The organism is Methylobacterium sp. J-048 (assembly GCF_022829515.1).
Taxonomy (GTDB): domain Bacteria; phylum Pseudomonadota; class Alphaproteobacteria; order Rhizobiales; family Beijerinckiaceae; genus Methylobacterium.
The window spans coordinates 54,222-104,050 of sequence record NZ_JAKSYL010000134.1 but is presented as its reverse complement, the minus strand read 5'-3'; the positions used below and the strand labels follow the sequence as shown (position 1 = coordinate 104,050).

The 49,829-nt window shown below is 70.0% G+C and carries 46 protein-coding genes (1 of these 46 only partly in view); 21 read left to right on the top strand and 25 right to left on the bottom strand.

Annotated features, from left to right (window positions below; all coding sequences use genetic code 11):
• Window positions 1–247 precede the first annotated feature (247 nt).
• Complete coding sequence (locus MKL09_RS12595) at window positions 248–1,369, bottom strand: type II asparaginase (RefSeq protein ID WP_244020532.1); 1,122 nt, start codon at window positions 1,367–1,369, stop codon at window positions 248–250.
• A gap of 169 nt (window positions 1,370–1,538) precedes the next feature.
• Here MKL09_RS12595 and MKL09_RS12590 point away from each other — a divergent pair, with 169 nt between their 5' ends.
• Window positions 1,539–1,754 carry a hypothetical protein gene (locus tag MKL09_RS12590; protein WP_244020530.1) on the top strand — a complete coding sequence of 72 codons (216 nt, stop codon included), beginning with the start codon at window positions 1,539–1,541 and terminating at the stop codon, window positions 1,752–1,754.
• A gap of 98 nt (window positions 1,755–1,852) precedes the next feature.
• Here MKL09_RS12590 and MKL09_RS12585 read toward each other — a convergent pair whose 3' ends face one another.
• The 7 genes from MKL09_RS12585 to MKL09_RS12555 all read right to left on the bottom strand — a co-directional run bounded on the left by MKL09_RS12585 (window position 1,853) and on the right by MKL09_RS12555 (window position 11,065).
• Window positions 1,853–2,872 carry an acyltransferase family protein gene (locus MKL09_RS12585; RefSeq protein ID WP_244020529.1) on the bottom strand — a complete coding sequence of 340 codons (1,020 nt, stop codon included), beginning with the start codon at window positions 2,870–2,872 and terminating at the stop codon, window positions 1,853–1,855.
• A gap of 184 nt (window positions 2,873–3,056) precedes the next feature.
• A complete protein-coding gene (locus tag MKL09_RS12580; RefSeq protein WP_244020528.1) occupies window positions 3,057–3,995 on the bottom strand; it encodes a DMT family transporter in 939 nt (312 codons plus the stop codon).
• A 73-nt stretch (window positions 3,996–4,068) separates the two neighbouring features.
• Complete coding sequence (locus tag MKL09_RS12575; RefSeq protein WP_244020527.1) at window positions 4,069–5,337, bottom strand: arsenic transporter; 1,269 nt, start codon at window positions 5,335–5,337, stop codon at window positions 4,069–4,071.
• A gap of 34 nt (window positions 5,338–5,371) precedes the next feature.
• Window positions 5,372–6,709, bottom strand: coding sequence for a metallophosphoesterase family protein (locus MKL09_RS12570; protein ID WP_244020526.1), 1,338 nt, complete (start codon window positions 6,707–6,709; stop codon window positions 5,372–5,374).
• A gap of 26 nt (window positions 6,710–6,735) precedes the next feature.
• The gene (locus tag MKL09_RS12565) at window positions 6,736–8,061 is read right to left on the bottom strand and encodes an MFS transporter (RefSeq protein ID WP_244020525.1); all 1,326 of its coding nucleotides are present in this window, start codon (window positions 8,059–8,061) and stop codon (window positions 6,736–6,738) included.
• Between the two features lie 146 nt (window positions 8,062–8,207).
• A complete protein-coding gene (locus MKL09_RS12560) occupies window positions 8,208–9,617 on the bottom strand; it encodes a sigma-54-dependent transcriptional regulator (protein WP_244020524.1) in 1,410 nt (469 codons plus the stop codon).
• Window positions 9,602–11,065: a sensor histidine kinase gene (locus MKL09_RS12555; RefSeq protein WP_244020523.1), complete on the bottom strand. Its 1,464-nt coding sequence runs from the start codon at window positions 11,063–11,065 to the stop codon at window positions 9,602–9,604. The genes MKL09_RS12560 and MKL09_RS12555 overlap by 16 nt, the downstream gene beginning before the upstream one ends.
• Before the next feature lie 168 nt (window positions 11,066–11,233).
• On the opposite strand from MKL09_RS12555, the gene MKL09_RS12550 reads away from it, so the two are divergent.
• Window positions 11,234–11,575, top strand: a complete 342-nt coding sequence (locus tag MKL09_RS12550) for an Hpt domain-containing protein (protein WP_244020521.1) — start codon at window positions 11,234–11,236, stop codon at window positions 11,573–11,575.
• 3 nt (window positions 11,576–11,578) lie between these two features.
• Here MKL09_RS12550 and MKL09_RS12545 read toward each other — a convergent pair whose 3' ends face one another.
• The 8 genes from MKL09_RS12545 to MKL09_RS12510 all read right to left on the bottom strand — a co-directional run bounded on the left by MKL09_RS12545 (window position 11,579) and on the right by MKL09_RS12510 (window position 21,620).
• Entirely contained in the window at window positions 11,579–12,826 is a 1,248-nt protein-coding gene (locus MKL09_RS12545) for a sensor histidine kinase (RefSeq protein ID WP_244020520.1), read from the bottom strand.
• A 257-nt stretch (window positions 12,827–13,083) separates the two neighbouring features.
• Window positions 13,084–14,715: an ABC1 kinase family protein gene (locus tag MKL09_RS12540; RefSeq protein ID WP_244020518.1), complete on the bottom strand. Its 1,632-nt coding sequence runs from the start codon at window positions 14,713–14,715 to the stop codon at window positions 13,084–13,086.
• A gap of 131 nt (window positions 14,716–14,846) precedes the next feature.
• Window positions 14,847–16,172: an MFS transporter gene (locus tag MKL09_RS12535; RefSeq protein WP_244020516.1), complete on the bottom strand. Its 1,326-nt coding sequence runs from the start codon at window positions 16,170–16,172 to the stop codon at window positions 14,847–14,849.
• Between the two features lie 142 nt (window positions 16,173–16,314).
• Entirely contained in the window at window positions 16,315–17,049 is a 735-nt protein-coding gene (locus tag MKL09_RS12530) for a molybdate ABC transporter substrate-binding protein (RefSeq protein ID WP_244020515.1), read from the bottom strand.
• A complete protein-coding gene (locus tag MKL09_RS12525; protein WP_244020514.1) occupies window positions 17,046–17,885 on the bottom strand; it encodes an NAD-dependent epimerase/dehydratase family protein in 840 nt (279 codons plus the stop codon). The genes MKL09_RS12530 and MKL09_RS12525 overlap by 4 nt, the downstream gene beginning before the upstream one ends.
• 16 nt (window positions 17,886–17,901) lie before the next feature.
• Window positions 17,902–19,197, bottom strand: a complete 1,296-nt coding sequence (locus MKL09_RS12520; RefSeq protein ID WP_244020513.1) for an MFS transporter — start codon at window positions 19,195–19,197, stop codon at window positions 17,902–17,904.
• A 40-nt stretch (window positions 19,198–19,237) separates the two neighbouring features.
• Window positions 19,238–20,299: a lactonase family protein gene (locus tag MKL09_RS12515; protein ID WP_244020512.1), complete on the bottom strand. Its 1,062-nt coding sequence runs from the start codon at window positions 20,297–20,299 to the stop codon at window positions 19,238–19,240.
• A gap of 13 nt (window positions 20,300–20,312) precedes the next feature.
• Complete coding sequence (locus MKL09_RS12510) at window positions 20,313–21,620, bottom strand: alpha-hydroxy acid oxidase (protein ID WP_244020511.1); 1,308 nt, start codon at window positions 21,618–21,620, stop codon at window positions 20,313–20,315.
• 125 nt (window positions 21,621–21,745) lie between these two features.
• On the opposite strand from MKL09_RS12510, the gene MKL09_RS12505 reads away from it, so the two are divergent.
• The 3 genes from MKL09_RS12505 to MKL09_RS12495 all read left to right on the top strand — a co-directional run bounded on the left by MKL09_RS12505 (window position 21,746) and on the right by MKL09_RS12495 (window position 24,402).
• Complete coding sequence (locus MKL09_RS12505) at window positions 21,746–22,834, top strand: LacI family DNA-binding transcriptional regulator (protein WP_244020510.1); 1,089 nt, start codon at window positions 21,746–21,748, stop codon at window positions 22,832–22,834.
• A gap of 95 nt (window positions 22,835–22,929) precedes the next feature.
• A complete protein-coding gene (locus MKL09_RS12500) occupies window positions 22,930–23,601 on the top strand; it encodes an aspartate/glutamate racemase family protein (protein ID WP_244020509.1) in 672 nt (223 codons plus the stop codon).
• A 3-nt stretch (window positions 23,602–23,604) separates the two neighbouring features.
• The gene (locus tag MKL09_RS12495) at window positions 23,605–24,402 is read left to right on the top strand and encodes a hydroxypyruvate isomerase family protein (RefSeq protein ID WP_244020508.1); all 798 of its coding nucleotides are present in this window, start codon (window positions 23,605–23,607) and stop codon (window positions 24,400–24,402) included.
• A 12-nt stretch (window positions 24,403–24,414) separates the two neighbouring features.
• Here MKL09_RS12495 and MKL09_RS12490 read toward each other — a convergent pair whose 3' ends face one another.
• The 3 genes from MKL09_RS12490 to MKL09_RS12480 all read right to left on the bottom strand — a co-directional run bounded on the left by MKL09_RS12490 (window position 24,415) and on the right by MKL09_RS12480 (window position 29,048).
• Complete coding sequence (locus tag MKL09_RS12490) at window positions 24,415–26,544, bottom strand: TonB-dependent siderophore receptor (protein WP_244020541.1); 2,130 nt, start codon at window positions 26,542–26,544, stop codon at window positions 24,415–24,417.
• 256 nt (window positions 26,545–26,800) lie between these two features.
• Entirely contained in the window at window positions 26,801–27,838 is a 1,038-nt protein-coding gene (locus MKL09_RS12485; RefSeq protein ID WP_244020507.1) for a hydroxyacid dehydrogenase, read from the bottom strand.
• Between the two features lie 4 nt (window positions 27,839–27,842).
• Complete coding sequence (locus MKL09_RS12480) at window positions 27,843–29,048, bottom strand: amino acid aminotransferase (RefSeq protein WP_244020506.1); 1,206 nt, start codon at window positions 29,046–29,048, stop codon at window positions 27,843–27,845.
• A gap of 230 nt (window positions 29,049–29,278) precedes the next feature.
• Between MKL09_RS12480 and MKL09_RS12475 the strand changes: the two genes are divergently transcribed.
• The 3 genes from MKL09_RS12475 to MKL09_RS12465 all read left to right on the top strand — a co-directional run bounded on the left by MKL09_RS12475 (window position 29,279) and on the right by MKL09_RS12465 (window position 31,974).
• Window positions 29,279–30,421, top strand: a complete 1,143-nt coding sequence (locus tag MKL09_RS12475; RefSeq protein WP_244020505.1) for a branched-chain amino acid ABC transporter substrate-binding protein — start codon at window positions 29,279–29,281, stop codon at window positions 30,419–30,421.
• Between the two features lie 312 nt (window positions 30,422–30,733).
• Window positions 30,734–31,009: a translation initiation factor IF-1 gene (infA, locus tag MKL09_RS12470; RefSeq protein ID WP_007561169.1), complete on the top strand. Its 276-nt coding sequence runs from the start codon at window positions 30,734–30,736 to the stop codon at window positions 31,007–31,009.
• Window positions 31,009–31,974 (top strand): DMT family transporter, encoded by a 966-nt coding sequence (locus MKL09_RS12465; protein WP_244020504.1) that lies wholly within the window; start codon window positions 31,009–31,011, stop codon window positions 31,972–31,974. The genes infA and MKL09_RS12465 overlap by 1 nt, the downstream gene beginning before the upstream one ends.
• On the opposite strand, the gene MKL09_RS12460 is transcribed toward MKL09_RS12465, so the two are convergent.
• A complete protein-coding gene (locus tag MKL09_RS12460; RefSeq protein ID WP_243968586.1) occupies window positions 31,944–32,246 on the bottom strand; it encodes a hypothetical protein in 303 nt (100 codons plus the stop codon). The two genes, MKL09_RS12465 and MKL09_RS12460, sit on opposite strands and share 31 nt — an antisense overlap.
• Before the next feature lie 151 nt (window positions 32,247–32,397).
• On the opposite strand from MKL09_RS12460, the gene MKL09_RS12455 reads away from it, so the two are divergent.
• The gene (locus MKL09_RS12455) at window positions 32,398–33,003 is read left to right on the top strand and encodes a sulfite oxidase-like oxidoreductase (RefSeq protein WP_244020503.1); all 606 of its coding nucleotides are present in this window, start codon (window positions 32,398–32,400) and stop codon (window positions 33,001–33,003) included.
• Window positions 32,978–33,715 (top strand): FAD-binding oxidoreductase, encoded by a 738-nt coding sequence (locus MKL09_RS12450; protein ID WP_244020502.1) that lies wholly within the window; start codon window positions 32,978–32,980, stop codon window positions 33,713–33,715. Before MKL09_RS12455 ends, MKL09_RS12450 begins: the two co-directional genes overlap by 26 nt.
• On the opposite strand, the gene MKL09_RS12445 is transcribed toward MKL09_RS12450, so the two are convergent.
• Window positions 33,716–34,807 carry a calcium:proton antiporter gene (locus tag MKL09_RS12445; RefSeq protein ID WP_244020500.1) on the bottom strand — a complete coding sequence of 364 codons (1,092 nt, stop codon included), beginning with the start codon at window positions 34,805–34,807 and terminating at the stop codon, window positions 33,716–33,718.
• A 265-nt stretch (window positions 34,808–35,072) separates the two neighbouring features.
• Between MKL09_RS12445 and MKL09_RS12440 the strand changes: the two genes are divergently transcribed.
• Complete coding sequence (locus tag MKL09_RS12440; RefSeq protein ID WP_244020498.1) at window positions 35,073–36,857, top strand: DEAD/DEAH box helicase; 1,785 nt, start codon at window positions 35,073–35,075, stop codon at window positions 36,855–36,857.
• 45 nt (window positions 36,858–36,902) lie between these two features.
• Here MKL09_RS12440 and MKL09_RS12435 read toward each other — a convergent pair whose 3' ends face one another.
• Window positions 36,903–37,769: a hypothetical protein gene (locus tag MKL09_RS12435; protein WP_244020496.1), complete on the bottom strand. Its 867-nt coding sequence runs from the start codon at window positions 37,767–37,769 to the stop codon at window positions 36,903–36,905.
• A gap of 260 nt (window positions 37,770–38,029) precedes the next feature.
• Between MKL09_RS12435 and MKL09_RS12430 the strand changes: the two genes are divergently transcribed.
• The 7 genes from MKL09_RS12430 (at window position 38,030) to MKL09_RS12400 (ending at window position 43,397) form a co-directional block, all read left to right on the top strand.
• Window positions 38,030–39,505, top strand: a complete 1,476-nt coding sequence (locus MKL09_RS12430) for an ATP-binding protein (protein WP_244020540.1) — start codon at window positions 38,030–38,032, stop codon at window positions 39,503–39,505.
• Window positions 39,502–40,176: a response regulator gene (locus MKL09_RS12425; RefSeq protein WP_007561188.1), complete on the top strand. Its 675-nt coding sequence runs from the start codon at window positions 39,502–39,504 to the stop codon at window positions 40,174–40,176. The genes MKL09_RS12430 and MKL09_RS12425 overlap by 4 nt, the downstream gene beginning before the upstream one ends.
• A 15-nt stretch (window positions 40,177–40,191) precedes the next feature.
• The gene (gene tenA / locus MKL09_RS12420; protein WP_244020494.1) at window positions 40,192–40,884 is read left to right on the top strand and encodes a thiaminase II; all 693 of its coding nucleotides are present in this window, start codon (window positions 40,192–40,194) and stop codon (window positions 40,882–40,884) included.
• 16 nt (window positions 40,885–40,900) lie between these two features.
• Window positions 40,901–41,686: a DJ-1/PfpI family protein gene (locus MKL09_RS12415; RefSeq protein ID WP_244020492.1), complete on the top strand. Its 786-nt coding sequence runs from the start codon at window positions 40,901–40,903 to the stop codon at window positions 41,684–41,686.
• 109 nt (window positions 41,687–41,795) lie between these two features.
• Complete coding sequence (locus MKL09_RS12410) at window positions 41,796–42,257, top strand: TerB family tellurite resistance protein (protein ID WP_244020490.1); 462 nt, start codon at window positions 41,796–41,798, stop codon at window positions 42,255–42,257.
• An 18-nt stretch (window positions 42,258–42,275) separates the two neighbouring features.
• Window positions 42,276–42,677, top strand: coding sequence for a CidA/LrgA family protein (locus MKL09_RS12405; RefSeq protein ID WP_244020488.1), 402 nt, complete (start codon window positions 42,276–42,278; stop codon window positions 42,675–42,677).
• Between the two features lie 3 nt (window positions 42,678–42,680).
• Window positions 42,681–43,397, top strand: coding sequence for an LrgB family protein (locus tag MKL09_RS12400; protein ID WP_244020486.1), 717 nt, complete (start codon window positions 42,681–42,683; stop codon window positions 43,395–43,397).
• A 4-nt stretch (window positions 43,398–43,401) separates the two neighbouring features.
• Here the strand turns inward: MKL09_RS12400 and MKL09_RS12395 are convergent, their stop codons facing one another.
• On the bottom strand, window positions 43,402–44,499 hold the full coding sequence (locus MKL09_RS12395; RefSeq protein ID WP_244020484.1) for an NAD(P)/FAD-dependent oxidoreductase: 1,098 nt from the start codon (window positions 44,497–44,499) through the stop codon (window positions 43,402–43,404).
• Window positions 44,500–44,802: 303 nt separating this feature from the next.
• Between MKL09_RS12395 and MKL09_RS12390 the strand changes: the two genes are divergently transcribed.
• A complete protein-coding gene (locus MKL09_RS12390) occupies window positions 44,803–45,210 on the top strand; it encodes a MucR family transcriptional regulator (RefSeq protein ID WP_244020482.1) in 408 nt (135 codons plus the stop codon).
• Between the two features lie 40 nt (window positions 45,211–45,250).
• Here MKL09_RS12390 and MKL09_RS12385 read toward each other — a convergent pair whose 3' ends face one another.
• Window positions 45,251–47,902, bottom strand: coding sequence for an MGH1-like glycoside hydrolase domain-containing protein (locus tag MKL09_RS12385; RefSeq protein ID WP_244020481.1), 2,652 nt, complete (start codon window positions 47,900–47,902; stop codon window positions 45,251–45,253).
• Window positions 47,903–48,006: 104 nt separating this feature from the next.
• Window positions 48,007–48,672 carry an HAD-IA family hydrolase gene (locus MKL09_RS12380; RefSeq protein ID WP_244020480.1) on the bottom strand — a complete coding sequence of 222 codons (666 nt, stop codon included), beginning with the start codon at window positions 48,670–48,672 and terminating at the stop codon, window positions 48,007–48,009.
• Between the two features lie 165 nt (window positions 48,673–48,837).
• Here MKL09_RS12380 and trpA point away from each other — a divergent pair, with 165 nt between their 5' ends.
• Both trpA and accD read left to right on the top strand, forming a co-directional pair.
• The gene (gene trpA / locus MKL09_RS12375; protein WP_244020479.1) at window positions 48,838–49,677 is read left to right on the top strand and encodes a tryptophan synthase subunit alpha; all 840 of its coding nucleotides are present in this window, start codon (window positions 48,838–48,840) and stop codon (window positions 49,675–49,677) included.
• 72 nt (window positions 49,678–49,749) lie between these two features.
• Window positions 49,750–49,829: the start of an acetyl-CoA carboxylase, carboxyltransferase subunit beta gene (gene accD, locus MKL09_RS12370; protein WP_244020478.1), read on the top strand. Its footprint extends 817 nt past the window's final position; only the first 80 of its 897 coding nucleotides appear in the window; the start codon lies at window positions 49,750–49,752; its stop codon lies off the right edge, out of view.

Below are 49,829 nucleotides of genomic sequence, written 5' to 3'. Positions count from 1 at the left end.
GCCAAAGATGGTCGCCGTCATCGCCGTCGCCCGAAAGCTCCTCACCATCCTCAACGCCATGATCCGGGATCAGAAACCATGGCAAACCGCTTGACGCCCAACACAGTCGCTGAGGTGCGAGCGCAGCGAGCCTCGAAGGAGGGCTCCAGGGAGCGCGTAGCAGGCTGGAGGGCTCCTTCGAGGGCGACGCTACGCGCCGCCGCCTCAGGATGAGGTCGAGAGTTGGAGTCTCGAAAAAGAGACGTTCTCAATACTCCCAAAAGATCCGCTGCAACTCCTTGGTGTCCTGGGTCTTGGTCAGCGCCACGGCAGCCAGAATCTTGGCCTTGGCGGGGTTGAGATCGTGGGCGACCACCCAGTCGTAGGTGTCGTCGGGCTGCTCGGCGTTGCGCAGGACGAGGCCGTCCGGCACCCGCGAGGAGCGGATCACGATCGTGCCCTTCGAGCGGATGTCCTTGAGCTTGTCCACGAGGTAGCCGGGCACCGAGCCGTTGCCGGTGCCGCCGTTGACGATCGCCTTGGCGCCGGCCTGGACCTCGGCATCGTAGACGCCGGGGATCATATTGCCGGAGCCGTAGACGATGCCGACCAGCGGCAGGCTGTCGATCGTATCGATATCGAACTCGGAAGTCGTGTTGTGCCGCTTCGCCAGGGAGCGGACGAAATAGGTCTTGCCCTCGATCACCATGCCGAGCGGCCCCCACTGGCTGTAGAAGGCGCTCGGGACGACGTTGGTCCGCTTGTTCACGTCGCGGCCCGACTGGATCGTGTCGTTCATCGTGACGGTGACGCCCTTGCCGATCGCCTCCTTGCTGGCCGCCACCGTCACGGCGTCGAGCAGGTTGAGGGCGCCGTCGGCCGAGATCGCCGTGCCCGGCCGCATCGAGCCGACGACCACAATCGGCTTGTCGCTCTTCACCACGAGATCGAGGAAGAACGACGTCTCCTCCAGGGTGTCGGTGCCGTGGGTGACGACCACGCCGTCTACGTCGTCCTGCTTCAAGAGGGCGGACACCCGCTTGGCGAGCTGGACCAGCTGCGCGTCGGTGAAGCTCTCGGAGGCGATCTGGAAGACCTGCTCGCCGCGCACGTTGGCGATGGTGCTGACCTGCGGCACGGCCGCGAGCAGCTTGTCCACCGGCACCTTGGCGGCCGTGTAGGTGGCGCTGTTGGCCGCGTCGGCACCCGCACCGGCGATCGTGCCGCCGGTGGCCAGGATGACGACGTTCGGCTTCTTCACCGCCGCCGCGTTGCTGGCATCCGTCATCTCGCGGGCGCGGAGCGGAGTCGCCCCGAGCGTGCCGGCCAGGACCAGGGCCAGGGTCGCTCCGCGCAGGGCATGGGCCGCGCCGCTTCGGCAGGAGATCATCGGGGATCCTTGAGATCTGAAGGTGGGTCGCGAGTCGGGCTCGCGGGCAGGGATCGTAGACCCCGCCCGGCGGGAGGCAAGTTTCGTGCAGGGACTCCGCTGGCGACCGGATCCTTTTCGTAAGCTTAGGCGTTGCCCTGTGACGCCGTTCGTTCGGAGGTAGACCCCCATGCTGCATCTTGCCGGCCTGCTCGACGAACTCGATCGAAGCGAGCCCGCGCGTGCCGCCATGGCGATCCTCGAATCGGCCCTGGCCCGCCGGTCGGTCGAGGAGCAGACCGCGTTCTGGCGCGCGGTCGACCTCTACTACGTCTCGCGCAAGGCCCCGCCGGAGCCCGCGGGCGGGATGCTGGGCGCCGCGCCGCAGATGGCCGCAGCCGTTTAGACGGCGCGATTTCAGACTGCGATGCTGCGTTCGGCAATCTCGGATTGGTCCGTACGCTGCGCGGACGCGCGTCGCCGTGAATCCGTCTCACGCGCGCCTCAGGAGGTCGCGTACGACTTCACCGCATCGCCGCCCCGCCCCGCCGCCCGGTCGAACAGGCGGTTCAGGTAGCCGCGCGTCGGCCGCTCGATCAGGAACAGGCTGGCGATCCCCAGGGCGATCGCCGGCATGACCAGGGCCTTGCTGAGGCGTCCGCCGATCGCCTCGTGCAACACGTAGAACGGCTGCTGCCACAGGTAGATCGAATACGACCAGGCCCCGAACAGCAGGAGCGGCGTCGAAGTCAGGCCCTCGCGCATCATGGCCGGGGCGATGGAGATCGACGCGACCGCCGCGGCCAAAAGCGCGGTGCCGAGGCTGTACTTGATCGGATCGGGCACGAGGTCGACGTTCAGCAGCAGGCCGGCCAACAGCAAGAACGCGGGTCGCCAGGACGGCTTCTGGCGCATCGGGTCGTTGCGGACGAACTTCAGATAGGCCGCCGCCCCGAGCAGGATCGACGCGCCCCGGACATCGCTGCGCCAGTACACGTCCGTATAGCCGCCGCCGATCGCGGTCGAGACCACGCCGTTCAGGCAGGCCAGGGCCGCCAGCGCGGTGATGACCGGCAGCAGCGGGAAGCCGAACCGACGCCAAGCGAGCGCGGTCAGGCCGAGCAGGATGTAGCTATGCTCCTCGACGCAGAGCGACCAGATGTGGTCGACATTGGGTACCTCCGCGAACCACAGGTGGTAGTAATTGTAGGTCAGCGTCAGTGCCGCGAGGCAGCCGACGATCTGGCTGTCATGCCGCGAGGCAAGGGCGAGAACGCTCATCGCTAGCACAAAGCAAGTCAGCGCCGGATAGATGCGCGACGCGCGGCGGACGAAGAACGTCTTCAGCGGGGCGTCGCGCACGAACAGGATTTCGGCCATCAACCGGCCGCTCAGGACGAAGAACAGCTCCACCCCGAAGCGGCCGAGATTAATCCCGTGGGTGGTCCCGAAATGGCCGACGAGCACCAGCAGGATCGCGCACCCGCGCCAACCATCGAGCACGGGAAGGTGACGGGGGGGCATGGGGCGCCTGTCGAACTTGACGTTGCGCGACTCCTGGGCCGGGCTCCCCTGCGGCGCCGAGATGGCATTAAGGTGTAGGACAGACGCACGGCCCCATCCGGAATCTCCAAAGGCGTAGATCGGCGGGCACTTCCCTCAGCCCGAGGGCGCGCCGCGCAGTGATACCTTCAGGTTTGCCGGTGGATCAAAACACCGAGATCAGCACGATCCCAGCCGCCATCAGCAGGCCGCCGATCAGCCGGCCGATCCCGGCGCGGACACGTTTCATGCCGAGCCAGCCGAAATGGTCGATGGCGATGGAGGTGAACAGGTTCGCAGTGATCAAGAGGCCGTTGAACGCGCCGGCCCCGACCTTGTCGACGAACAGCAGGCCGGCGAACACCGCCACCGCCCCGGCGATGCCGCCGAGCGCGCCCCACCACGGCACCCGGGCCACGTCCGCCCGAGCCGGCAGCGGCGTTGGGCGGACGAGGAACACGAACAGGAAGACGAGCGCCACCGGGATGAACGACACGGTGGCGGCGAGCCAGGGGTTCACCAGGGCGCCGCGCAGCTGCGCGTTGAGCACCACGCCAACCGCCTGGAGCGAGCCCGCGACCAGGATGAACGGGTAGAGCAGCCGGGCCATCAGGCCGCCCTTGCTCGAATCGGCCTTCTCTTCTTCCGATTTGGGGCCGGTTGCGCGGGCAATGAACACGATGCCGACCACCATCAGCAGGCCGCCGAGCCACGGCATCGCCTTGAAGCCCCCGGCCTTGAGGCCGAACAGCCCGAGGCTGTCGAGCGCCAGCGAGGTCAGGATGTTGGCCGTGATGGTCAGGCCGTTGAACGGGCCGGCCCCGACCTTGTCCACGAAGGCGAGGCCGCCGAACACCGCCACGGCGCCGGCGACGCCGCCGAGCGGCGCGTACCAGGGCATCGAGCCCAGGGTCTGCAGCGTCGGCAGCGGGGTCGGCATGGTGAAGAACAGGATCGTGAACACGATCACGATCGGCGTGAACGAGTAGGTCGCCGCTAGCCACGGATTGACCAGCGCGTCGCGCAGACGCGCATTCATGGAATTGCCCAACGCCTGAAGGGCACCGGCGACCAGGATGAAGGGATAGAGCAGAGCGGCGTTCAAAGGTGTGGTCTCCAGGCGTGAAAGGGCGAGGCAGTTTGGGGTAGCGTCGTCCCGGCGACCGGAGACTGCGCTCTCAGACGAGCAGCAGGGCTCCGAGCGCGAGAACGAGGGCGGGCGGCATCACCAGCAGCCCGAGCTTGAGGAACTGCCAGGCCGACACGTCCTCGCCCTCGCGACGGATTGCCGTGAGCCACAGGATCGTGGCGAGTGAGCCGGTGACCGACAGGTTCGGCCCGAGATCGACGCCGATCAGGATCGCGCCTGCGACCTTGTGCGAGACCTCCGCGGCCTGGACCGCGGCACCGGCGAGCAGCCCCGCCGGGAGGTTGTTCACGAGGTTGGTGCCGAAGGCGATCAGCGCGCCGCCGGCCCAGGCGGTGGCGGCGGGGTCGGCCTGCGCGTAGCCCTTCAGCGTATTGGCCAGCAGGGTGAGCACGCCGGTCTTCTCCAGGGCCTCGACCAGCACGAACAGGCCGGCAACCAGCGGCAGCACCGCCCAGGACACGTCCTTGACCACCTCGACCAGGCCGCCGCGGTTCAACGCCACCACCAGCAGGGTCGTGGCGAGGCCGGCCACGAAGGTCGGCAGGCCGAGCTCGATGCCGGCGGCCGAGGCCCCAATCAGCGCGCCCGCGGTGGCGATGATGCCGAGTCCGGCGACCTTGCCGCCCATCCCCAGGCTCGGTGTCTCGACTTCGGTCTTGATGGTCTGACCTTTGAGCCGGGCGTTCTGGGTCAGCCGCAGCACCGCATAGGTGGCGACGATCGCCAGCAGAGACGGCAGCGCGAAGGTGGCGAGCCACTGGCCCAGCGGCGGCATGTCGGTGGCGAACACCACCAGGTTGGCCGGGTTCGAGATCGGCAGCACGAAGCTCGCCGCGTTGGCGATGAACGCGCAGATGAACAGGTAGGGCAGGGGCTCGGCGTCGGCGGCCTTGGCGGCGGCGTAGACCGCCGGGGTCAGCACCACCGCGCAGGCGTCGTTGGAGAGGAACACCGTCACGACGGTGCCGACGATGTAGATCAGCAGGAACAGCCGGGTCGGCGAGCCCTTGGCGGCGCGCACGGCGAGGCCGGCCAGCCAGTCGAACAGCCCTTCCTTCCGGGCGATCTCGGCGAGCAGCATCATGCCGACGAGGAACAGGTAGACGTCGGTGCCCTTGGAGACGCCGTCGAGGGCGACCTGCCAGGGCAGGAGCCCGAGCACGACCAGCAGCGCGGCGCCGAGCACCGCCCAGATCGCCTCCGGCCATGAGAACGGGCGCACAATCACGCCCAGGGTGGCGAGCGCGGCGATGCCCCAGGTCGCCAGATTCGGTGTCACGGTCAGTCCAGCGAACACGATCAGATATCTCCCCCCGGAGTCGTGGTGACGATCACCACTTGCGGCCGTAGCGGTTGGGCCCGAGCTGGTCGCCGCGCACGCCCTTGCCGACCCAGGATTGGATCCGGCCCGCGTCGCTACCAGGTTTTTGCGGCATCGGCGGCAACGCCGCGCTGTCCGAAAAGGCGATCACCGGTTCGATCACGTCGGTGTCGACGTAGTCCGGACCGTGGCCGGGCCAGCATTCGTGCACCGCCTCGACCTGGATGCTGCGCCCATTCCCTTCCCACAGCAGGGCGGCCTCGTAGCAGCGCGAATCCGGATCCCGCTCCATCAGGACCCAGGGGCCGGTATCGACGCGGCAATGGACGTAGCGCGGCGGCGCGTCGGACAGCACGACCGCCCGGACGGTGATCCGTCCCTCGGCGTCGAGATCCATGCCGCAGTTCTCGGGCGTGGTCGGCCGCGTGGCGACGCGCCGGTCCGCCGGGCTGGTGATCAGCACGAACGGCGCGGTCCGGTCCAGCGCGCGGAAGCGCCAGCTCGTCACCGGCCCGTCGATCGCCGCCACCGCGTAGCCGACCGAGCCGTCCTCGTTCTGCCCCACGGAGCGCGCGGCCGCGTAGAGGGTTCGGCCGTCCGGAGCCAGCTCGTTGTAATGGGTGTGGCCCATCTCCACGAGGCGGACACGGTGTGCCCAAAATAGGCCGGCGATATCGAGGCGGTCATCCGGCTCGCGCAGGTCGTCCGGGTAGGCGTGCATGAACACGGCGCAGGGAATTTTGTCGGCGCGTGCACCCGTGAGCTGTTCGTCCAGCCATTGCGTCTGAGGTCCGCCAAGCCGGAAATCGAGGCCGATGCCTTTCCGGCCGAAGCCGGGGCTGACCATGTCGACGAACAGGCAGCGGACGCCCTGGATATCCTTGCCATCGCAGTAATGCGGGATCGGCAGGACCGGCCAGGTCTCCGGGCGAAGATCCGGGCATGTGGCGGGCGGCGGATGCGGATTGTCGACGGGTGGCTGATCCAATTTCCAGATCTTCGGCTTCGGCAGCCGGCCGCCCAGGCTCGCCGCGAAAGCGTGGAAATCATCCATCCGGCCGTGCTGGCGATCATGATCGCCGGGGATCAGCCGCAACGGCAGCTTCTTGTGCCGGTCCAGTGCGTCCTTCAGAATGTGGTATTCCGAAGCGTAGCCGTTTTCCGCCAGATCGCCCGGCAGGTAGACGAAGTCGAACAGGTTCTGCGGGGCGATCGTCGCGATCTGGTCGAGGATCGCGTTCAGGTCGATGACATTCTGGGCTTTCGCGTCTTGCAGGTGCAGATCGCCGACATGCAGAAAGACGAGCGGCCCGCGCAGTGGCGCGGCGTGGGGTTCGGTCTCGGACATCGGGGCGATTCCGTCTTCGGCGCGGGTCAAGCGCTCGCCGGCAGGGCTGGGGGCAAACCGGAGCCGCTATCCGGAGTGCCGGTCGCGGCCTCCCCGTCCCGGGTCTCGGGCATCAGCGTCAGGTAGAGGACGAAGCCGAGCCCGGCGATCGCCGCCAGTGATAGGAAGGCGGTCGAATACCCCGCCGACACGATGATCAGCCCGGCCAGCGTGGCGCTCACCGAGGCACCGACCCCCTGGGCGGTGGCGACCGCGCCCTGCGCCGCGTTGAACCGCCCGCCACCCCGGGTCAGGTCGGCCACGACGATCGGGAACAGGGCGCCGTAGATGCCGGCCCCGACGCCGTCGAGGAGCTGGACGCCCACCAGCCAGAACGGGTTGTCCGATAGGGTGTAGAGCACGCCGCGCAGCGCCAGCACGCCGAAGGCCGCCAGAAAGATCGGCTTGCGCCCGATGATGTCGGCGCGGGCGCCGACGAAGATCGCCACCGGCACCATCACGCATTGCGCCGCGACGATGCACACGGCGATCAGCGACGTCGCGTGGTCCTTGCCGGAGAGATGCGTCAGCAGCTGGCCAACCGAGGTCAGCATCGCGGCGTTGGACAGGTGGAAGATCGCGCAGAGCACCGCGAACAGCATCAGCGGCTTGTTCTGCAGCAGCGTGGCCAGGCCGGACGGTTGTTCGTCCGCCTTGGCCTCCGCCTCGGTCATGCCCCGGGCGAGGTCGTCGTCGATGGAATCGGCCGGGACCATCAGCATCGCGCCGATCGAGAGCGCGGCCAGCACGCCCATCAGCCAGAACACCACGATCGGCCCGAAGAAATAGGCCAGGCCGCCGGCGATCGCCGCCGAGGCGGCGTTGCCGGCATGGTTGAAGCCCTCGTTGCGGCCGATCCGCTTGGCGAACATCTTTGGGCCGACGACACCCAGCGTGATGGCGGCCAGCGCCGGCTGGAAGATCGTGCCGGCGACGTGGGCGATCGACTGCGTCGCCGTCACAAGATAGAAATTCGAGATGAACGGCAGGATCAGGCAGCTCACCGTCACCGCGATGGCGCCGCCGATCACCACGGCGCGCTTGTGGTTGGTGGCGTCGATGAGCGCGCCGGCCGGCGTCTGCGCGACCAGGCCGAGGATGCCGGCGACGGTCATCACCAAGCCGGTGGTGGCCTCGTTCCAGCCCTGGTCCGGTCCCCGGACGGCGATCAGGTAGATCGCGAGATACGGCCCGAGGCCGTCGCGCACGTCGGCCAGGAAAAAGTTGAGGGCGTCGAGGCCGCGCAGGGCTTTGGTGGAGGGCGTCCGGACGGTCGCGCCGCGCGCCGCCGCCCCGCTGTCGGTCCTGTCCATCTTGCCCGGGCCCCCGCACACATGTCGTCGCGGCCGAACCCGATCCGGGCCAGCACACGACGAGCTTGACGCCGGCTCAATCCATCGGTTCCCTGGAATTGTTCAAGAACGCATACACCGGCGCAATTCCCAGGCGGGTGAGTGGTTTACCCACCCTCTGAATCGACCGATGCGTCGGGATTTACGACATCGACCGTCGCTTCTGCGGACAGATCCGCCCCGGGGACGGCCAAGCCGTAGCGCTCGATCTTGGCGTAGAGGAGCTGGCGCTGGATCCCGAGGCGGCGGGCGGCCCGAGCCCGGTTTCCGTCGGCCTCATGAAGCGCGGCGGCGATCATGGTCCGCTCCAGCCGGGCCACGGCGCCGGGCAGGTCGCCCGCCAACCAATCCGCTGGCAGGTCGAGCGTGACGCCGTCCTCTTCGCGCGGTGAGGCGGGCCGCTCGGTCGGCAGGTCGATGGCGTCGGGTGCGATCACGCCGCAGCGCACCAGCACCGCGGCGCGCTCGATGACGTTGCGCAGCTCGCGGACATTGCCCGGCCAGCCATAGGCCAGCAGCCTAGAGGCAGCCCCAGCGCTGAGCCGCTTGCCCGAGGGCCCGAGGAAATGCTCCGCCAAGGGCACGATGTCGGCGAGCCGCTCGCGCAGAGGCGGCAGCAGGATCGGCACGACGTTGAGCCGGTAATACAGGTCGGCGCGGAACAAGCCGCCGGCCACCAGGGCCGGCAGGTCGCGGTGGGTTGCGGCGATCAGGCGGACATCGACCCGGGTCGACCGGCCGCCGAGCGGTGTCACCAGGCGGTCCTGGATCACCCGCAGGATCTTGGCCTGCATCGGTGGGGGCATGTCGCCGATCTCGTCGAGGAACAGCGTGCCCCCCTCGGCTTGGTGGAAGGCGCCGGCCCGGTCGCCGACCGCCCCCGTGAAGGCGCCACGGACATGCCCGAACAGCTCGCTCTCCAGAAGGTCGGGCGGGATCGCCGCGCAGTTGACCGGCACGAACGGCCGCGCCCGGCGGGCGGAATAAGCGTGCAGGGCCCGGGCCACCTCCTCCTTGCCGGTGCCGGTCTCGCCCTGGATCAGCACGGTGGAGTCGGTGTCGGCCACGAGCCCGATGGTCTTCTGGACCCGGCGCATGCCGACACTCGAGCCGATCAGGCCGATTTCGGGATCTCGGTCCCCGGGATACGGCTTCGCGGTCGACAGCATCGCATTGAGGACTGCGGCGAGGTCGGCACGGCCGACCGGCTTGGTCAGGTGGTCATGGGCCCCGAGGCGCATCGCCTCGATCGTGTTGGCCGGGCTCGCATAGGCGGTGAGCACCGTCACCGGCGGCCGGTCCGGCAGGGCGCAGATCCGCGCCAGGGTCGCCATGCCGTCGAGGTCGCCGGGCATGCGCAGGTCGAGCAGTATCGCGGCCACCGGACCCTCGCGCAGGCGTGCCAGGGCCTCCACGCCGGAAGCGGCCGGCAACGGCGTATGGCCGAGATCGGTCACGGTCTCGGCAAGCCCCTCGCCCAGGGCGGAATCGTCGTCGACGATCAGGATGGTCGCCATGGCAGGTCCAGCACGAAAGTGGTCTCGGGCGCATCGTCGATCAGCCCGACCGTACCGCGATGCGCCAGCGCGATCTCGCGCACAATCGCGAGGCCGAGCCCGGTCCCGTCCGGCCGGCCGGTCATGAACGGCTCGAACAGGCCGGGGCGGACCGCCGGGGCGATCCCGGGGCCGGTGTCAGCCACCTGCAGGTGCAGGCGCACCGCGCCGTCGACGGTCACTCGCGCGGCGCCGAGACGGACCCGGCCCCCCGCTTGCGTGTGCTGGAGGGCGTTGAGCAGCAGGTTGTCGAGGGCGCGGGCGATCTGGGCGCCGTCGATCTGCGGGCGGTCCGCGCCCGGCAGCGCGTCGGCTTCGATCGCGATCCGCACGCCGCGCGCGCTCGCCAGATCCTCGTGCAGGCGCGCGCAATCGCCGAGCAGGGCGACGATGTCGGTTGGGATACGGGTGAGGGTGCGGGCCTGCGTCAGGTTGAGGAGGTCGCGCAGCAGGTGATCGACGCGGGCGATCTGGCCGAGCACGCTTTCCAGCGCCACCGTGGCGCGGCCCGGATCGCCGCTGACCAGGGCGTTCTCGGCCTTCAGCCGCATCGCCGCGATCGGGTTGCGGATCTCGTGGGCGATGCTGGCCGCGAGCCGGCCGACGGCGGCCAGGCGCTCGGCAGCGACCATCCGGGCCCGGGCCTCCCGCAGGCGTCCGCCCGCGGCGTTGAGGGTTTCGACCAGGCGGTCGAGTTCGCGCTCGCCCGTGGGGTCGAGATGCGGCAGGTCTTCGCCGTCCGGCCGCGGCGCCGCCAGGGCGGTTTCGAGCCGGGCGATCCGGCCCGAGAACCCGTACAGGAACCACCCGAGGAACGCCGCCGAGCCCAGCACCGTCACGGCCAGGAACCCGAGGCCCGCCAGGAAGCGCGTATAGGCCGGGCCGTCGTTGACGTGGGCGCGGCCCATGGTCCAGGCGGTGAGCCCTGCTTCAGGCCCGTGCAGGGGGCAGCCCTGGACCAGCAGCACCTGCGTGCGGCTCGGCCGGCGGACCGACACGGCGTGGTCGACCCGCAGGGCCTGGGCGTTCACGCCCGCGATGCTGTCGCGCTCGGCCTCGGGGAGGTCGGTCTTCGGCCCGGTGCCCTCGTAGGTCGGGTAGGCGTAGGCCACCGGCCCGTCCGCGGCGCTCCAGACCCCGCCCTCGATGCCCGGATAGAGGTCGAGTGCGGCACCGACGGTGGGGCCGAGCTCGGCGCGCGCGACGCCGCCCTTGCTGCGCCGCGCCAGGGCGGCGTAGCGGTCGATGATCTCCCGGCAGGCTCGCCCGACCGCGACCTCGGCCTGGGCGACCTGGACCGTTGTCGACTGGCTGTAGAAGCCGAACATCAGGTAGGCGGTGGCCGCCGCCGAGGCCAGCAGCAGGACCCACAGGGCGAGCAGCCGGGCGCGCAGGCTGTAGGCCGTCACGGATCAGGTTCCTCCGGGGGCTGAGCGCCCCGGACTAAGCGGATATCCGGGTGGGCAGGCTGTGGAAACGGTGGCAGAGTCCATCGGGATCGGAATCGGCCGCTGGACCGCGCGGCGATTGCGCGCTTCTGTCGGATCGTTCTGCAAATCCGCTGCCGGAGACGGATCGTGTCACAGTCCCTCGTCGACCGGGCAGCGCTCGACGAACTTGCAGGTGTCATCGGCACCGAGAAGCTCGCCCGCCTGCTCGACCGCTTCACCACCAGCCTCACCACGGCCTTCGATGGCGCGGACCGGGCGGAGGCCGACTACGCGCGAGAGGCGCATACCCTTGTGTCGATGTCGGGCATGCTGGGCTGCGCAGACCTGTCGCAGGCCTGTCGGGACTTCGAACAATCCGCGAAGCTCGGCGGCGACGTCACGGCGCGGCTCGCGGTTCTTCGAAGCCTGCGCGACCGGACCGTCGCGGCCCTGCGCGATCTACGCGAAGATACGCAAGCGGCCCGGTAGACCTCAGCCAGCCGTCACGGCAGCCAGCGGCGCCTCGAAGGTCAGCACCGCACCGGTGGGCGGGTAGTTCAGCTGCGCTGTCCCGCCGAAGCTGTGGGCGAGGCTGCGGGCGATCAGGCGCGTCCCGAACCCGGTGCGGGTCGGCGGGCTGACCGGCGGTCCGCCGATCTCCTCCCAGCGGAACCGCAGAGCGGCACCGTCGCCGGCGCCCGCAACGGACCAGGTGATCACCACATGTCCGGAGGGGACGGAGAGCGCGCCGTACTTGGCGGCGTTGGTGCCGAGTTCGTGCAGCATCAGCGCCAGGACCATGCCGTGGCGCGGGCCGAGCGTGAGGTCGGCGCCCTCGACCCGGAACCGGCCCGAAACCCCATCGCCGTGGAGCGAGACCGCGCCTTCGACCAGCCCGACCAGGGAGGCCGCCGCGAACGAGCCTTGCAGCAGCACGTCATGGGCCTGGGCGAGCGCCAGCAGCCGGGCGGCGAGCGCCTCGCCCGCGGCCTCCAGCGAGCCGGCGTTGCGCAGGGTCTGCGCGGCCACCGCCTGGACCATGGCCAGGGTGTTCTTCATCCGATGGGACAGTTCTTGCATCAGCAGAGTCTGGCGTGCCTCGGTGAGCTTCAGCTCGGTGATGTCCCGGGACGCCGCCAGGATCCGCTCGGGGTGGCCGTGCCGGCCGCCGACCGGCGTCACCGCGATATCCCACCATGTCACCGACCGGCCAGTCTCGAGCTTGGCTTGGAAGCGGCTCGTCCCGCCGAGCCGCGCCTTGCCGAGCGCTGCTGCGACCGCGGCCCGGTCCTCCGCGCGGGTCCAGACGTCGATCCACGGGCGCCCGATCGTGTCCGCAGGGTCCCGGCCGCTGAGGCTGGCCGGACCGTTCTCGCCCGCGGTGATCAGGTGTCCGTCGCGATCGAGCACTTCCAGCACGTCGGCGGCGACCTGAAGCATTCCGGGAGCGGTCAGCTCACCGGCCCAGGACGGCGTGGACCACGTCTCGATGCGGCCGGATTCATGCCGATCCAGCGCGTGCGGTCCCGTGGCTTGAAACGGCCCGCGGCCGAGGCGCCCGGCCTCCACGCGGCTCGCGGCCTCGATGATGCGGCCGAGCCGCCGGCTGCGCTGCCGTTCCGAATCCGCCTGACCGGTCGCCTGCATCAGCAGGGCCCGCAGGCGCATGTTCTCCGCTTCGAGCGCGGCGAGGCGCCGGTCCGTCCCGTCCGCCCGCGGCAACACGAGGCCCGCATCCATCGCCCGCCCCCCTGTGTCAGCGTCTACCCCCGCGGCGCGTGCGCCGTGGAAGACCCACCGAACACGAGGCGCGGCGACGCGATGTCGAGGCTCGGAGACGCCGGCGGATCGAACCGCTTCTGGTGGCGTGCTCCGCTCGCGGTCTCGCGATTCGAAGGGTCCGTCACGCTAACATGCAATTTCTGATAATCAAACGAACTGTGTATTCGTCAGCGCCCGCCAACTAGAAAGGCCGGTCCGGACGAATACGAAATACGTCACTTGTTTCGCATCAGCAGCACCAGCCAGCCGACGCCGAGGATGAAGATCACCAGGCCGATCGAGACGAAGACCGGCGTGCCGAGGTCGATCAGGCGGGGTGCCAGCTGGGTGGCGAAGGCTGCCACCACCAGGGCGACCGCGACCCGGGCGGCGGCCCGCTCGATGCCCCGGGTGACCTTGTCGAGGCCCTTGATCTCGATCTCGACGGTGACGCGGCCCTGCTTGAGCCGCACCAGCATCAGGTGGATCAGGGTCGGCAGCTCGGAGGCGGCGCCGTAGAGGCCGACGCCCAGAGCCTCGGCCTTCTGCTTGAGGGCGCCGAGCGAGAACTGCGTCTGCATGCTCGCCTTGACCGTCGGGCCGGCGGCCGCAAACAGGTCGAAGTCCGGATCGAGGTGGCGCATCACGCCGTCGGCGGTGACCAGACCCTTGAACAGGATCGCCAGGTCGGTGGGCATCGCGAGGTCGTTCTCGCGGGCCATGTTCATGAAGTCGGTGAGCACCAGCCCGAGATTGAGCGGGATCGAGGAATGGCTCTCCACGAAGGACGTGGCCGAGACCTGAAGCTTGGTCAGGTCCGGGTTGCTGGTGCCGGTCCAATCGAGCAGCACGGCCATCAGGCCGTCAGCATCCTGCTTGAGCATGGCGCCGATCAGCACCAGCAGTTGCGAGCGCCGCCGCTGCGACAGCCGGCCGATGATGCCGAAATCGATGAAGCCGATGCGGTTGCCCGGCATCGCCAGCATGTTGCCGGGATGCGGATCGGCGTGGAACACGCCCTCGATCAGGGCCATCTGCAGGAAGGCGTCGGTGCCCTTCTGGGCCAGCAGCTTCTTGTCGAGGCCGGCCGCGCGGAGCGCCGCCTCGTCGTTGGGCGGGATGCCGTGGATGAAGTCCTGGACCAGCACCCGCTCGGAGCAATATTCCCAGTGGATCTTCGGGAACACGATGTCGTCGCGATCCTGGAAGATCTGCGCCAGCAATTCGCAGTTGCGCGCCTCGTTGAGCAGGTCGAGCTCGCCGTTCAGGCCGTCGGCCAGATGGCGCATCTGCTCGCGCGGCTGGTAGCGGGCCATGTCCGGCCACTCGTTCTCGACGATGCGGGCGCCGTGTGCCATCAGGCGCAGATCCGCCTCGATGATCTTGCGCAGGTTCGGCCGCAGCACCTTGACGATGACGTCCTCGCCGGAGTGCAGTCGCGCCCGGTAGACCTGCGCGATCGACGCGGAGGCGATCGGGTTCATGTCGAATTCGGCGAACACCTCGTTGGGCGGGGCGCCGATATCCTCCTCCAATTGCGGGCCGATCTGCTCCCACGGCACCGGCACGACCTGGCTGTGGAGCTTCTGCAACTCCTCCGTCCAGGCCGGCGACAGCAGGTCCGGCCGGCTCGCGAGCACCTGCCCGAACTTGATAAAGGTCGGGCCCAAGGCCTCGATCGCCCGGCGCATGCGCTCGGGCTCGGACAGCCGGGTGACGTCGACCCGGGGACGGCGGCGCGGCAGCAGCGGCAGGTAGCGCAGCCCGAGGCGGTCCACGACGCGGGTGACGCCGAAGCCGATCAGGATCGACGCGATCTCCGACAGCCTCTGACGGTCGCGGGCGGCAACGAAGGCTGTCTTCAGCATGAAGGGGGCGATCCGTTCGGACACGATTGGGCGTCCGGACAGCACGAGCATAAGGACTTTTTTGCGGTCGCGAAGTCCGGGACACCCCTGACGGCGACAATAGGGCCGCCGAGGGCGCCAGCGTACGGGTGTTACGTTCGCGGCGCTGCCGTCGGCAGGGGCACAGCGACCGCAGGCCGCCGCGCATCCCCGAAGCGGGCATTGACCACGAGCAGCGTCACCACCACGGCCGAGAGCGCGAGCGCGGCCAGGAAGTACAAGCCGGCCTCGAAGCTGCCGGTGGTCTCACGGATCCAGCCGACCATCGAGGGGGCGACGAAGCCGCCGAGATTGCCGATGCAGTTGATCAGCGCGATCCCACCCGCCGCCGCGCTGCCGCTCAGGAACACGGAGGGCAGCGCCCAGAACGGCGCCTTGGCGCCGTAGAGCCCGGCGGCGGCAAGCGCCATGAACGCCACCGCCCAGAGCGAGCCCGTGGCGAGACCGGCGAGCGCCAGCCCGGTCGCCGTGAGGCCGAGCGCTGCCGCCAGGGTGATCCGACGGTCGTCGTAGCGATCGGAGATCCAGCCGACGGTTAGGCCGCCGACGACGCCGAAGACGTAGGGGACGGCGGTCATCAGGCCGGTCTGCATGTCCGACAGGCCGGTGCTCTTCAGGATCTGCGGCAGGAAGAACGCCAGGCCGAGATTGGCACCGGTGTTGGCGAAATAGATGAACGACAGGGCGATCAGCCGCGGGTCCGAGAGGGCCGCCCGCAGGCTGGTCCCGTGGGTGCCGGCAACGCTGCTCTGCTCGGAATCGATCAGGGTCTGCAGGGCGGTGCGGTCGGCGGGGGCGAGCCACAGCGCGTCCTTGGGCCGGTCCGGGATCAGGGCGAGGAACACGAAGCCGAACAGGGTCGTCGGGATGCCCTCCAGCAGGAACAGCCATTGCCAGCCTTTGAGGCCCATGGCCCCGTCGAGCTGCATGATCGTGGTCGAGAGCGGGGCGCCGATCGCGAGCGAGACCGGGATGCCGACCGCGAAGGCGCCGAAGATGCGGGCGCGATACGCCTTCGGAAACCAGTAGGTCAGATACAGGATCACCCCCGGGTAGAACCCGGCCTCGGCCGCGCCGAGCAGGAAGCGCAGGATCAGGAAGCTGGTCGCGCCCTGCACGAATACCATGGCGGCCGAGAGCAGGCCCCAGGTGATCATGATCCGGGCGATCCAGCGCCGTGCGCCGACCTTCTCGAGGATCAGGTTGCTCGGCACCTCGAAGATGAAATAGCCGATGAAGAAGATCCCTGCGCCGAGCCCGAACACCGCCGGGCCGATGCCGAGATCGGCGTTCATCCGCAGGGCCGCGAAGCCGACATTGATCCGGTCGATATAGGCCATGACGTAGCCGATGAAGAGCAGCGGCATCAGCCTGAAGAACACCTGCCGGACGATCCGGTCCTGTTCGCTGGCGACCATGGTGTCCTCGCTTTTGGGGTTGTTTTTTGCTGGCCGTCATCGCGAGCGAAGCGACCCGGTGCAGCGCGCGAGCCGCGAACGATGCGTGTCCCTGGTTCGCTTCGCTGCGCTCGCGAGGACGGTGGAGGCGTCCCGGGCCTTCTTAGAAAGCGGGCTCGAGACCGCTGGCGCGGTAGGCCTCCGCCGCCTCCGGCGTGGTCAGCCCGGCCAGGAAGCGAAGGGCGCCCTCACGGTCAGACGCGCCGCGCAGGATCGCGGCTGCGAAGGTCGTGACCTCTTGCACCGGCTCCGGGAACGGCCCGACCACCGCGATGCCCGGCACCACCATCAGTTCGCTGATCTGCTGGACCGCGATGTCGGCCTCGCCCGAGACCAGCTTCTCCGCCGTAAAACCCTGCGGGATGATCGTCGCCCGGGCGTTGACCGCGTCTTCGAGGCCCAGCCGCGGCAGCAGGCCGGCGAAGTAGATCCCGCTGGCGCCGGTGCGCGAGTAGGCGACGGAGCGGGCCTCGACCAGCGTGCGCTTGAGCGCCTCGACGCTGCCGATATCGGGATGCGCCGCCCCGGCCTTCACGGCGATGCCGTAGCGGGAGCGCACCACGTCGATCCGGGTCTCGGGCTCGATCTTATCGGCGGCGATCAACCGGTCCATGGCGTCGGAGAGCACGAACACCGCATCGGCGGTCTCGCCAGCCTCCAGCGCCTTCATGATCACCGCGGTGGGCGCCCAGTCGATCGCCGCCCGGCCGCCCGCCGCCGCGAAGGCGGGGACGACATGGGCGTCGAAGGCGCCCCGCACCACCAGGGCGCATTTCAGGTTCGTCGCGCGCTGCTCGTCCGCCATGCCGGTTCCCATCGTCTCGGATGCTGCGATCACCGGGCGGTCGGCTCGGCACGGGAATAGTCGAGGGCGGTGAAGCCGCCGCCCTGGTAGCGCTCGATCACCGGGTTGCCGCTGGTCTTGCCCTCCAGCGCCGGCGCGTAGGAATCGGCGCTGTCCTGCGGCGCCCAGCCGATCGCGTCGCGGTCGTCCCGGCGCCACCAGGTCATCCGGCTGTTGTTCGAGGCGCCCCAGATCACCACCGATCCCTTCGGCCCGAGGCTCCGGGCCAGGGTGGCGCGGCTGACCAGGCGGGTCATGTCGGGGTAGGACAGCCAAGTGGCCAGCATCCGGGCGTCGGTCGGCTCCGGGAAGCAGGAGCCGATGCGCAGGAACACGCTCTCCACGCCATGCTTGTCCCGGTACAGGCCGCCCATCAGCTCGCCGTAGGCCTTGGACAGGCCGTAATAGCCATCGGGAGCGAGCGCGCAGTCGTCGTCCAGGACTTCGCTGCGTTCATGGAACCCGATTGCGTGGTTCGAGGATGCGAACACCATCCGGGCGCCCTCCCGCCGGGCCGCCTCGTAGGCGTGGTAGAGCCCGCGGATGTTCGGGCCGATCACGGTCTCGAACGGATGCTCCACCGAGATCCCGCCGAAATGCAGGATCGTGCCGCAGCCTTCCGCCAGCCGCAGGATCGCCGGGCCGTCCTCCACGTCGGCGAGCTGGAAGCGTGCGCCCTCCGGCAACGGGTCGGGGAAGGGTACCCGGTCGGTCAGGCGCAGTGTCCAGCCCTGCGCGCCGAGCGCCTTCGTCAGCACCCGCCCGAGGGCGCCGGAGGCACCGGTGAGCAGGACGGGCTTTTGCGGGATCGTGTCGGTTGGGGCGCTCATCGGGTTCGCTCCGGGATCAGGCGGTCTTCACCGCGTTGAGGGGCGGGGCCGCCTGCGGGCTGTGCGGGCGCCTCACGAAGATCGCCATCGCGACGACGCCGGCCGCGGCGATCAGGGCGGCGATGACGAAGGCGCTGGCGTAGCCGCCGAGATACTGCACGGCGAATCCCGTGGCGGTCGGCCCGATGATGCCCGAAATGTTGCTCAGCAGGTGGATGAAGCCGCTGACCCCGCCGACCCGCGCCTCCGGCACCAGCTCGTGGATGGTCGCCCAGCAGGATTGCACCGAGCTCGTCAGCATCAGCACCGCCAGCGCGATCAGCGAGACTGCCACCGCGGCGTTCGGGGCGGCGTTGACGGTGATCAGCGCGACGCCCGCGATGGCGAGCGGTACGATCGTGGTGATCTTCCGGGCCGCCAGCTTGTCGTCCATGCGCTTGTACAGCAGGTCTGCGACGATGCCGCCGCCGACATAGCCGACGAAGCCGCAGGCCCAGGGGATCGAGGCCACGAACGCCATCTGCTGCACCGGCATGTGCAGGGCATCGGTGAGGTAGCTCGGGAGCCACGAGAGGAAGATGTACAGGGTGTAGTTCACGGCGAACATGCCGAGCCCCAGCGACAGCGTGCTCGGCAGGAACAGGTAGCCGCGCAACGACCGCTCGTGGTCGGAGGCGGCGAGGTGGGACACGGCCCGGCTGCGCTCGACGAGTTCGATCTCTTCCGCCGACACCCGGGCATTGTCCCGTGGGCGGTCGGTCATCAGGATCCGCCACGCCACCACCCAGAGCAGGCCGACGGCGCCGATGGCGACGAAGGCCACCCGCCAGCCGTACTGGATCGCCAGCAGGCCGACGACGGGCGCCGCGATGGCGCTCCCCACGGTCTGGCCCGAGAAGGTGAAGCCGATCGTCCGCGCGGTCTCCTCGCGGGGAAACCACGTGGTGATGGTCCGGTTCGTGGTCGAGTTCATCGGCCCCTCGGCGAAGCCGAACAGGGCGCGGACCACGAACATCTGGGTGAAGCCGGTCACCGCGCCGGTGAGCATGCACAGGACCGACCAGGCGGTCGCCGCCCAGGTGTAGACGCTGCGCGGGCCGTAGCGGTCGGCGAGCTGGCCGCCCACGAAGGCGAACAGGGCGTAGCCGAAGAAGAACGTGCTGAAGATCACCCCCAGCTCGGACGGCGACAGGTTAAGATCCTGCTTGACGAAGGGCGCGGCCACGCCGAGCGCGGCGCGGTCCATGTAGTTGATGATCCCGGCGATGAAGAGCAGCGTCGCGATCAGGAACCTGTATCGTTTGGCAAACATCGGGCTTCCTCCAGGATCATCATGTTTTTGTTTTGTATTTTTACAGGAACGCGATCGTGCACGGGCTCGGGCTCCGGCGTGAGCCTGTCTGGGTGAGGTCGCCGCTGCCCGGGTCGATGGCGAATTCGACCAGGCTGTCGCCCTGCTCGTTGGCGACCAGCAGGTGGCCTCCGTCCGGCGCCAGCGTCATGAAGCGCGGGTCCCGCCCGCCCGATGGCGTCCAGCCAGCCGGTTCGAGGCGGTGGCCGTCCACGCGGAAGCGCGCGATCCCGTCCTGGCCGCGGTTCGAGGCGTAGACGAAGCGTCCGCAGGGCGTGACCACGATCGCCGCCGCGGTGCTGGCGCCGAAGAAGTTCGGCGGCAGCGTCGGGGCGAGGTGGAGCGGCGTGAGCGTCCCGGCTTCCGCATCCCACCGGCAGGTCGCAACCGTGGATTCCAGCTCGTTGACCAGGAAGGCGATGGTCCCGCCGGGATGGAACGCGATGTGGCGCGGCCCGGCGCCCGGCCGCAGAGCGGCCTCGGAGACGATTTCCAGGCGGTCGCCGACGAGCCGGAGGACGAAGACGCGGTCAAGGCCCTTGTCGGGCACGAGGATATGGCGGCCGTCCGGCGACAGGACGACATGGTGCGGGTGGGCGCCGGCCTGCTCGGTCCGATGCGGGCCGGGCTCGCCCGGCATCGGCAGCGCCTGCACGGCCGGTTCCAGCCCGCCATCGGGGCGGAGCGGCATCATCGCCACCGAGCCGCTGGCGTAATTGGCCACGATCAGGAACCGACCGCTCGGATCGATCGCCTGGTGGACGCTGTTGGTGCCGCCGGTCTCCGCGCTGCCGAGGTTGCGCAGGGAACCGTCCGGCGTCACCGCGAATGCGGTGGCCGCCGCGCCGTCACCCTGGACGGTGTAGAGCACGGCGCGCCTGGGATCGGTCACCAGGAAGGACGGATTGTCCAGCCCGTCCACCCGGTTGAGATGCGTCCAGCCCGCGAGCCCGGCCCCGACCCGGTAGATGTCGACGCCCTGGCCCCTTGCCCGGCGTCGCGCGGTGGTGAAGCAGCCGACGAAGGCGAGGCCGAAGGGCGGGCGGGGCGCGTCGTCGGTCATGCCGGTCTCCGGGTCAGGTCCGCCGCGGGACGCGGCGCAGGAAATCCGGGTTCAGCTCGGACAGGCGGTTCACCCCGATCAGCGCCATGTCGCGGTTGAGCTCCTCCTTGAGGATCCGCATGGCATGCTCGACCCCCGCCGCCCCGCCGAGCGCGGCGCCGAACATGAACGGCCGGCCGAGCAGGACGAAGTCGGCGCCCAGCGCCAGCGCCTTCATCACGTCGGTGCCGCGGCGGATGCCGCTGTCGATGATGATCTTGAGGCTGCCCTTCCGGGCGGCGATCTCCGGCAGCACGTCGAGGGGTGCGATGGCGTGGTCGAGTTGGCGCCCGCCATGGGTCGACAGGATGACGCCGTCGGCGCCGCAGTCTTTCGCGATCTCGACATCCTCAGGGGCGAGCAGACCCTTCACCAGGAGGTTGCCGGACCAGCGCTTGCGGATCGCCTCCAGGTTCTTCCAGGAGAGCTGGTCCCGGGCGATGGTGTTGCGCACCGCCCCTTGCGACATCATCGGCGGGCCGCGGGTCGCCTCGGTGTTCTCGAAATGCGGGGCGCCGTGCTTGAGGAAGGTCCGGGCGACGGTGCCCAGCAGCCAGCGCGGGTGGGTCGCGCTCTGCCACGCGACCTTGGGCGTGACCTTGATCGGCATCGAGAAGCCGCTGCGGGTGTTGTGTTCGCGGTTGCCCAGGGTCGGGGTGTCGGCGGTCACCACGAAGGTCCGGTAGCCGGTGGCCGCCACGCGGTCGAGCAGGCGGTCGATCCGGGTCTGGTCGCCCGGCAGGTAGCCCTGGAACCAGGCCTGCGGGTTCTGCGCAAAAACGTCCTCCAGCTTGATCAGCGAGGAGGCGCTGAGGATCATCGGCAGGTTCATCCGCCGCGCCGCTTCGGCCAGGACGATGTCGCCCCGATAGGCGATGAACGCGGCCCCGCCGAGGGGCCCGACCCCGAAGGGAGCCGCGTAGGTGTGGCCGAACAGCTCCGTACTGGTGTCGCGCGCAGAGCTGTCGCGCATCAGCCGCGGCAGGAACGCGTAATCGGCGTAAGCCCCGCGGCTATGGGCCAGGGCGGCTCCGGTCTCGGCGCCGCCGGCCACGTACTGGAAGATCATGTGCGGCAGGAGCCGCTTGGCGTGGCGCTCGAAATCGTCGAGCGCCAGCAGGTCGCGGAACCGGTAGGGCGTGACAGCGTCGCTGCGCTTGAGGCTTGTGACCAGGGCCTGCGGGCCTGCGATGCCCGGCGCCTCGGCATCGGCCTGGTCCACAATGGCCGAGTCGCGCCCCGTCGCCACTGTGCCGGAAGCCGGCTGGTCGAACGTCGCCATCCGTTCCTCCCTGGATTCCATCCAGCCCGGATCCCCCCGGGCTGGACAGCGTTTTGAAAGCGCTTTCAGATAGCCAGCATCGCCAGGCAGTGTCAATATACTGCCGGTCCGTGCTGCGAACAGCGATGCGGGCGGTGTTCGCCGAGGAGAGTCGGATTTCAGTGCTGGACGTGCCGGAAGAGATCCTCGAACCCCTGTCGCGCAGCCCCGTGGCGCGGGATGTGGCCCATCGCGCGGGGGTCTCCACCGCGACGGTGTCCCGGGTGTTGAACGGCTCGGCCGGGGTCCGGGCCGACAAGCGGGAGGCGGTGATGCGGGCCGCCCAGGATCTCGGCTTCGTCGCCAACGGTGCCGCCCGGGCGCTCTCGACCCGCCGGTTCATGGCGGTGGGCGCCGTGGTGCCCAACATCGAGAACGAGGCGTTCGTGCGCGTCCTGTCGAGCTTCCAGGAGCGGCTGCGTCAGGCGGGCTACACCCTGGTCGCGGCCAATGCCGGCTACGACCTCGAGGACGAGCTGCGCGAGGCGACCTTCCTGCTGGAACGCGGCGTCGACGGGCTGATGCTGGTCGGCGACATTCACCATCCGGATCTCCATACGCGCATCGCCCGGCACGGCATCCCGATGGTGCAGACCTTCAGCCTGTCGCGCGAGCGCCCCTGTGTCGGCTTCGACAACGCCGCCTCCGCGGCCCGGGCAGCGAATTACCTGATCGATCTCGGCCATCGCCGCATCGGCGTGATCTCCGGCCTGCGCAAGGACAACGACCGCGGCGGCGCCCGCGTCACCGGCATCGCCCAGGCGCTGGCGGCCCGCGGCCTGACGCTCGCCCCGGAGCACGACATCGAGATCTCATACGGCATCGGCGGCGGCCGCGACGGCTTCCGCCAGATGCTCGCCGGCGGCCCGCCGCCCACCGCGATCATCTGCGGCACCGACCAGATCGCCTTCGGTGCGATGATCGAGGCCCGGGCCCGGGGGCTCGACGTGCCCGGCGACCTCTCGGTGATCGGCCACAACGATTCCGACTTCGCGCCCTTCCTCGATCCGGCGCTGACCACGATCCGGATTCATTCCGCCGAGATCGGCCACGCCGCCGGTGACCACCTGATCGCCCGGATGCAGGGCCGCCCGGTGGTGCGCCTCACCCAGATCGACGCCGAGCTGATCCTGCGTGCCAGCACCGCGCCCCCGCGGAAACCGACCCTCGACTGAGGTGGATCGGAGATATCTTGCCACCGCTTTGAAATCGCTTACAAGACCGTCAACGGCGACCGGACGCCGAACGGCGCCACATCCCGGGAGACAGCATGGCCCCCCGCATCGTCCTTCTGCACGCGACGCCGGTCGCGATGGCTCCGATCCAGGCCGCCTTCACGGAGCGCTGGCCCGAGGCCGAGACGGTCAACCTGCTGGATGACGGCCTGTCCCTCGATCGGGCCAAGGAGCCCGGCGCGATCTCCGAAGGCATGATCGACCGGTTCGTCCGGTTCGGGCGCTACGGCCACGACATGGGCGCCGACGGCATCCTGATCACCTGCTCGGCCTTCGGGCCGGCCATCGACCGGCTGAGCGAGACCGTGCCGGTGCCGGTGCTCAAGCCGAACGAGGCGATGTTCCGCGCCGCCATCGCGCAGGGGCAGCGTATCGGCATGCTGGCGACCTTCGGCCCCTCGATCGGCACCATGACCGACGAGTTCGAGGAATTCGTCGGCCAGGCCGGCCGGCCCGCGACCCTGCGCACGATCCTGGTGGACGACGCCATGGCGCGCCTGCGTGCCGGCGACGCCGAGACCCACAACCGGCTCATCGCCGAGCGCGCGCCGGAGCTCTCCGAGTGCGACGCGATCATGCTGGCGCATTTCTCGACCTCCCGGGCGGCCGAGGCGGTGCGCGCCGCCGTCGCTGTCCCGGTCCTGACCGCACCCCACGCGGCGGTGGACCGAATGCGCGCGATGATCGAGACGGCTGAGAGGGCCTGACCCATGAAGCTCGGTGCCTTCTCCGACCGCCTGAGCGGCCATTGCGGCTTCCTGTTCACGGAGCTGCCCCTGCCGGAGCGGTTCGCCGCCGCGGCCAAGGCCGGGTTCCGGGCCGTGGAGCACCCGAACCTGTTCGCGACTCCGGCCCGGGAGGTGGCGGGTTGGCTCGATCGGGCCGGCGTGCCGCTGGTCCAGACCGGGTTTCCGGCCGGCGACGCGTCCAAGGGCGAGAAGGGCTTCGCGGCCCTGCCGGACAAGGTCGCCTATTACCGCTCCACCATCGCGCCCACCCTGGATTACGTGGAGCAGCTTGGTTGCCGCATGGTCCACCCGATGGCCGGTGTCCGGCCCGCCGGGGTCGAGGACGTGCGGCTGTGGGACACCTATCTCGACAACCTCGCCTTCGCGGCCGACGCCGCCAAGGCGCGCGACATGACCGTGATCGTCGAGCCGATCGGCCCAGGCTCGATCGCCGATTACGTGATCGACGATCCGCTGAAGGCCGTCGAGGCGATCCGGGCGATCGGTCGGGACAACGTCAAGCTGCTGTTCGACGCCTATCACTGTGTCTGCCTCGGTCACGATCCGGCGGCGCTGATCCGGGCGCACGCGCCGCTGATCGCCCATGTCCAGATCGCCGACGATCCGGGCCGGCACGAGCCCGGCACCGGCACCATCGCGTTCGAGCCGATCTTCGAGGCCCTGGAGGCGGTGGGCTATGCCGGCTTCGTCGGTTGCGAGTACCACCCGGCCGCCGGCACCGAGGCCGGCCTCGGCTGGATGCGGGCGGCCTCGGGGTAGGGCCGGCGACCCTCAGAACCGCGCCGCGACGCCGCCCATGATGGTGCGTGGCTGGCCCGGGGTGGCGTAGCGGTTCTGGAAAGCACGGTCGTAGTAGGTCGCGTCGAGCAGGTTGTCGACGTTGAGGTAGACCCGGACATCCGGGGTGATCTGATAATACGAGATCAGGTTCACCACCGTGTAGGCGGGCATCGTGAAGGTCGACAGGGCCGTCCCGGCGGCGCGCTTTCCGACGACGTTGAGCCCACCCCCGAAGCCGAGCCCCTTCAGGGCGCCGCCCTGGATCTCGTAGACCGCCTGCAGGGCGAGGCTGTTGGCCGGGACGTTGGCGAGCCGGGTCCCGACCGGGATCGAATTGTCCCGCGCCACCGCCGCATCGACATGGGTGTAGGTGCCGATCGCGCGCAGGCCGGGCGCCAGCTCGCCCGCCACGGTGAGATCGAAGCCGCGGCTCTGAACCACGCCGGTGGCGACGCTGAAGGCGGAATCGAGCGGGTCCGTGGTCGGGACGTTGGTGCGCCGGATGTCGAATACCGCCGCGGTGGCGTTCAGCCGGCCATCGAGCAGGCCGACCTTCACGCCGACCTCGTAGCCCTCGCCCCCCTCGAAGGCGAGGGGCTGGCCGCGCCGGTCCAATGCGGTGCTGGGCTTGAACGAGCGCGCGTAGTTTCCGTAGACGGAGACCGCGTCGGACAGGTCGTAGACCAAGCCGAAGCGCGGCAGCGCCTCCGTGCCCCGCAGGTTCGTGGTGCGGTTCGCGGGGTAGGATGTCGAGTCCTGTCCAACATCCTCGACCCGGACCCCGACCAGGGCGTGCAGCCGGGGCGTGATGTCGATCTGGTCCTGGACGTAGCCGGCGTAGCTCTCGGTGTGCTGCAGGAAGTTGGTGATGGTGGGCAGGCTGCGCGGCAGCGCCTGGCCGTAGCGCGGCGCCAGCACATCGAGCAGGAACGGATAGGGCGCGGCGTTCGAGCGGTCGAAGAGTTCCCGGTAGCGGTAGCGGTCGTATTCGAGGCCGAGCAGCAGGGTGTGGTGCAGGAACCCGGTCTCGAACTTGCCCGCGAGGTTGAGCTGCAGGTCGGTGTCGGACCAGGTCAGGTCACGCCATTCCAGGTTCCGCCGCAGGGTGCGGCCGTCCGGCAGGAAACCATTGGCCGCGGCGCCGACGCCCCAGCTCTTCAAGGTGCCGCCGAGTACCTGGGCGCCGGCGGTGAGGACCCAGTCCTGGTCGAACCGGTGTTCGATCCGCAGCTGACCGAGGGCATCCTGCACCTGGCTTGGCGGCAAGCCGGGCTCGCTGAGGAAGCGGGAGCGCGGCACGTTCCGCAGCCGGCCCAGGAGGGGAACGATGCCGCGGTCGAAGGTCGTGCCGGTGCTGACGAACGCGCCTTCCAGGGTGATCGTCGTGTCCGCGCTGGGCTTCCAGGCCAGGACGGGGGCGACGTGGTAGCGGTCACCGCTCACGTAGTCGCGAAAGCTGCCGTTGTCCTCCACCGCGCCGGTGATGCGGGCGAGAACCTGGCCGCTCTCGTCGAGAGCTCCGGTGGCATCGAAGGTGCTGCGCTTGGCGCCATAGCTGCCGAATTGCGTCCCGATCGCCAGCGACCGCTCGGCCAGGGGCTGCTTGGTCACGATGTTGAAGGTGCCGCCGGGATCGCCGCGGCCGTACAGGAAGGCGGAGGGCCCCTTCAGCACCTCGATCCGCTCGATCGCGACGACATCGGGCGTGTTCGGGTAGCCGCGATTGATCGGGAAGCCGTTGCGATAGTAATCGAACACGGAGAAGCCGCGGATCGTGACTTCGGTCAGACCCAGGCCGCCGAAATTATTGGAGCGGCCAACGCCGGCTAGGTCGAGGGCGGTGTCGATCCGCGTGGCCGCGGCATCCTCCAGCACCTGCCGGGAAACTGGTACCACCGTCTGCGGGACATCACGCAAGGGCGTGTCGGTGCGGGTGGCGCTGACGCTCCGAGACGGGGCGTAGCCGTCCGGAGCCCGGGAGGCGCCGCCGCCCTGGCCGGTGACGGAGAGCTCTTCAAGCAGGACCTCGTGATTCGTGTCAGGTGCAGGTTTCGCGGAGGCGCTATCTGGGTTGAGAAGTGCGGTATTTCCAATAACAAAGGCTGAAACGACAGCTATTATTTTTGGATATGAAATTTCAGGTTTGGATCGGGGAGTGTTTGTTGCCACGTTCTAAGGCCACGCTACGTCGAGGCCGCCGAGATGGTGGAGTGGGAGCGACGTGGTCAAGCTTTCCGAGCGCACATTGGGCGGCACGGAACTTGGAACGACTTCGATCTGCCTGCGGATTAGCTTACGAAAATTCGAAGCTGCGTCGAGACGGTGCCGACCTGTTGCTCCCAGGCAACATCGCGGTCGTGGGCCCAGGCCGCTTGCTCTACCCGACGCCGAGCAGCCGCGCCCGGCGTTCCAGCACCGAGGGCCAGACCTCCGGGTTGACCAGGCGCGGCGGGGTCTCGCCCCGCAGGAGGCCGACGATCTGCTCGGCGCCCCAGGCCGCCACGTTGCGGCGCGCCTCGTGGGTGACGCCGGCGGTGTGGTAGGTCGCCACCACCGTGTCGAACTGGAGCAGGGGGGCGTCCAGCGGCGGCGGCTCCGGTGCCCAGACGTCGAGGCCGGCCCCCGCCAGATGGCCGGAGGCCAGCGCGTCGGCCAAAGCTGCCTCGTCGTGCACCCCGCCCCGGGCCGTGGTGATGAACAGCGCCCCCGGCTTCATGGCGGCGAAGGTCTCGGCGTCGAAGCTGCCGCGCGTCGTGTCGTCGAGCGGACAATGCAGGGACACGATGTCGGAGTCAGCGAGCAGGCGCGCCCGGTCCACCGGCTCGGCGCCGCGGGCTCGGATCTCGTCGGAAGAGAGCAGCGGGTCGTAGGCCAAAACCCGCATGTCGAAGCCGCGGGCGAGCTTGGCGACCTCCCGGCCGGTATGGCCGATGCCGACGAGGCCGAGGGTCGCGCCGCCGATCTCGTGGCCCATCAGCGATTCCCGGGAGAAGCCCCGTTCCGTCCGCAGCAGCCGGTCCGAGACGCAGATCTTGCGGGAGATTGCGAGCATCAGGCCGATGGCGAGCTCCGCCACCGAGCGGGCATTGCCGCCGACCTGGTTGACCACGGCGACGCCCGCCCGGGTGCAGGCGGCCGCGTCCACCGTGTCGAAGCCCGCCCCGCCCGAGGAGACCGCGAGCAGGTTCGGGCAGCCGGCCAGCAGTTCGTCCGTCACGTGCCAGCGGCGGGGCAGCTCGTCCCGGGCCGGCGAGACGTGGAAGACATGAGCCTGCGCCAGCAGCGCCTCGAGCGTCTCCGCCGGGCCCTGCAGGTCGCCGACCTGCAGGTCGATGTCCGGCTCGGCCCTCAGCCGCGCGTCGAAGACCGGGTTGATCCAGAGATTGAACCGGCAGACGCGCTTGAGGGCCGCCATCGGGTCACCCGTTCACGACGGCGTCGATCGCATCGACCACGTGGTCGATGTTGTGGGTGTTGACCGCCGCCACGCAAATCCGGCCGGTCTCGAGGGCGTAGACCTCGTGCTCCTCGCGCAGGCGCGTGGCCTCCGCGGGGGTCAGGCCGGTGTAGGAGAACATACCCTTCTGCACCTTGATGGCGTCGAAGCCGCGCTCGGGGTGGCGCTGCTGCAGGCTGTCGGCCATGCGCACCCGCATGGACCGGATCCGCTCGCGCATCTCGGCGAGCTCCCGCTCCCAGTCGGCGCGCAGCTCCGGATCGGTCAGCACCATCTCGACGATGGCCGCGCCATGGGTCAGCGGGTTCGAGTAGCTCGCCCGCACCAGACGCTTGGCCAAGGCCTCGACCTTGGTTTTCATGGCCGGGGTCTCGGCCACGATCGTCAGGGCGCCGACGCGCTCGCCGTAGAGCGAGAACGACTTCGAGAACGACGAGGCGACCAGGAATTCCTGGCCGGATTCGGCGAACAGCCGCACCGGCGCGGCATCCGCGTCGAGGCCGTCGCCAAAACCCTGGTAGGCGATGTCGAGGAACGGGATGAGGCCGCGCTCGGCGAGCAGGGGCGCCAGATCGCTCCACTCGTCGGGCGTCAGGTCGGCGCCCGTCGGGTTGTGGCAGCAGGCGTGCAGCACCACGATCGAGCCCTTCGGCAGGCCCTCGAGGTAAACGCGCATCGCCGGGTAATCGACGCCGCCGGTCTCGGCCGAGAAGTAGGGATAGTCGACGACCGTGAAGCCGGCCTGGGTGAACAGCGCCTTGTGGTTCTCCCAGCTCGGGTTGCTCACCGCCACGGTGGCGCCGGGCTTCAGCCGGGCCAGCACGTCGGCGCCGGTCTTCAGGGCGCCGGTGCCGCCGATGCTCTGGAGCGTGGCGGTGCGGTTCTGCGACAAGATCGGGGCGCCCGCACCGAACAGCAGGGCCTGGACCGCGTCGCGGAACGGCTTGGTGCCCTCGATCGGCCGGTAGGTCTTCGGCAGGCCTTTCTCGATCCAGCGCTTCTCGGCGGTCTGCACGGCGCGCAGGCGCGGCACCTTGCCGTCGGCATCCGTGTAGACCCCGACCACGAGGTTGAGCTTTTTCGTGCTCGTGTCGGCGTTGAAGGCCTCGAACAGGCGCATGATCGGGTCGAGCGGCGCGTCCTGGATGCCGGCGAACAGCGAGGTCATGATCGTCAATCGTCCCAGAGGGTCTTCGATGCGGCGCGAGCGGGCGGTTCTCTTCAAAGTCGCGGGCCGGCCGATGGCCTTATTTCTCACATCGCGCTCGCCCGCCAGCGCTTCCGCGCGCGGCAGCGTCCCGATCCGCTCAAGGATGAACGGGTTTTGAAACCGAACCGTGCCCGCGCCGAGGTCGATGCACGCTTCCCGCGTGGTGCGGCTGCCCCTAACGTGAGGTGATGAAGCAGAGCCACGTCCTGATATGCGTCGGCCTCCTCGCCGCGGCCCCGGCCGCCGCGCAGGCCCCCGTGCGGATCGGCCTGTCGGCGCCGCTCTCGGGGCCGGATGCCGCCTTCGGCCAGGGCCTGCGGCAGGGCGCCGAGCAGGCGGTGGCCGACCTCAACCGGGCCGGCGGCGGGCGGCCGAAATTCGCCCTCGTGCCGGCCGACGATGCCGGCGACCCCAGGCAGGCTGCCGCCGCCGCGAAGAAGTTCACGGCCGACGGCGTGCGCTTCGTGGTCGGGCCGTTCGGATCCGCGGCGGTCGCCGCGGCGGCGTCGGTCTACGAGGAAGCGGGCGCCGTGCTGGTCGCGCCCGGCGCCACCTATGCGCCCCTGACCGGCCGCGGGTTGGGGACCCTGTTCCGGCTGGCTCCGAGCGACGCCCAGCAGGGGCGGGCGGCGGGGAGCTATCTCGCCAAGGCGTTCGCCGGGCGGCGGGTCGCCATCCTCAACGACCGCTCGACCTATGGGCGCGGCCTCGCCGAGGCGGTGGCTGCGCGCCTGAAGGAGGCCGGCACTCCGGAGGTGCTGTTCGACGGCTTTCCGCGCGGGACCCACGACCTGTCCGATCTGGTCGCGCGGCTGAAGGCGGCGCGAGTGGAGGCGGTGTATTTCGGCGGCCTCGCCCCGGAGGCTGCCACGCTCGTCCGCGCCCTGCGCGAGGCCGCCATCGGCGCCCCGCTGGTGGCGAGCGACGGCATCCTCGATCCCGCCTTCGCGGTTCTGGCCGGTCCGGCCGGGGAGGGGACCGTGATGACCCTGCCGCCCGATCCGCCGCGCCTGCCCGATCCGAAGGGCGGCAAGGCACTTCCGCGCAGTGCCGAGGCCGAGAGCGTGGCGGCCTCGGGCTACGCCGCGGTGGAGGTTCTGGCCCAGGCGCTGGAGCACGCCCGCGCGGCGGATCCGAAGGCTGGGCGCATCCCGGACGGCCGCAAAGTCGCCGAGGCCCTGCACGGCCCCCAGCCCGTGCGCACGATCCTCGGCCCGGTCGCATTCGACGAACGCGGCGACCGGGCCGCCGGCGCCGTCACGTTGCGGGTCTGGCGCCGGACGCCCGACGGGCGCCTCGATTACATCGGCAACGACGTCTCCGGCCCGTGAAGACGGGCCGGTCAGGCCCACGATTCGAGATGCAGTCCCGGAGCCTCATCCCGAAGATCGCCGCCGGCTTTCGCAAAAGATGACGCCAAATCAGCGCCCGCGCGCGTCATCCAGGGCTCGATATCCAGTCCGATGCGTGCGGCGTGACTTGCCGCGGGATCGTGCGACGACTAAATGCGGGCTGCGTCGCTCAGCAGGCGCGGACCGTCCGTCGGATCGGATCCGCGCCCTGCGGCGTTTCCCGAGCTTGATGACAGCCGTAGAAGTTTTGCCGGAACGCCTGCTGCCGGACGGTCCGACTGGAGAAGGTGCATGGCGAAAGAAGAATTGATGCAGTTCGACGGTCTCGTGATCGAGATCCTGCCGGACGCGCGCTACCGCGTGCAGCTCGACCAGGGCCACGAGATCGTGGCCTACACGGCCGGCAAGATGAAGAAGAACCGCATCAAGACGCTGGCGGGTGACCGGGTCACGGTCGAGATGTCGCCCTACGATCTCGAGAAGGGGCGCCTCGTGTTCCGTCACAAGGACGAGCGTTCCGCGGGCCCGCGTCCGCAGGTGCGGGGCGGTCAGTTCCGCCGCCGTTGATGGCCGCGCGCGCGACCCGGGTCTCCTCGGTCGCGCCGGCCTATCTGCTCCTCACCCTCACGGCCCTGCTCTGGGCCGGAAACGCGGTCAGCAGCCGTTGGGCTCCGGGCCATGTCTCGCCGCAGGTTATCACGACGCTGCGCTGGGCGGTGGCCTGCACGGTGCTCGCGCCGTTCGCGGGGCGCCGGCTCGTGGCGGAATGGCCGCTCCTGCGGCCGCACTGGCTGCGCATCCTGCTGATGGGCGGCCTCGGCTACACGGCCTTCAACTGCCTGTTCTACGCTGCCGGCGTCCATACCGGCGCGGTCAACCTGGCGCTGTTCCAGGGGGCGATCCCGGTCTTGGTGATCGTGATGAATCGTCTGGCCTACCGGGTGCCGGTCACCGCCGGCCAGATGATCGGCGTGGTCCTGACGCTGATCGGCGCCGGCATCGCGGCGACCCACGGTGACTGGACGGTGCTGACGCGCCTCGACTTCAACCGGGGCGACGTGCTCGTGTTCGGCGCCTGCCTGCTCTATGCGGGCTACACCATCTTCCTGCCGATGCGCCCGAAGGTGTCGGCCCTGGCGTTCTTCGCCGCCATGGCGATCGCCGCCTTCGTCACGTCGCTGCCGCCGCTCGCCGTCGAGTGGGCCACGGGTCACGCGGTCTGGCCGGGCCTGGAGGGCTGGGCGATGGTCGCCTTCGTCGGCCTCGGGCCGTCGCTGCTAGCGCAACTGTTCTTTATGCGCGGGGTCGAGCTGATCGGCCCGAACCGGGCCGGCCTGTTCGTCAACCTCGTGCCGATCTTCGGCGCGATCCTCGCCGTCCTGCTGGTCGGCGAGCCGTTCGGAGCGACGCAAGCCATCGCCCTGGCCCTGGTGCTCGGGGGGATCGCCTGTGCCGAGCGCCTGAAGCCGGCGCTCGCCGCCGAGGCGACCCCCGAAGCCGCTTATTCGCAGACGCGCACGCGTCGGATGTAGACGTCGCCGTATGGATCGACGGTGCGGCGGCGCTCGAAGTGGCAGACCGGACCGTAATCCTCTTCCACGTAGACCGGCGGCGGGGCGCGATAGACCGGGCGGCCGGGATAGTAGCCGTTGTTGGACGACGCGATGGCGCCGCCGACCGCGAGACCGCCGAGCACGCCGAGGGCGGCCGCGCCGCCCGCGCCGATCCCGTCACGGGCCTGGGCGGCCGGCGCGAGGGTGGCGAGGCTCCCGACGATGAGGCTCGTCGCGAGAAGGTACTTCATGACATTCCCCCTGATGGGTGCGATTCGATCCGAGATAGCCCGACTACCACATCCCAGCTTTGGGGCGTTTGTTCGGCCGCACATCCCGGCTTGACGTGGGGTGTTCCGACGCACCAAACCCCGGGGCGGGACCTATCAAGCGGAGGCCGGCATGGTGACACGGGGCTTCGTCGGGCGCAGGCAGCCGCCCGAGACCGGCGCGCGCATCCCGCCCGGCCAATATCTCACCGACGATTTCCCGATCCTGCAGATCGGCCCCAACCCGACGGTCGATCTCGCCACCTGGCGGTTCACGCTGCGCGTGGGCTCGCGGCCGATCAAGGCGTGGAGCTGGGAAGACTTCGAGGCGCTGCCCCGCACCACCTGGCAGGGGGACATCCACTGCGTCACCAAGTGGTCGAAGTTCGACACCGCCTGGGAGGGCGTGAGCTTCGACGACCTGCTGGCCGATGCCGGCATCACGGCGCCGACCGGGTATCTCCTGGCGGAATCCTTCGACGACTACACCACCAACGTGCCGGTGGCCGACCTCGTGAACGGCCGCGCCATGGTGGCGACCCGCTATGCCGGCCAGCCGATCCACCCGGACCATGGCGGCCCGGCGCGGCTGCTGGTGCCGCATCTCTACTTCTGGAAGAGCGCCAAATGGGTGAAGGGCCTGCGCTTCACCCAGACCGACACGGCCGGCTTCTGGGAGCTGCGCGGCTACCACATGTACGGGGATCCCTGGCGTGAGCAGCGCTACACCGGTGACTGAGCCGATCGTCTTCCGCTGGCACCACGCCGAGATCACCGCCATCGCACCCGTCACCCCGCGGGTGAACAGCTTTCGGCTGCGCTGCGATCTGGCGAACGCATACCGCGCGGGCCAGCACGTCGATGTCCGGCTGACCGCCGAGGACGGCTACCAAGCCCAGCGCAGCTACTCGATCGCCTCGGCGCCCGACGGCAGCGGCACCCTCGAGCTGATGGTCGAGGCTTTGCCCGACGGCGAGGTCTCGGGCTGGTTCTCGCAGGCCGCAGAAATCGGCGACCGGGTCGAGCTGCGCGGGCCGATCGGCGGCTCGTTCTCCTGGGATGGCCCGGACGGCGGCCCGCTGCTGCTGGGAGCCGGCGGATCCGGCGTGGTGCCGCTGCTGGCGATGCTGAGGCGGCGCGCGCTCGTCGCCCCGCAGATCCCGGCGGCCCTGATCTACTCCGCCCGCACCCGGGAGGAGGCGATCGCTCTGCCCGAGCTGGAGCGCCTGGCCGACGACGGCATCGGCTTCTCGCTGCACCTCACCACCACCCGGGATGCCGGCGGCCGGCGGATCGACGCCGCCCTGGTGGCCGTTGCCCTGGCGCGGATCGGACGGCCGGAAAAGGTCTTTCTCTGCGGCTCGAACCGCTTCGTCGCTGCAGCCTCGGACCTGATCCTGGCGGAGGGCGTCCCGGCGGGCGTGATCCGCACCGAGCGGTTCGGGGCCTGATCAGGGGCTGAAGATCAGCACGAGATAGACGAAGAACACCACGAGGTGCACCGCGCCCTCGAGCATCGTGGTGCGCAGGCCCGAGAAGGTCTGCATGCTCAGGATCAGCGTCACCGCGAGCAGCGTCATCTCGGTGGGCTTGAGGCCGAGCACGACGGTCTGGCCGGTGAGCAGGCCGATGGTAAGGATCGCCGGCACCGTGAGGCCGACCGTCGAGGTGGCCGCCCCCAGGCACAGGTTGATCGCCAGCTGTAGCTCGTTGCGGGCGATGGCCTTGAGCGCCGAGATCGCCTCCGGAGTGAACACGATGGCGGCGATCAGCACGCCTCCGAGCGCCGAGGGCGCGCCCAGGGCCGCGATGCCGTGGTCGAGGATGACCGCTAGGCTTTTCGCCAGCAGCACGATCGGCACGACGTTGGCGAGCAGCAGGACGACGTGCTTGGCGACCCCGCCGCCCGAGATCGAACCCGCGCCGGACTCGGCTTCCGCCGCCTCGTCCGCATCCTGGAAGAAATCGCTGTGGCGGCTGGTCTGGATCAGCAGGAACACGCCGTAGAGCGCCAGGGTGAACACCGAGAAGGTCACCGCCTGGAGGGTGGTCAGGGTGCCGTCGGCGGTCGAGCTGGTGAAGTTCGGGATAATCAGCGCGATGGTGGTCAGCGGGATGATCACCGACAGGAAGGCCGAGGCCCCCTGCAGGTTGTAGCTCTGCTGGTGGTGGCGCAGGCCGCCGACCAGAAGCCCGAGGCCGACCACGCCGTTCAGCACGATCATCAGCACGGCGAACATCGTGTCGCGGCCAAGCGTCGGCGCCTCCTTGGCCGAGAGCATCACGGCGGAGATCAGCGCCACCTCGATGATCACGATCGCCAGGGTCAGCACCAGGGTGCCCAGGGGCTCGCCGAGCCGATGGGCCAGATCCTCCGCCTCGTGAACAACCCCGAAGGCCGACCAGACGATGACCGCGAGCAGCCACGCGAACAGGCCGCCCGCGAACCAGGGCTGTGCCAGGTCGCCGAGCCAGGTCGTTCCGAACCAGGCGAAGGCGAGGACCGTCGCCCACGCCACCGCCAGCCGCAGGGCTCCCGTCATGGCCTTCGTCGTCTCCGGTCAGATCGCTTGGATCGTGCGATGCACAGAACTAGACCGTGTCTTAGGTCAGACGACCGGTAAGGCCAGGGTTGCCAACTCGCCGCACCGTTTTGAGCGCGCGCAACCGGCCCATGCCGTGGCGGGAGTGGTCAGCCGGCTCGGTTGGCGCTACCATCTGGAACCCGAATAAAGTCCGGTGCCTGATTCCTCCGCCGCGCGATGGCGCGCTGCCGGGCGCGGCGCGGCCGTTGAGAGTTCCCGAAACTTGCCCTTCCCGACCCTGCCCGCCCCCCTCGCGCGGGCCCTGTCCGAGCGCGGCTACGCCGATCCCACCCCGGTCCAGGCCGCGGTGCTGGAAGCGGCCGCCGGCGCCCGCGACCTCCTCGTCTCCGCCCAGACCGGCTCCGGCAAGACCGTGGCCTACGGTCTCGCCATGGCCGACATGTTCTTCGGCAAAACCGGCGATGACGGCGCTGGCGAGGGCGAGACGCTGCCACCACCCGGTGCGCCGCTCGCCCTGGTGATCGCTCCGACCCGGGAACTGGCGCTTCAGGTCCAGCGCGAGCTGCTGTGGCTCTACGCCCCAGCCGGCGGGCGCGTCACCGCCTGCGTCGGCGGCATGGATCCCCGCCGCGAGGCCCGGATGCTAGCCGACGGCACCCACATCGTGGTCGGCACCCCGGGCCGCCTGCGCGATCATCTGGAGCGCCGCAACCTCGACCCGACGGCCCTGCGCGCCGTCGTGCTCGACGAGGCCGACGAGATGCTCGATCTCGGCTTCCGCGAGGATATCGAGTTCATCCTCTCGGGGACGCCCCCGGAGCGGGCGACCTACCTGTTCTCCGCGACCCTGCCGAAGGCGATCGAGTCGCTGGCCGAGCGCTATCAGCGCAACGCCCTGCGGCTGGCGATCAAGGGCGAGAGCAAGGGCCACGCCGACATCGCCTACCGGGCGGTGCGGATCATGCCCCGGGAGACCGAGCACGTGGTGCTCAACCTCCTGCGCGAGGCGGATGCGCCCACCGCGATCGTGTTCTGCAACACCCGCAACGCGGTGCGCCATCTCCAGGCAAGCCTGACCGAGCGCGGTTTCTCGGTGGTCGCGCTCTCGGGCGAACTCGGACAGGGCGAGCGCAACGCCGCCCTCCAGGCACTGCGCGACGGCCGGGCCCGGGTCTGCGTCGCCACCGACGTCGCTGCCCGCGGCATCGACCTGCCCGGCTTGAGCCTGGTCATCCACGCCGACCTGCCGCACGACGCCGAGGTGCTCCAGCACCGCAGCGGGCGGACCGGCCGCGCCGGCCGCAAGGGCACCTCGGTGCTTCTGATCCCGAATTCCCGGCGCCGCCGCGCCGAGCAGATGTTCGCCATCGCCAAGGTCAGCCCGGAGTGGTCCGGTCCGCCCTCGGCCGACGAAATCCGGAAGCTCGACGGCGAGCGCATGCTCTCCGACCCGCTCTTCTCCGAGCCGCCGGCCGAGGAGGATGTCGCGCTGGCCGGCGCCCTGCTCGCCGGCAAGACGCCGGAAGAGCTCGCCGCCCTGCTGGCCCGGGTCTACCGCACCCGCCTGCCGGCGCCGGAAGAGGTCAGCGATCCCGGCGAGGGCCGTGCCCCCCGCGGCGTCAGCGAGCGCCCGCCCTATGACCCGATGAACCCGGAGCAGATCGCCGCTCTGGGGCCGGCGGTGTGGTTCCGGCTCAATCTCGGCCGGCGCGACAACGCCGATCCGCGCCGCCTGCTGCCGATGCTCACCCGTCGCGGCGGCATCGGCCGCCAGGAGATCGGGGCGATCCGGATCTTCGATCGGGAGACCAAGTTCGAGATCCGCGGCAACGCCGCGGCGCGCTTCGCCGAGGCTTTCGCTCGCAACGGCTCGCCGGAGATCCAGGTCGAGGCGTTGGCCGGGGATGCTGGGCCGGCCGAGCGCAAGAGCGGCCCAAGTGGTCCGAAGGGGTTCGCCAGCCCGCGGGCCGGCAAGCACCAGCGTCACGCCGAGCGGTCCGGTCCCCGGCCCGATTCCAAGCCGGGCCGCAACACCGGCCGCAGCTGATCTTTTGGGATCATCCCCGGGGGCGTCGTCCCCCGGGCGGTGATGTCAGAAAACTTTTTTAACCGCGTCGCCCAGCGCGTCGACGCTTTCCTTCAGCTTTCGTCCGGCTGGCGCCAGGGACGGGAGCTTGATGCCGAGCACCTCGGTCTCCTCGTCGGCCGGTTCCGCCTGCGCGACGGTCGCGGCCGCAGCGCCCGGCTTGGCGGCATCCGCGATCTTCTTCGCCACGGGCGGCTTGGTTACGGCCACCGCCTTGCGCGAAGGCTTTTCGGCCGAGGCTGCGGCCGGCGTCGTCGCGACCGGCTTGGCCGCGGGCGCGATCGGGGACACGGCGACGTCGCGTGCCTTCACGGTCTCGGAGGCACGCGGGGGCTGCAGCGCCGCGGTGCGGGTTGGCGGCAGGGGCACGACGACCTGACGGGCGGCGGCGATCGGCGTCACCGGGGTCGGGGTGGGGATACGCTTGGTCGGCGCCTCGGGCACGGCCACGCTCTTGGCAGTCGGCGGCGCGGCGACGGGCACGGCCTTCGCCGAAGCTGAAACCGGCGGGCTCGCAGCAACCGGCGAGGCAACTGGCGCCAACGCTTCCGGCAACGATGCCATGCGCAGGGCCGGCTTTTCCGGCTCCGCGGGCTTCGCCGCGACGGGGGCCGCCGGGGCGATGCCGGCCACGGCCGGCAGGCCATCCTTCAGCTCGGGCCAGTCCGCGGCCCGGCTGATCGGTGCGCGCCTGATCGGCGTGGGGGCCGCGAGCCCGGCCATCAGGGTCGAGGCAGCGACGCCGAAGCCGGCGATGGCACTTGCGCCGACCAGCCCGATGAGGACGAGCCGTAGGCTGGGCCTGCGCCCGGGACGGGCCGCCTCAAACCGATGCGGTCTTGTATCGGACGGGTCCAAGGCGAGATCGATCATGGTCCGGGGTCTCTAGACACGATGCACGACGCGCGCGACCGGGCTCCCCATGACCGGCCGCCTCTCTCCGTTATTCGGAGATGGGTCGACTCTAGAGTCGATAGAGGAACCGCAATACGGCGCAAAGATGTCGGCTCGAATTGCGTGCCCGGTCAGTCGAGGATCGGCTATCCACAAGATAAGCTGAAGCCGCTTAAGAATCCGTCATCGGTTTCACCCCGGCGGGGCGGATGAACCGCTCTTCCGCGCCGGGCCGGGGCATGGACTTCGGTGATACGCCCGCTATGCGTCTGACCGTGGATACGACACCGACCCTGCTTCCGACTTCTGAGGCGCCGCCGAAAGAGCGCCTCTCCGGCTTCTGGCCCTGGGCCGGCTGGTCGACCCGGGCGCGGCTCGTCGCCGTGGTGCTGTTCATCGACGCTCTGGCGGCCCTGATCTCCTGCGGGGTGATCGTGCTGAACGCCCGCAATGCGGTGCGGGTCGAGACCCGCGCCTCCCTCGCCACCGTCGAGTCCCTGGTCGCCGACACGATCCGCCTGTCGGACACCGCATCGCCGGATACGCTGCTCCAGACCTTGGACCTGCGCTTCAAGACCCTGCGCCACGTCCGGGTCGCGGTCCTCGAGCCGGACGGCGACCAGGTCGGCAAGCCGATGCCGCCGCAAAAGTCCGAGCGCGAGGCGCCGCGCTGGTTCGCCGACCTGATCATGCCGCCGATCGAGCGCCACACCCTGCCGATCGTGGTCAACGACCAGACGCTGGGCACCGCGCAGATCACCACCCAGCCGATGGATGAGATCGACGAGATCTGGGGCTATGCCCGGGCGCTCTCGATGACCACCCTGGCGATCAATGCCGCGATGCTGATCGCGCTCTATCTCGCGCTGGGCCGCATCCTGGCGCCGCTGCAGCGTCTCGGCGCCGGCCTGACCCAGCTGGAGCACCACGATTACACCGCGCGGCTGGAGACGCCGGGCGCCCGCGAATTGGCCGTGATCGCCGAGCGGTTCAACAAGGTCGCCGAAGCCCTGAGCGAGGTGCGCGCCGCCAACGGCCGCCTCAACCGCCAGCTGCTTACCGCTCAGGACGACGAGCGGCGCCGCACCGCCCTGGAACTTCACGACGAGTTCGGCCCGTGCCTGTTCGCTCTGGAAGCCAACGCCGCCTCGATCGCCCGGATCGCCACCGGTCCGGCCGAACCCAGCCGCGAGAAGCTCGCCACGCGGGCGGCCGAGATCAGCGCCATTGTCGGGCAGGTCCAGACCGTCAATCGGGAGTTGCTGAACCGCCTGCGTCCGCACGGGCTCGGGCAGGCGCCGCTCGCCACCTGCCTCGACCTACTGCTGCGCGGCTTCGGTCAGCGGCATCCCGGCACGGCCTTCGTCGGCCGTTTCGACGGGCTGGCCCGCGGCTACGGCGACCTCGTGGACCTCACGGTCTACCGCTGCGTGCAGGAGAGCGCGACCAACGCTGTGCGGCACGGCGGCGCCAGCCGGATCGAGGCCGAGGCGATCGAAGCCAACGGAACCCTGCGTGTCACGATCCGCGACGACGGTACGGGAATCCCGCTCGAACATCGCACCGGACTCGGTCTGTCGGGGATGCGTGAGCGCGTCGAGGCACTGGACGGGACCTTCGCCCTTGACAATGCCGGCCCCGGAGCAATCGTCAAGATCACGATCCCCGTTCCGCCGGAGCGGGTCGACGAGAACAACAACGCGCCGAGCGCATGAACGCCATCGCCTCCCAGATCGACGCCGCCGCCACACGCCTGCCGGTCCTCGTGATCGACGATCACCCGATCGTCCTGCAGGGCTGTCGACGGGTCCTTGAGGATTCCGGGGTCGAGACCATCGCGGAGGCGACCACGGTGGTCGGCGGCTACCGGATCTTCCACCGGCTGCGCCCGCCGGTGGTGATCTGCGACCTGACCTTCCAGGGCAGCGGCATGGCCGGGCTCGGCCTGATCCGCCGCATCCGCGCGGTCGCCCCGGAGACGCGCATCCTGGTCTTCAGCATGCACAACGATCCGGTGATCGTTGCGCGTGCGCTGGAGGCCGGGGCGCTCGGCTACGTGCTGAAGGACCACGCCTCGGCCGAGCTGTTCGAGGCGTTCGGCAAGGTCCGGGTCGGCGAGGTCTATCTCGACCGCCGGCTCGCCACCGAGGTCGCGATGCTGCGTGCCGACGCGCGCCGGACACCGGAATCCCAGCTTACCCCTCGCGAGCAGCAGATCCTGGCGCGGCTGGCCCAGGGCCGCTCCTACGGGGCGATCGCCGCCGACCTGTCGGTGAGCTACAAGACCGTCACCAATGCCTGCTCGCAGATGCGCCAGAAGCTCGGCGTGCGGACCCTCGCCGAGCTGATCCACGTGGCCGTCACCCACGCCCAGCGGCAGGGTTAGCAACGGATCCCGGAGATGCCTTTGACCGACGGTGACGGTGGCCCGAACGCTTTCTCCCGCGATGCGTGGGCGCGCAACGCGGCCGCCTACGAGACCATCCGGACGATGCCGTTCAACGCCGAGTTGGCGGCCGGCACGCTGCGGCAGGATCGCTTCCGCCACTACATCGTGCAGGACGCACATTACCTGATCGGCTTCGGCCGGGCGCTCAGCCTCGCCGCCGCGAAGGCGCCGGACCCGGACGGCATCGTCCAGTTCTCCCGCGCCGCGCAGGACGCCATCGTGGTCGAGCGCGCGCTCCACGGCGGCTTCTTCCGCGACTACGGGATCGATCCGGAAACCTTCGCGGGCACCGCGCTGACCCCGGCCTGCCACCACTACGTGTCCTACCTCCTCGCCACGGCCTATGCCGAACCGTTCGAGGTACTGTGCGCGGCCCTGCTGCCGTGCTTCTGGATCTACAAGGCGGTGGGCGACAACATCTTCGCCCGCGCTGCCGCCAACAACCCGTACCGGGCCTGGATCGACACCTACGCGGGCGAGGAGTTCGCCGAGGCCGTGGCCGGGATGATCGCCGCCACCGACCGGGCCGCGGAGCAGGCGTCGCCGGTGGTGCGCGCGCGCATGCACGACGCCTTCACGCAGGCCACCCGCCTCGAATGGCTGTTCTGGGACAGCGCCTATCGGGATGCGGCGTGGCCGCTGTGACCGTTCCGGTCCGGTCGTGACGCCGCCGGACCTCAGCCGGCGGGCGATCCTGGCGGCGACCGCCGCCGCCGCGGTCACTCTCGCGCCAGCCAGATCCGGCGCCGCCGAGGCGCCGGGCTCGATCCCGCAGGACCGTCCGGTCCGGATCGCCATGATCCTGTATCCGGGCATGACCGCCCTCGACCTGGTCGGCCCCCAGGCGCTGCTCGCCGGCCTCGCCCCCGGCAGCCTCTATCTCGTCGCCAGATCCGAAGGCCCGATCGCCAGCGATACCGGCCTGAGCCTGGTGGCGACCCACACGTTCGCGACCTGCCCGCGCGATCTCGACGTCCTGCTGGTTCCCGGCGGCGACGGCACCCCCGAACAGATGCGCGACGCGGCCATGCTGGCCTTCCTGCGCGAGCAGGCGCTCCGTGCAGCATGGGTTACGAGCGTCTGCACCGGCTCGCTGATCCTGGGCGCGGCCGGCCTGCTCAGGGGCTATCGCGCCACCTCGCATTGGTGCGTGCGCGACGCGGTGCTGCCGCTGCTCGGCGCCGTCCCTGTCGCCGAGCGCGTCGTGTTCGACCGCAACCGCGCCACCGGCGCCGGCATCTCGGCCGGGCTCGACCTCGCCCTGGCTTTGGCCGCCCGCCTGCGCGGCCCCGATTACGCCCGCACCGCGCAGCTCGTTGCCGAATACGCGCCGGAGCCGCCCTTCCAGGCGGGCACCCCCGCGCAAGCCGGGCCGGCGATCGTGCGCGCCGCCGACCCGATCCTGGCGCCGCTCGTCGCGGGGGCGACCGAGGCCGCGCGGGGCTGAGCCTCCGAAAGCGATGCAGCCGCGCCACGCTGCCCGCCCACGTGATACGGCGTCCTTGACGGGGCCTCGCACGAACCGAACTGTCCCGGCAGGAACCCCCGGAGCCGACATGTCCCTGATCGCACGCCTGCGCGCCTACGCGACCGAGGCCCTCGGCGTCGGCGCCTCCGAGCCGGTGGACGACACGCATCTCGCGGCAACGGCGCTCCTCGTGCACGTCGCCCGGGTCGACGGCATCCTGGCGCCCGCCGAGAGCGAGCGTCTGTCCCGGATCGTGCAGGGCCGCTACGCCGACGGGCCGGACGCCGCCCGGGCGTTGATCGAGCGCGCCGCCGCCATCGACGCCGAGACCCGCGACGTGGCGAGCCTCGTTGAGATGATCCCGCACGAGGCCAACAAGGCCGAGCGGCAGGAGCTGCTGACCATGGCCTGGTCGGTGGCCGCCGCGGATGGGACTGTGGACGAGTTCGAGGAGGCGCTGGTCGAGCGCCTCGGCCGGCTGCTCGGCTTCGACGAGGCGGCGGTCACCGCGGCCCGGCGGACCGGGCAGCACGGCGTCGGCGCCGTCTGACCGCACGGGTCCCGGACGATGATCGCCAGCCTCGCGCTGATCCTGCTCGCCCAGCTCGTCGGCGAGGTCCTGGCCCGGGGGGCCGGCGTGCCGATCCCGGGCCCGGTGATCGGCATGGGGCTGATGTTCGGCTTCCTGCTGCTGCGCGACAGCCGAATCGGCCTGCCGCGCGTCCTGCCGAAGCCGCTCACCGACGGCACCCTCGAATCGACGGCGCGGGGGCTTCTGATGAACCTGTCGCTGATGTTCGTGCCGGCCGGCGTGGGCGTCGTCGGCCGTCTCGATCTGCTCCGGGCGCAGGGGCTCAAGCTCGCCATCGTGCTGGTGGTCTCCACCGCCCTGTCGCTGCTGGTGACCGTGCTGGTGTTCCGCGCCGTCGCGTCTTGCGTCGAGCGGCGGCGGCCCGACGGGGAGGCTTGAGCCATGGCTGGCGACTTCTCGCTCTGGGTCTACCTCGCCGGCACGCCGCTGCTGTGGCTGACCGTGACGCTGACCTCCTACGTCCTGGCCGACCGGATCGCCGCCGCCACCGACCGCCACCCGATTGCCAACCCGGTGCTGATCACGGTGATCCTGGTCGGCACCGTCCTGGCGGTGACGGGGACGCCGTATCCGACCTATTTCGAGGGTGCGCAGTTCGTCCACTTCCTGCTCGGGCCGGCGACCGTGGTGCTCGCCATGCCCCTCTACGAGCGCCGGGCGACGGTCCTGCGCGCCCTGGTGCCGATGCTGGCCGCCCTGATGGCCGGGGCAGCCACGACGCTCGCCGTCGTCATCGTGCTGGCGCGGCTGCTCGACATCCCGCAGCCGATCCTGATCTCGCTGGCGCCGAAATCCGTGACCTCTGGGGTCGCCATGGGCATCGCCGAGGCGCTGGGCGGCGACCCGACGCTCACCGCGATCCTGGTGATCCTCACCGGCATCATCGGGGCGATCCTGGTGACGCCGATGATGAACCTCCTGCGGATCCGCGACATGCGCGCCCGCGGTTTTGCGGTCGGGCTCGCGGCCCACGGCATCGGCACCGCCCGGGCCTTCCAGGTGAGCGAGACCGCCGGTACCTTCGCGGGCATCGCCATGGGGCTCAACGCCTTCCTGACCGCGATCTTGGCACCCCTGGCGCTTCACCTGCTGTTCTGAGGCGTCAGCCGTCGAGCTGCCCGACGATCGCGTCCGCGAGCGACAGGCTCGACGTCAGGCCCGGGCTCTCGATCCCGAACAGGTGGACGATCCCGGGCAGCCCATGCTCGGCCGCGCCGTCGATCCGGAAATCCGCCGCGGGCTCGCCCGGGCCGGTGAGCTTCGGGCGCAGCCCGGCATAGTCCGGATACAGCGCCCCGTCCGGCAGGCCCGGCCAGTAGCGACGGATCGCGCCGTAGAAGCTGTCCGCCCGCCGCGGGTCCACTCGGTAATCGACCGTGTCGACCCATTCCACATCCGGCCCGAAGCGGGTGCGGCCGGCCAGATCGAGGGTGAGGTGGATGCCCAGGCCGCCGTCGATGCGCGGCGCCGGATAGATCAACCGCGAGAAGGCCGGCTTGCCGGTGCAGCCGAAGTAGTTTCCCCGGGCCAGGCGCAGCACCGGCACCCGCTCGGCCGGATAGCCCTCCGTCCGCGCCGCAAGGGCGGGCGCCCCGAAGCTCGCGGTGTTGATCACCGCGTCGAAGGCCATCTCCCCCGGCTCGCTGCCCCCGAACGCCGCGTGCCACCGGCCGTCCCGCCGGGACAGGCGATCCACCGGCGTGCGCAGGGCCAGCGCGCCGCCGTGATCCTCGATCACCCCGAGGAGCGCCAGCATCAGCGCGTGGCTGTCGACGATACCGGTCCGGGGCGAATGCAGGGCCAGCGTGCAGGCGAGCGCGGGCTCCAGCCGTCTGGCCGCCGCGGCATCGAGCAGTTCCAGGCCGGGGACGCCGTTCGCCTCACCTTGCCGCCGGATCGCCGCGATCGTCTCGGCTTCCGCGTCGTCCGCGGCCACGATCAACTTGCCGCAGGCGCGGTGCGGCACCCCATGATTCACGCAGAAGTTGTACAACTTGGCGGCGCCATCGACGCAGTGGAGGGCGCGCGCGGAATCGGATGGGTAATACATGCCGCCATGGATCACCTCGGAGCTGCGCGCCGAGACGCCGGTCCCGAACGCATCCTCCGCTTCTGCGACGATGACGGCATGCCCGCGCTGGGCGAAGGCCCGCCCTATGGCCAGGCCGACGACACCGGCACCGACGACCAGAACCTCCATGCGCAATCCTTTCGATTCTCGTTCCTACAGGGGCCGGTGATTCTTCAATACCGCACCCGCGCTGCCGCATAGGCCGCCTGTTAATTCGACATTGACCTGAATTATCAATTCTAAGTAGAAACAGCCGCGCAATAGATGCTCGCAGTGGTTGTAAGCGTAGCGAGCCAGCGCATAATGCCACCACGCGCTGCCGGACGGCGGACCGGATTTCTATTCCGGACTCCATCACCGGCAGCCGACAGAACTGCCGCCTAGCGACCGGACGAAGCCGCATCTTCCGACTGAAAACCTGAGGAGATGACTATGCTGACGACCTCACCGAGCGTCGAACTCGCCGCCAAGATCCTAAGCGCCTACGTCACCAAGAACAGCGTGCCGGCCGCCGTTCTCCCGAGCCTTCTGTCCGAGGTCCACCGCTCGATCACGGCGCTCGACGCGCCGGTGGAACGGCAGATTAAGCGGCCCACCGAGGCGCAGATCCGTGCTTCGATCCGGCCGGACACGATCATGAGCTTCGAGGACGGCAAGTCCTACAAGGCCTTGCGCCGGCACCTGACCCTGCGCGGTCTCACCCCGGAGGCCTACAAGGCCAAGTGGGGCCTGCCGGTGGATTACCCGCTGGTCTCGGCGGCCTACAGCGCCCGGCGCTCGAAGATTTCGCGGGAGATCGGCCTCGGCCAGAAGTTGCGGATGCAGCAGGCGGCGGAATAACGACGGTTTCGGTCGTGTCGGGCAGGGCCGGCCGTGCGCGTCACGGCCGGCTCTCCGCTGCCGAAACCTCCTGAATCAGCAGAGCCACGAGGCCGGACCAGCCGGTCTGATGCGAGGCGCCGACCCCTCGGCCGGTATCGCCGTCGTAATACTCGTAGAACAGCACCAGATCGCGGAAATGCGGGTCGTCCTGCTCGATCCGGCTGTCCCCGTAGACCGGCCGATGCCCGTCCGGGCCGCGGGCCGAGAGGCCGATGAGCCGCCGCGAGAGGTTGTCCGCGATCTCCCGGAGCGAGGAGGTCCGGCCCGAGCCGGTGGGCGCCTCCACGCGGAAATCCGGGCCGTAATAGGCGAAGAACTGGTTCAGCCCGGCGATCAGCAGGTAATTGACCGGCATCCAGACCGGCCCGCGCCAGTTGGAGTTGCCGCCGAACAGGCGTGAACGCGATTCCGCCGGCTCGTAGGCGAGCCCCATGTCCCGTCCGTTCCAGGGGAAGCAGAACGGCTGGTCCTCGTAGCTGCGCGAGACCGCCCGCAGCCCGTGATCCGACAGGAACTCCGCCGGGTCGAGGGCCCGGTGCAGCAGGGCCTTCAGCCGGTGCCCGCGCAGCAGCGACAGCAGCACGGTCTGGCCTTCGCCGGGCACGCTCCAGCGGGAGACCAGGGCCGCGAGGTCCGGGCGGTTCTCCAGGAAAAACCGCATCCGGTTCCGGAGCGCGGGCAGCCTGTCCAGATCGTGCGCGCTGATCGTGGTGACCGCGAAGATCGGGATCAGCCCGACCATGGTCCGCACCCGGATCGGCAGGCGGCTGCCGTCGCGGGCTTCGATCACGTCGTAGAAGAACCCGTCCGCCTCGTCCCAGACGCCGTCGCCGGTCGCCGCCGCGATGAGCAGGAAGTGCTCGAAGAACTTTTCCGCCATGTCCTCGTAGGTCGGGTCCTGAAGCGCCAGCTCGATGGCGATGCGCATCAGGTTCAGCGCGTAGGCCGCCATCCAGGCGGTCGCGTCCGACTGGGTGAGGGTGGCACCGTCGCCGACCGGCTTCGAGCGGTCGAAGATGCCGATATTGTCGAGGCCGAGGAAACCGCCCTGGAACAGGTTGCGGTCGTCGGAATCCTTCCGGTTCACCCACCAGGTGAAGTTCAGGGTCAGCTTGTTGAAGATGCGCTTGAGGAAGACGTGGTCGGGCGTGCCGGTGAGCGCCCGGTCCAGCTCGAACACCCGCCAGGCGGCGAGCCCGTGGATCGGCGGGTTGGCATCCCCGAACCCCCATTCATAGGCCGGCAGTGCGGCGTTCGGGTGGGCGTAGGCCTCGTCCACCAGGAGAAGCAGCTGGTTCTTGGCGAAATCGGGATCGATCAGCGCGAACACGATCGCCTGGAGCGCGAGGTCCCAGGAGGCGAACCAGGGATATTCCCAGGCATCGGGCATCGAGATGATGTCGTTGGCGCGCAGATGCGCCCAATCGGCGTTGCGGCCGTGCCGGCGCGCGGGGGAGGGGGCCGGCTGGGCCGGATCGCCGGCCAGCCACTCGCGCACGTCGTAATGGTAGAGCTGCTTCGACCAGAGCATGCCGGCGAGCCCCTGCCGCTGGACCAGCCGCATCTCGGGGTCGGCGATCGACGCCTGCAGGGCGGCGTAGAACGCGTCCGCCTCGGCTTCGCGGGTCGCGAACACCGCGTCGAAATCGGCGAACGCCTCGCCCGGCGCGGTCTCGGGGCGCAGCCGCAGCCGCAGGGTGCGGCTCTCCCCTGGCCCGAGATGGAGGTCGTACCGGGCCGCGCATTTGGTACCCGACAGGGGGTTGGCCGCGCCGGCCTCGCCCTGCACGACGCGCCGGTCGATCCCGTCCTTGTAGAAGCCCGCCTCCGGGCCGCTGCCGTAGAGCCGGTGGGTGTTGGTCTCGTTCTCGGTGAACAGCAGCTCGGCCGCGCCCTCGGCGAAGAAGCGCATCGGCGGCATGGCCGGATGGCGCGCCCAGACCGACCCGTCCGAGCCCGCTTCCAGCTCCGGCTTGACCGTCCCGGCCTTCCACGACCACAGGTTCCGCGCCCAGAGCTGCGGCAGCAGGGTGAGGTCGGCGGGATCGGGCCCGCGATTGGTGGCGGTGACCCGCATCAGCACGTCGTCGGGGCCGGCCTTGGCGTAGGCGATCTCGACATCGAAGTAGCGGCTTTCCGCGAACAGGCCGGTGTCGAGCAGCTCGAATTCCGGATCGTCGAGGCCGCGGCGACGGTTCTCCTCGAGCAGGCCCTCGTAGGGGAACGCGCCCTGCGGGTACTTGTACAGCATCCGCATGAAGGCGTGGGTCGGGACGCCGTCGAGGTAGTAGTACAGCTCCTTCACATCCTCGCCGTGGTTGCCCTCGGCGTTGGTGAGGCCGAATAGGCGCTCCTTGAGGATCGGATCGCGGCCGTTCCACAGGGCGAGCGCCAGGCACCAGTTCAGGTGCCGGTCGCCGAAGCCGCCGATCCCGTCCTCGCCCCAGCGATAGGCCCGGGAGCGGGCATGGTCGTGGGGCAAGGAATCCCAGGCCTCGCCGTCGGCGCTGTAATCCTCTCGCACCGTGCCCCATTGCCGGTCGCTGAGATACGGCCCCCAGCGCCGCCAGGCCGGGTCGGTCCGCGCCTGCACCAGCCGCTGTCCCTCGACGGTGTCGAAGAGATCGGGGACGCCGTTCGGCTTGGTCATGCGCTCGATGCTCCCGCGCTCATTTTTTGGATTTGCGCTTGGATACTGCCGTGGTTCGACGGCGAGAAGTCAACGTCGAGGCGCCGACCGTATCGAGCAGGTGGTCAGCCGCCGGAGACGATGCGCAACCCGTCCGGAGCCGCATCGACCGTGAGCGTGCGATAATCCGGGATCGTCGCGTGCCGCGTCGCGATCGGCGCATGATGGGTTGCGGTGACCACCACGACCTCGGCGCCCGCCGCCGCGCCCGCCCGGATCCCGGCCGGCGCGTCCTCGAACACCAGGCAATCCGCGGCCGCGACCCCGAGGCGCTCGGCGCCCAGCAGAAAACAATCCGGCGCCGGCTTGCCCTGGCCGATATCCTCTGCTGCGACCAGCAGGGCCGGGACCGGCATGGCGGCGGCCTCCAGGCGGCGCAGGGCGAGTTCCCGGGGCGCCGAGGTCACGATCGCCCAGCGCTCCGACGGCAGCGCCCGCAGGAAGGCCCGGGCCCCCGGGATCTCGGCGATGTCGCCGACATCTGCGATCTCCGCCCGGGTGATCGCCGCAGCCTCTGCTTCCGGATCGACCCCGGGCAGGCCGAGCCGGCGGATCGTATCCACCGAGCGGATTCCGTGGATGGTCGGCAGGAAGCTCGCCACGTCGAGGCCGTGGCCTTGCGCCCAGCGCGTCCAGGCCCGTTCCGCCGAGGCGATCGAGCTGATGATCGTGCCGTCCATGTCGAATAGGAACGCGGCGAAGCGGCGCGTCGGGAGAGGCGTGTCGGTCATGGCCCAGCGCTACGCGGGCGCGGGCGGACCGACAACCGCGCCGGGCGCACGGCGGCTGCCCGCTCGGCCGAGGCCGCCCGCTTCACGGGCCGATCCCGATGGTGTAGCGCGGATACAACCCTGGACCGGATCCGGTCCGTACTCGCGAAAACCCGTATCAGATCCATGCCGAGCCGCATCGACGCCACTTTCGCCCGCGCCCGCGCGGAGAACCGGGCCGTCCTCGTCACCTACGTGATGGCGGGCGATCCCGACCCGGAGACGTCCCTCGAAGTCCTGAAGGCACTCCCCGGCGCCGGCGCCGACATCCTGGAATTCGGCCTGCCGTTCACCGACCCGATGGCGGACGGCCCGGCGATCCAGGCCGCGGGTCTGCGCGCCCTCAAGGCTGGCCAGGGGGTCGCCGGTACCCTCGACCTCGTGCGTCGCTTCCGCACCGAGAATGACGGCACGCCGATCGTGTTGATGGGCTACTTCAACCCGATCCACACCTACGGGGTCGAGCGCTTCCTTGATGACGCGGTGGCGGCCGGGGTCGACGGGCTCATCGTGGTCGATCTGCCCCCGGAGGAGGATTCCGAGCTGTGCCTGCCGGCGCTCGCCAAGGGCCTAGCCTTCATCCGGCTCGCCACGCCGACCACCGACGAGCGCCGCCTGCCGGCCGTGCTCGCGAACACCGCGGGCTTCGTCTACTACGTGTCGATCACCGGCATCACCGGGACGGCGACCCCCGATTTCGGCAAGGTCTCGGAGGCGGTCGCCCGCATCCGCCGCCACACCGACCTGCCCGTGGTGGTGGGCTTCGGGGTGAAGACCGGCGCCCACGCGACGGCGATCGCCAAGGGCGCCGACGGCGTCGTGGTCGGTTCGGCGCTGGTGGACACCCTGGTCCGCTCGCTGGATTCCGAGGGCCGGCCCCAGGCCGGCACGGTCCCGGCCGTGGCGGAGCTGGTCCGGGAACTCGCCGCCGGCGTGCGCGCGGGCGGAGTCGAGCGGGCCGCCTGAACCGCGCCCCCTGGCGCCGGGGGCTACGTCACCTGATATCAGCGCGAGCTTAGAACGAACGGACGCGAGTCGATGGTCGAACCGATGAACTGGATCTCGGAGGTGGTTCGCCCCCGGATCAAGACCCTGTTCAAGCGCGAGACGCCGGAGAA

Bases quoted from the DNA above. Each gene is read 5' to 3' on its own strand.
- MKL09_RS12565 (WP_244020525.1), bottom strand. From the start codon at position 8,061: ATGGACAGGACCGACAGCGGGGCGGCGGCGCGCGGCGCGACCGTCCGG.
- MKL09_RS12510 (WP_244020511.1), bottom strand. From the start codon at position 21,620: ATGGCGACGTTCGACCAGCCGGCTTCCGGCACAGTGGCGACGGGGCGC.
- MKL09_RS12395 (WP_244020484.1), bottom strand. From the start codon at position 44,499: ATGGAGGTTCTGGTCGTCGGTGCCGGTGTCGTCGGCCTGGCCATAGGG.
- MKL09_RS12425 (WP_007561188.1), top strand. From the start codon at position 39,502: ATGAACGCCATCGCCTCCCAGATCGACGCCGCCGCCACACGCCTGCCG.
- MKL09_RS12380 (WP_244020480.1), bottom strand. From the start codon at position 48,672: ATGACCGACACGCCTCTCCCGACGCGCCGCTTCGCCGCGTTCCTATTC.
- MKL09_RS12455 (WP_244020503.1), top strand. From the start codon at position 32,398: ATGGTGACACGGGGCTTCGTCGGGCGCAGGCAGCCGCCCGAGACCGGC.
- MKL09_RS12585 (WP_244020529.1), bottom strand. From the start codon at position 2,872: ATGCCCCCCCGTCACCTTCCCGTGCTCGATGGTTGGCGCGGGTGCGCG.
- MKL09_RS12400 (WP_244020486.1), top strand. From the start codon at position 42,681: ATGGCTGGCGACTTCTCGCTCTGGGTCTACCTCGCCGGCACGCCGCTG.
- MKL09_RS12540 (WP_244020518.1), bottom strand. From the start codon at position 14,715: ATGCTGAAGACAGCCTTCGTTGCCGCCCGCGACCGTCAGAGGCTGTCG.
- MKL09_RS12515 (WP_244020512.1), bottom strand. From the start codon at position 20,299: ATGACCGACGACGCGCCCCGCCCGCCCTTCGGCCTCGCCTTCGTCGGC.
- MKL09_RS12485 (WP_244020507.1), bottom strand. From the start codon at position 27,838: ATGGCGGCCCTCAAGCGCGTCTGCCGGTTCAATCTCTGGATCAACCCG.
- MKL09_RS12430 (WP_244020540.1), top strand. From the start codon at position 38,030: ATGGACTTCGGTGATACGCCCGCTATGCGTCTGACCGTGGATACGACA.
- MKL09_RS12590 (WP_244020530.1), top strand. From the start codon at position 1,539: ATGCTGCATCTTGCCGGCCTGCTCGACGAACTCGATCGAAGCGAGCCC.
- MKL09_RS12500 (WP_244020509.1), top strand. From the start codon at position 22,930: ATGGCCCCCCGCATCGTCCTTCTGCACGCGACGCCGGTCGCGATGGCT.
- MKL09_RS12545 (WP_244020520.1), bottom strand. From the start codon at position 12,826: ATGGATGCGGGCCTCGTGTTGCCGCGGGCGGACGGGACGGACCGGCGC.
- tenA (WP_244020494.1), top strand. From the start codon at position 40,192: ATGCCTTTGACCGACGGTGACGGTGGCCCGAACGCTTTCTCCCGCGAT.
- MKL09_RS12410 (WP_244020490.1), top strand. From the start codon at position 41,796: ATGTCCCTGATCGCACGCCTGCGCGCCTACGCGACCGAGGCCCTCGGC.
- infA (WP_007561169.1), top strand. From the start codon at position 30,734: ATGGCGAAAGAAGAATTGATGCAGTTCGACGGTCTCGTGATCGAGATC.
- MKL09_RS12460 (WP_243968586.1), bottom strand. From the start codon at position 32,246: ATGAAGTACCTTCTCGCGACGAGCCTCATCGTCGGGAGCCTCGCCACC.
- MKL09_RS12505 (WP_244020510.1), top strand. From the start codon at position 21,746: ATGCGGGCGGTGTTCGCCGAGGAGAGTCGGATTTCAGTGCTGGACGTG.
- MKL09_RS12525 (WP_244020514.1), bottom strand. From the start codon at position 17,885: ATGAGCGCCCCAACCGACACGATCCCGCAAAAGCCCGTCCTGCTCACC.
- MKL09_RS12390 (WP_244020482.1), top strand. From the start codon at position 44,803: ATGCTGACGACCTCACCGAGCGTCGAACTCGCCGCCAAGATCCTAAGC.
- MKL09_RS12595 (WP_244020532.1), bottom strand. From the start codon at position 1,369: ATGATCTCCTGCCGAAGCGGCGCGGCCCATGCCCTGCGCGGAGCGACC.
- MKL09_RS12475 (WP_244020505.1), top strand. From the start codon at position 29,279: ATGAAGCAGAGCCACGTCCTGATATGCGTCGGCCTCCTCGCCGCGGCC.
- MKL09_RS12570 (WP_244020526.1), bottom strand. From the start codon at position 6,709: ATGTCCGAGACCGAACCCCACGCCGCGCCACTGCGCGGGCCGCTCGTC.
- MKL09_RS12535 (WP_244020516.1), bottom strand. From the start codon at position 16,172: ATGGTCGCCAGCGAACAGGACCGGATCGTCCGGCAGGTGTTCTTCAGG.
- MKL09_RS12520 (WP_244020513.1), bottom strand. From the start codon at position 19,197: ATGTTTGCCAAACGATACAGGTTCCTGATCGCGACGCTGCTCTTCATC.
- MKL09_RS12435 (WP_244020496.1), bottom strand. From the start codon at position 37,769: ATGATCGATCTCGCCTTGGACCCGTCCGATACAAGACCGCATCGGTTT.
- MKL09_RS12560 (WP_244020524.1), bottom strand. From the start codon at position 9,617: ATGGCGACCATCCTGATCGTCGACGACGATTCCGCCCTGGGCGAGGGG.
- MKL09_RS12405 (WP_244020488.1), top strand. From the start codon at position 42,276: ATGATCGCCAGCCTCGCGCTGATCCTGCTCGCCCAGCTCGTCGGCGAG.
- MKL09_RS12385 (WP_244020481.1), bottom strand. From the start codon at position 47,902: ATGACCAAGCCGAACGGCGTCCCCGATCTCTTCGACACCGTCGAGGGA.
- MKL09_RS12480 (WP_244020506.1), bottom strand. From the start codon at position 29,048: ATGACCTCGCTGTTCGCCGGCATCCAGGACGCGCCGCTCGACCCGATC.
- trpA (WP_244020479.1), top strand. From the start codon at position 48,838: ATGCCGAGCCGCATCGACGCCACTTTCGCCCGCGCCCGCGCGGAGAAC.
- MKL09_RS12495 (WP_244020508.1), top strand. From the start codon at position 23,605: ATGAAGCTCGGTGCCTTCTCCGACCGCCTGAGCGGCCATTGCGGCTTC.
- MKL09_RS12465 (WP_244020504.1), top strand. From the start codon at position 31,009: ATGGCCGCGCGCGCGACCCGGGTCTCCTCGGTCGCGCCGGCCTATCTG.
- MKL09_RS12445 (WP_244020500.1), bottom strand. From the start codon at position 34,807: ATGACGGGAGCCCTGCGGCTGGCGGTGGCGTGGGCGACGGTCCTCGCC.